The organism is Actinoplanes sp. NPDC026619 (assembly GCF_040638295.1).
In the GTDB taxonomy this organism is placed as follows: domain Bacteria; phylum Actinomycetota; class Actinomycetes; order Mycobacteriales; family Micromonosporaceae; genus Actinoplanes.
On the sequence record NZ_JBEZYA010000006.1, the window covers coordinates 141,986 to 199,345 of the forward strand.

Genomic DNA, 57,360 nt, shown 5'->3' on the forward strand with positions numbered 1-57,360 from the left:
CGGAGGAGTGAGCCGGTTTTGCGAGCCCCGCAGCGCGAACAAAAGGTGGCGCTGTGAGCGCGAGGAGTGAGCCGGTTTTGCGAGCCCCGCAGCGCGAACAAAAGGTGGCGCTGTGAGCGCGAGGAGTGAGCCGGTTTTGCGAGCCCCGCAGCGCGAACGAAAGGCAGCCCGGAGGTGGCGCGGATGACGGTCATGTTGCTGGAGACAGATCGCGTGCGCGCGCTCGGGATGGATACGGCCACCGGCCGATATCGCCATAACGAGGCGGAGACGGCAGTGCGGATCGAAGCGGCGCTCGGGGTGCGACTGACCCGGGCGCCGCGTTGGTCCCGGGCCGATTGGTTCGACGAATTCGGCATCTCCTACGACGCGGTCGGCCCGTTCTCGGCCGGCCGCTTCGAGCAACAGTGGCGACGGTTCTCCCAGCAGATCCTGCTGCACCTCAACAAGGCACAATTCGTGCCGGTGGACGTCTCCCTGTTCACCCAAACCCAGATCGAGGTAGTCGAACTGTTCATCGCAACTCGCCGCCTGGCCCCGCGCGTCTTCACCCTGGTGTACTGATGGCCGCCCTGATCATGGTCCGTCCCGGCCGCGACTGGCAGTCCTCCGGTGGCCTCTTCGACTGGACCCTCGAATACCTGATTCCCCGTCTCTCCGACGAGGCGACGGCCGAGTGGATGCGCACGGTGGTTGAGGAAAATCTCGGCAGCCTGTGGATTCCCGACCTGCCGTCGAAGACCCAGACGGAGATCTATGCGCTTCTGCGCGAGGACTTCCTGCGTACGGCGGAGAAAGAGCTCTCGCCCGCGGCCGTGGTCGAGCTGGAACAGCTGATCGCGCTCACCTACTGATGCGCGCAGTCGCCTACGACCGGTACGGACCGCCGGACGTGCTCCGGATCGCCGACATTCCGCGCCCCGTTCCCGCCGCCGGCCAGGTGCTGGTCCGGGTCGCGGCCACGTCGCTCAACCTGAGCGACTGGGAATGCCTGCGCGGCTCGCCGGCGGCGGCTCGGGCGCCTTCGCCATCCAGCCTCAATTCCCGAGACGGCAGGACCGAAGTCCTGGTTCAGGCGCTCCGGGGCACCGCACCACCAGGGTCGCCGACGCCGGGGATTTACGTTCGTCCTCCTGGGCGTCAGCGGAGATCGGCACTGTCCCACTGCTTTTTGGTGATCTCGTAGCGCACACCCCCGTGCTCGGCGCCCTCGACCATCTGCATATCGGAAGGAGTGTCGAGGGTGCCCGTCATCGTCATCCCGACCTTGGCCATCACCCTCCGGGAACCGTCGTTCACCGCCATCGTGTCGGCCCAGATCAGGCGCACGCCCAGCTCGGTGAACCCCTTGGCCAGCAAGGCTCTCGAGCCCTCGGTGGCGTATCCCTTGTCCCACTCCGCCCGGCGCAGCCGGTAGCCGAGTTCGACCTCGTCCAGCGGCCCTTCTTCCTCGGGACGAAGGTGGAACCAGCCGACGAAGGCGCCGCGGTCCTTCTCGTGCGCCGCGAACAGCCCGAAGTCGCCGCCCCACCTCTCGTAGCCGGCCATGATGTTTCGCAGGCCGCGCTCGCGGTAGTGCTCCGGTGGGGTCGGCTCGCCGCCGGTCAGGTAGCGCATGACCGCCGGATCGCTGTCCAGCTCGATCAACAGGTCCGCGTCGGCGGCGGTGAAGTGGCGCAAGGTCAGGCGCTCGGTGTCCAGGTAGGCATTCACGAGCGCATCCTGTTCTACGCAGGGGGGAGAAGACCAACGCTTTTCGGCCGCACGACGAAGCCGCCCCGGACTAATAGCCCAGGGCGGCGGTTGCTCCAGATCAGATGAGCCAGCGGTTCTTCTGCACGATCTGGAGCTTGGCCCAGATCTTGCCGAGGCCCCAGGTCTGGCCGGCGTAGGTGAGGGCGAAGACGATGGCGGCCAGGCCGTAGATGACGTGGTAGTCAACAACCGGGTTCGACGAACCGGAAGCGATCGGCCACTCGGCGAACCACATGAAGGCCATCATCAGTGGTGCGGCGACGGCGGAGACCCGCAGGCCGATGCCGAGGATCAGGGCGAGGCCGAGGCCGAGCATGCCGATCATGAAGGCCCAGTTGGCGAACGGGGTGCCGGCGATGCTGTGGAAGAAGCCCTTGAGCGGTCCGGCTTCGACGGTGGACAGGAAGCCCTTGGTCGGGGAGCCGCCGTGGATCCAGGCCTTGGCCGACGGGGTGGCGTAGCCGAAGCCGAAGGTCTTGTCGAGGAAGGCCCAGAGGAAGATGAAGCCGGTGGCGACCCGCAGGACGGCGAGCACCTTCGCGGCGGTCTTGGTGAGCATGTGCCCGGGCGCTTCAACCTTCTCGAGCTGGTGGGCGGCGTGGGCGGCGGCGGTGGTCATCGGTGCCTCCTGGTCTCATTTATCTCTCACCACTGAATCTCCTCTCTCCGGGCCGCGAGGACCCGTGCTGAAGTCCCCGAACCGGCGGGACCAAAGTCCCGCCGGCCGGGCGTTGGTGTGCCGGTCCGGGGCGGGGGGGTAAAGATCCAGGTCATGGCGGATTCGGAGAAGAGCCCGGCAAACAGCGGGGCCCTGCGCAAGACGGTGGACGTGCCGCCGGAGGACGTCGAGCAGTCGTCCGGGAAGCAGCCACGCGACGCGGCCGACCCGGAGCTGACCGAGGAGGAGCGGAAGGCGCGCATCGGGTCGGCCGGCGGCGGGGCGTACGGACCGGGTGCTCCCGGCCATCACTCGCCGCAGGAATAACGAACCGGCTCAGACCACCGCCGTCAGCGCCTCGGGGCTTCGTCGAGCAGGTAGGAACGCACCGCCAGCTCGCTCACCATCAGCAGGATGGCGAGCTGCGCGGCGAAGGCGACCGCCGCCATGAGGGCGAGGGTCTGCGTCTCCCAGACCTGGGGTGGCCGGAGCGCCCGCGATCCGATCTGATCCACGGCCGCAGAGTTTGGCAGCCGGCGTGCTCCGGCGCTGGCCCATAAATCAGGCGGCCGGGGCCAACGGCGTACCGGACAAAAGCTCGGTGAATTTTTCTGGCGACAGCGGGTGGGCGAAATAGAAGCCCTGGGCCGACTCGTAGCCCATGTCTTCGATGAAGCTGGCCTGGTCGCGGGTCTCGACGCCTTCGGCCACGGCGGTCAGGCCCAGGCTGTTGGCGACGTTCAGGACGGTGGCGGCGACCGGGGCGCGGCCCGGGCCGGCCTGGGTGAAGGAGCTGTCCAGCTTCAGCTCGTCGACCGGGCAGTCGGCCAGCATGGTCAGGGACGCGTCGCCGGTTCCGAAGTCGTCGATGGCCACCCGGACGCCCATCGAGCGCAGCGCGGAGATGCTCAGCCAGGACTCGGCGGGGTCGACGGCGGGCGCTTCCAGGGTGAGGCGGTGCGGCTCGATGCCGTACTCGTCGAGGATCGCGGCAACCGTCTCGGCGAAGGAGGGCTCGCGCAGGTCGCGCGGGGAGATGTTGATGTTGAGGACCAGGGTGGGGTCGGTCCAGCCGGCCAGTTGGCTCACCGCCTGGCGGAGCACCCACTGGCTCAGCGGGACGATCAGCCCGGTGCGCTCGGCGATCGGGATGAAGGCCTGCGGCGGCAGGATGCCGTGGGTCGGGTGCTGCCAGCGGACCAGGGCCTCGGCGCCCAGCACCCGCCGGTCGGAGAGCGCGACGATCGGCTGGTAGAGCAGGTAGAGCTGGCCGTCGTCGATCGCCTCGCGCAGTTCGACGCCGAGGTGCGCGTTGTCCGTGCTGGGCTGGGCCATGGCCGGCGTGAAGTGCAGGAACGCGGAGCCGTTGATCATCTTGGCGGCATACATGGCGATGTCGGCCTGGCGCAGCAGCAGGCTGGCGTCGTCACCGGAGCGGCCGTCGGCGATGCCGATGCTGGCCCGGATCGGCAGTTCGTGGCCGTCGGCGAGGACCGGCTGGCGCAGCGCCTCGATCATGCGCTGGGCGGCCAGGTCGGCGGCCTCGGGGGTGGCGCCGTCGAGCACCACGACGAACTCGTCGCCGCCGAGGCGGGCGACCGTGTCCTCGACCCGGATGCAGCCGGCCAGGCGCTGGGCCACCGCGATCAGCAGCAGGTCGCCGACCTCGTGGCCGAGGGTGTCGTTGACCTCCTTGAAGTCATCGAGGTCGATCAGCGCGACCGCGACCGGCCGCTCACCCGGCGTGCCCAGGGCCTTCAGCAGGCGTTCGTGGAACAGGGCCCGGTTGGGCAGCTGGGTGAGCGCGTCGTGGGTGGCGCCGTGGTCGAGCCGGTGCAGCAGGCGGCCGTTGTCGAGGAACGCGGTGATCTGACGGACCACCACCAGGACGGTCAGCGCCACGGCGCTGACCACGATCACCCGGCGGTCCGGTGCGGCGTCCGGCAGGGCCACGCTGAGCAGCAGGCCGTCGATCGCGGCGACCGCGACGTAGGGCAACACGCTGAAACTACGGCGGCGCGGCTCCCGTACGCCTCGGCGCGGGCTGTAGTCGGCCGCGCGCTGCCGTTCCGCCGCCCAGGACGCGAAGAAGAAGATGGCCGGCAGCGTGACCATGTCCGGGAAGAGGTGCGGGTCGATCGCCTGGAGCAGCGGGCGCGGGATGGTGCCGACCGCGCCGATCGCCACCGCGATGCCGATCAGCCGCATGGCCCCGCGGTCCAGGTGCGATGAGTTGGTGGTCAGCATGACCTTGGCGACGGCGAAGACGGCGAGCAGAGCGAGGACGGTGACGACCAGCGTGCCGTAGACGACGCGCGGGTCACCGCCGTCGAAGGTGCGCCGGGTGCCGAAGTGCCAGACGAAGACGGCGCAGGCCAGCATGACCGTGCCGGCGTCGAGGAAGAGGCGGAACAGCTCGCCGCGACTCTGCGCGCCGAACGGCAGGCGCAGGAGCGCATAAATGATCAGCAGTACGGCGAGGCCGTCGAGGATCAGCTGGCCGTCGCTGAGATGCGAGCCGGACGGATCGGCCGCGCTCAGGATGTCGGCGGTCTGCGAGATGGTGGCGAGACCGACGAGCACGGCCATCACGAACACATGTCGCCAGAACCGGAGGATCGGCCGTGGCAGGTGGTCGGCCCGGGCGGTCCGCCAGACGTTCGCGACCATCAGCGCGCCGCCGGCGAGCATCGGCAGCCACAGCACCAGCCAGGGCAGCACCGGGCTGATCGTGTTGACGATCACCAGGACCAACGCGAGCACGGTGACCGCGACGGAGGCCCGCAGCAGGCGTCCGCCCGGCAACCGGTTCCACAGCGCGCGGACCATAGGCCGCCTCCTCAACTAGTTCTGCCCGGCTTGCATCGGCGGAGCAGGGTCCGAGGTGAGGAAAGGCGCTGTGACGCTGGTCCTATCGATCGGCGGTTCGCCGAGATGGCCGGAGCTGTACTTTGTTGTCGTGCTACGACCTGCGGCGTACGCCGAACGTGATTTGATCTTGACCTGGCGCAATCATCCGGCGGTTCGTGCGATGAGTTTGACCACGCACGAGATCCGGCCGGAGGAGCATGCGGCCTGGTGGGAGCGGAATTGGGAGACCGTCCTCATATATGAGGATGAAGGCTCGCCGGCCGGCGTCGTAATCTTCAGCGGGGAGACCTGGTCCTTCTACCTCGACACCGAGGGACTCGGCCGGCGCATGCTGCCGGCCTGGATGCGGCTGGAGAAAGAAGCCATCGCGTACGCCTTCGGCACGCTCGGCCTCGAACGGCTCGACGGCGAGACCCTCGAGGAGAACAAGCAGGTCCTGGCACTGCACCGGCGCTTCGGCTTCCGGGAAGTCCGTCGATACGAGCGCTCCGTCGACGGCATCATGAAGACCGTCGTGGTGACGGAGAGAGGCAAAGATGACTAAGTTCGGGCCGGAGAAGCGGCCATACATCGTCGCGGAGATGTCCGGCAACCACAACGGTTCGCTCGACCGGGCGCTGGCGCTGGTCGACGTCGCGGCGGAGTCCGGCGCGGACGCGATCAAGATCCAGACCTACACGGCCGAGACGATGACCGTGGACGTCAAGCACCCCCGGTTCCAGATCTCCAAGGGCCACGAGCTCTGGGGCGGCGAATACCTCTACCAGCTGTACGAGCGGGCGCACACGCCGTGGGAGTGGCACCAGCCGATCTTCGAGCGGGCCCGCGAGCACGGCATCGAGGCGTTCTCCAGCCCGTTCGACCGCACCGCGGTGGAGCTGCTGGAGAAGCTGGACGCGCCGATGTACAAGATTGCGTCCTCGGAGATCACCGACCTGCCGCTGATCCGGCTCTGCGCGAGCACCGGCAAGCCGATCATCATCTCGACCGGCATGGCCTCGGTGCGCGAGATCGCGGCCGCGGTCGAGGCCGCCCAGGGCGCCGGCGCCACCGACGTGACCGTGCTGAGCTGCACCGCGTCCTATCCGGCCCCGCCGGAGGAGACCAACCTGCGCCGCATCCCGGTGCTGGCCCAGATGCTCGAGGTGCCGATCGGCCTGTCCGACCACACGATGGGCATCGGCGTGCCGATCGCGGCGGTCGCGTTCGGCGCCTGCCTGATCGAGAAGCACCTGACGCTGGACCGCGCGGACGGCGGCGTCGACTCGGCGTTCTCGCTCAACCCCGTCGAGCTGAAGCTGCTTCGCGAGGAGTCGGAGCGGGCCTGGCAGGCCCTCGGCACCACGCACATCGGCCCGACCGAGCACGAGAAGGAGGGCCTGCGGTTCCGCCGGTCGCTCTACGTGGTCACCGACGTCAAGGCCGGCGACCAGGTCACCCCGGAGAACGTGCGCTCGATCCGCCCCACCGGCGGCCTGGAGCCGGACGCGATCGGCCTGGCGCTCGGCCGCACCTTCACCGCCGACGCGGCCAAGGGCACGCCGCTCACCTGGGATCTGATCTAGGTCTTTTTGGCGCGACGGCTGCGAAGAAATTTGCGGCCGTCGCGACCGACCACCCGGTACGCCTCCCGGGCCAGCACCATCGCCTTGCCCGGCAGCTTGCTCCGGTAGAACTGCAGCTCCCGCTCCATCCGGCTGAGCTGGTTGTCCCGGGACTGGATGATCGTCTCGGTCCACTCCATCAGCGCGAGCAGATGACTGGCCTGGTAACGCTGCCGCCAGAGCGCCTCGGACAACTCCCGGAAGCCCTCGATGTCGACCGGCGCGGTGCCCGGCGTGACCGCGAGCAGCCTCAGTCGCAGCTCCTGCTGCTCGGGCAGGCTCAGCTCGAACTCGGCCGCCTCTCGCAGCACGTGCAGGTCGACCGCGGCGCGGACCTCCGGGTCGGAGATGCCCCGGCCGACCATGCCGAGCATGGTGGCGGTGAGGTCGACGGCGCTCGAGCTGATCGGCCACGGGTGCGGCTGCCCCGACGTGATCAACTGGACCGCGAACGCCCAGAGTGCCCGGACCAGCACGGCGTCCAGCGGCGTGGGCTCGATCGGCTCCCAGCGGGTCGGCAGCAGTGTCGGGCCATCCGGAGTCACGAGCACATCGGCGAAGCCGGCCAGCGCGACCGGGCCGGCCAGCGCGCCGTCCACGGCCTGCCCGGCCAGCCAGGACTCGAATCGGCCGAGCTCGGTGCGCAGCTCGGTCAGGTCGGTGGTCGCGCAGAGGTGCAGCAGGCGTTCCTCGAGCACGTAGCCGTCGGCGCCGGGCGCGGGCGGCTCGGCAACGCGGCGCAGGCCGTCCCGCTCGATCGGTTCGGCCAGGGCCTCGAGCACCTCGGTGCGGACCTCGCCGCCGGCGGCGCCCACCGCGTACGCGAACGAACCGTGCCGGTCGCCGACCAGGAGTTCCCGGCCCGGGACGGCGGCGGTCGCGCTGTCGTCCGGCGCTCGCGCGATGACCAGCCAGGCCGGCGCCACCGTCTGCTCGGCGCCGGCGCGCAGAGCCCGGTGAACCAGCCGGCGCGGGTCGCTGAGGACCGCGCGGCCACGGAACCCGGCGGCGAACGCCTGCCCGAGGGCCGTGCCCAGACGGGACCGCAGCGGGGAGTCGACGTTGCCGAGCAGCCCCGGGCCGACCAGGATCGTCGGCGCCGACGGCTCGGGGAACGCGGCATAGGTGACGTCGACCGTCAGACCGGCGGCGGTCAGGCGGTCGGTGAGCTGCTCAGCGGAGGCCGGCCGGTGCGGGTCGTGCTCATCCAGCGGGTACCACGCCGAGTCGTCGGTCTCCCGGGCGCCGGGGTCGAGCCGCACGGTGTGGTGCACGCCGAGGTGGTTGTCGTGGGTGAGCAGCAGCACACCGCCGGGGCGGACCGCCTGGGCTAGTCGGTCGAGCACCTCGCCGGCGGGCATCTGGCTGCCCTCGGTGGAGTTCAGCCGCTCGATGCCGTCGGCCGCCACGACCAGGTCGAACTTCTCCTCCGGGTCGAGCCGGACGAGGGCGCCGGCCAGCACCGTCACGGTCTGGTGCTCGCGGGACGCAAGCTCGGCGTCGCCGAGCGAGCGGAGCAGCCAGAAGACCTTCGAGCCCCCGTCGGCCAGCGCCGCGACCAGGTCGTCGGCGTGCGGCCCGGCGACCAGCACGGTGCGGCCGGGACCGGCGGACTGGCCGGCCAGGAGGCGCAGCAGGGCGCCGCGCGGCCGTTCGGGACCACGACCGGGATCGCTGTCCGTCCAGGCGAACATCTCGCCGCCGATGCGCCGCAGGTTGGCGACCGGCGGGACGGCGAGGGCGGCGGCGTAGTCCGTGCCCTGGGCGGGGACCAGAGCAGCGGTGTCCGACATGCTCCTACCTCTCTCTGGTAGCTGCCGATTCGACATTACTCAACGTTTCCGCCCGAGGCGTCGCCCGTCAGGTCGACCGGGAAAGGTACCACCGAAGAGTAAACACTCGCTGTGTCTGGTTTGCCCCACGAACAACCACCCTGGTCATGATCATCCTATCTCGGCCCCGGTCGATCAGCCCTGGCGGACGCCGCCTACATTGGACAACTCGCAACGTGAACTATTTTCAGAAATGTCCGCGGATCGTCACGGTCCGTGGTCGGGCCGGGGTCAGGCGCCGCCACGACTACCCCGGTCGCACGACGCCGACCCGGTGCGAGGTATGCCCCCACTTCGCACCGGGTCGGCTTCGTTGGGCTTGCTCAGGAAACTCCGGCAAGCTCCCGCTCCGGGCTCGCCGGGCCGTCGGCCGGCGCCTGCTCGTGGGCGATCTGCGGCAGCCAGCCCAGCCAGCGCGGCAGCCACCAGTTCTTCTCGCCGAGCAGGGCCATCACGGCCGGCAGCAGCACCGCCCGGATGATCGTCGCGTCCAGCAGGACCGCCGCGGCCAGGCCGATGCCGAGCTGCTTGGTCGAGGCCAGCGGCAACGTCGCGAACAGCGCGAACACCGCCACCATCACGACCGCCGCGCTGGTGATGACGCCGGCCGTGCGGCCGATGCCCTCGCGCACCGCTTCCCGGGTGGACAGGCCCCGGTCGTAACCCTCGCGGATCCGGCTCAGCACGAAGACGTGGTAGTCCATCGAGAGGCCGAACAGGATGATGAACAGGAACAGCGGCATCCAGTTCGTGATGCCGGGCGACGCCTGGAACTGCAGCTGCTTCTCGAAGTGGCCGTACTGGAAGACCCAGACCAGCATGCCGTAGGCGGCGGCCACCGAGAACAGGTTGAGCACCACGCCGGTGATCGCCACGACCACCGAGCGGAACGACACCAGCAGGAGCAGGAAGGCCAGCCCGAGCACGAAGCCGAACACCCACGGCATGCTCGTGTGGAGCCGGGCGTTGAAGTCGGCGTCACCCGCCCTCTCCCCGGTGACCAGCGCATCTTTCCCGAACGTCGCCGGCGCCTGGGTGCGCAGCACATCGAGCGCGTCATCGCCGACCAGGCCGAGCGAGACGACCGTGACGTTGCCGGCCGGGTTGACCCGGGTCTCGACCGGGCCGGTCAGCTTGCCGTTGCTGGCGGCGACAGCCTTCTCGAAGGCGGCCAGCCGATCCTTCGGCACCGCGGCCGGGATCACCACCTCAGCCGGCGAGGTCTTGCTCGGGAAGGCCGCGTCCACCGCCTTGAACGCCTGCACGATCGACGCCTGCGGCGGGAGGTCCTCGAAGCCCTCGGCCTTGGTGCGCAGGTCGAGCGCCGGAGCGGCGATCGCGGCCAGCGCGCCGATCGCCACGATCGTCGAGATCAGCGGCTTGGCCAGCACCATGCCGAGGAAAGCGTTCCAGACCCGGCCGTCGCTGCGGCGGCGGTAGAGCCCCGGGATCTTGATGGCGTCGACCTTGTCGCCGAGCGCCGAGAGCATGGCCGGCAGCACCGTCAGCGAGCCGAGCACCGCCGTCGCGACCACCAGGATCGTGCCGACCGCGAAGCTGACGAAGGTCGTGTCGAAGGTCAGGAACATGCCCGCCATCGCCACGATCACGGTCAGGCCGGAGATCCAGATCGACCGGCCCGAGGTCTGCGCGGCGATCACCAGGGCTCGGTGCGGATCGGCGCCGTTACGCCGCTCGTCGCGTTCCCGCCGGATGTAGAACAGGCAGTAGTCGACGCCGACCGCGAGCCCGACCAGCAGCATCACGTGCATGGTGGTGTCGACCGTCGGCGCGAACCGGCTGGCCACGGCGAGCAGGCCGATCGCCGCCACCACCGCGGTGATCGCCAGGGCAACCGGCAGCAGCGCCGCCACCACCGCGCCGAAGGCGATCAGCAGAATGCCCAGGGTCACCGGGAGGGACAGCATCCCCAACCGGCTCAGGCCCTCGTCGAGATCGTCGCCGATCAGCTTGTCGCCACTCGCGTCGCCGCCCTCGGCGATGTAGAGATCGGGGTGCGCGGCCTGCACCTTGGCCACCGTGTCCAGCGCGGGGCCGACCCGGTCCTTCGCGGTGTCCGGATCGCCGGCGATGCTGAAGGTGATCAGCGACGACTTCTTGTCCGGCGACTCGATCGCCGGCTGCACGCCGGTGACGTTGCTCGTGGCCTTGAGCTGCCTGGTCAGATCGGCGATCGCGGCGGTCCGATTCGCGCCGGACCGGTTCTGCACGATCGCCATCTCGCCGGCTGGCTGCACCGGGAAACCGGCGTCGGCGACGATCCGGTCGGCCCGCCCCGAATCGCCGTGCCCCTGGTCGGCGTTGGTCGCCTCATGGGTGCCGATCTGTCCGCTGAGGACGGTCACCCCGATCACGAAAGCGATCCAGCCAAGGATCGCGAGCGTCCGGTGCCGGGCGCTCCACATCGCGGCCCGTGCCGCGATTCCCTTTACGTTTTCCCCGCTTCTCATGGGAAAGACGCTATGGATTCCGGAGACCGGTCTCGATGAAGCAGGCTGCCCACTTCGGGGTAGTGCTAGCACTACCCCGGGAGGCCAACTAGCCCTGCAGGAAGGCCAACACGGCCAGCACGCGCCGGTGCTGCTCCTCGTCCTGGTGCAGGTCGAGCTTGGTGAAGATGTTGCGCACGTGCTTCTCCACCGCGCCGTCGGTGACCACCATCTTGCGGGCGATCGCGGTGTTGGACATGCCCTCGGCCATCAGGCCCAGCACCTCACGCTCGCGCGGGGTGAGGTTGCTCAGCGGGTCGTCGCGCCGGCGGCGGACCAGCAGCTGGCCGACCACCTCGGGGTCGAGGACGGTGCCGCCGTTCGCGACCCGGCGCAGCCCGTCGAGGAACTCGGCGACCTGGGACACCCGGTCCTTGAGCAGATAGCCGACCGCGCCCGCGCGGTCGGCCAGCAGGTCCTCGGCGTACGAGACCTCGACGTATTGGGAAAGAACCAGGATGGGGCTGCCCGGCACCTTGGAGCGAGCCTCCACGGCGGCGCGCAGCCCTTCGTCGGTGTGGCTGGGCGGCATCCGGACATCCACGATGGACACATCCGGTTTGTGCTCGACGATCGCCGCCACGAGGGAAGGCCCGTCGCCGACGGCCGCCACCACCGTGTGGCCGTTCTCCTCGACGAGCCTTATCAAGCCCTCGCGCAACAGCACCGCGTCGTCCGCAATCACCACCCGCATGCCGCCATGCTGTCAGATCGGCGGCCTCTTATAGGGGCAGGGCGGCAGTAAGCCTGGTTCCGCCACCCACCGGGCTCTCCACGTGCAGCACGCCACCGGCCGCCCGGACCCGATCGTCGAGGCCGGCCAGGCCGTGTCCCTTGGCCAGGCTGGCGCCCCCGACACCGTCGTCGGCGACCTCCACCAGCAGGCCGGAAACCGCGCGCTGCACGCTGACCAGCACCTCGCCGGCGTTGCTGTGCTTCGCCACGTTGGTCAGCGACTCGGCGACCACGAAGTAGGCGGTCGACTCGACGGCCGGGTCGAGCCGCTCGAACTGCGGCGCTTCCAGGATGACCGGCACGGTGCAGCGGCCGGCGAGCGCGGTCAGCGCGGCCTGCAGCCCCCGGTCGACCAGGATCGGCGGGGCGATGCCGCGGGACAGGGCGCGCAGCTCGTCGAGGGTCTCCCGGGTCTGGGTGAGCGCTTCGGCGACGGTGGCGCGGGCCGCGTCGGGGTCGGTGGCGAACTGCTGCTCGGCGCGGCCCAGGTCCATGGCCAGGCGGACCAGGCGCTGCTGCGGGCCGTCATGGATGTCGCGTTCGAGCCGGCGCAGGGCGGTGGCCTCGGCCGAGACCGCGGCGGCCTTCTGCTCCTGGGCGACCTGGCGGGCGGCATTCGCCGCGGCGACCTGCTCACGCAGGTCGTTCACACCGCTGAGCAGACCCTTGGCGAAGTACGCCTCGAGCAGCGCGGCCGCCCGGACCACCCAGTAGAGCGTGCCGAGGAAGAAGACGCCCGCGGCCAGGTAGAACGCGACCTTGGTGCCGTAGCTGCTGTCGAAGCCGAGCAGCTCGGGCAGGTCCTGGTCGTCCGGGCCGCTCGGCAGCGACCAGCCCCACAGGCCCCAGCTCAGGCCGCCCAGCGCACCCGACCACCAGGTCACCACGAAGACGAACGCGATCGTGCTGGGGATGAACCGGAAGATGGCGTGCAGCAGGTCGAGCCAGCTCTGGCCGTCGATGAGCGGGGTGAGCATCCGGCCGATCGGGCCGGCGTCGGGCCGGGTCTTGTAATAGGGATGCTGGAACCGGCGGCCGAACACCGGGCCGATCCGGGCGCGTTCGACGGTGGCCAGGCCCCGCACCATGTACATGGTGCCCATCAGGATCGGCAGGCCGATCCAGATGATGGTGGTGCCCACGCCGAGCCAGAACAGGGGCATGGCCAGCGAGATCGCGATGATCCCGAGCGGGAACCCGAGCAGGACGAATTGCGTGTCGATGCCGATCTGGCGAATGACACTGCGGCGGACGGGCGCGGCAGCTTCGGCGTAGGTCGTGGTCATGTCATGAACGCTAGGCATCGGCGGCCTCCCATCCGATCCCGCTGCCTGCCGGATCCGCGGTAGGGCTAACCCTACTAAGGCTTATCTGGTGGATCACGTGGGAACGAGGCGAGGTCCAGCCCCGCGTGATCCACCAGATAAGCCTTCAGTCAGCGCAGCTGGTAGATCGTCACCGGACCCGCCGTGAAGACCGGGGGCAGCCGCAGCCCCACCGGGCCGGAGCGGGTGTCGGCCAGGAGCCAGCGCACGTGGTAACGATCGCGCAGCTCGGCCAGATCGGCGGGGGCGCCGGTGGCGAAGACCCGCTGGTTGAGCGCGTAGCGATCGGGAAAGGGCGGCGGCTGACGGACGTAGCGCAGGCCGTTACGGCCGTCGGCCGCGACCGCCTGGTCGGTGTAACCCCAGCTCTCGATCAAGGTGCGCCGCCCGGTCAGGGCGGCCACCCAGAAGGCCCGCGAGTCACAGCCGGCCGACGGCCCACCGGGCGGCCAGCAATGCACGTTGGTGGCGACCACGTCGTCCGGGCCGGCCTGCCGGTCGACCCACTGCGCGGCGGCCATCTCGTCGTGCGTGATCGCCAGGGCGCTGGTGTGCTGGCCAGGGTCGCGCAGGGTCTTCCAGTCCGCCTCGGCCGCGCGCTCGGCGAACACCCCGACGCTGCCGCCGAGCACCGCGGCCAGCAACACGATCGACAGCCCGCGGCGGCGGATCACCAGCACCGAGGCGAGGATGATCGCGGCGACGATCAGGGCCAGTGCCCAATAGAGGGACCACACGCCCGACATCGGCAGCCGGGCAGCGGCGCCGGCCGCCAGGAAGCCGGCGGCCAGGCCACCGAGCAGGAGCCGCTGGCCGGGCTGCCGGTCGGCGAGCAACCGCACGCTCAGGACCGTCGCGAACGGGATCACGCCGAGGTAGAAGTAGGTCTGGCTGAGCGACGGGTGCCACAGCAGCCACATGCCGCCGACGCCGGCCACGGTCAGCCCGGCCAGCAGCCAGACGGCCGGATCTCGCCGGTTCCGTGCTCCGCTCAGCGTGATCAGACCGGCGAGCCGGGGCAGCTGCACGAGAAGCCACCACAGGACCAGCGCCGCCACGAAGAGAATGCCCCCGGTGGACGCATGTGCCAGGCTGGCGTCTTCGGCGCCGAACATCTGCCGATAGGGCGCGAATCCGGACAGGACTGCGAGCGGCTGCAGCCGGAGGATTCCCGCTCCCCCACCGGCGAACAGCAGCCCGCCGACGATCATCGCGGCCAGGGTGAGGCCAAGCATCGCCAGCGCGGGGCGCAGCCGGTCCCGGCGCCGAAGCGTCGACACGGCCGCCACCGCCAGGCCGAACACCACCGGCGGCAGGGCGCTCGACTTGGCGGCGGCACAGGCCAGCGCGAGCGGGAAGGCGAACAGCCAGGCCCAGCCGAGGCCGCGGCCGCGCACCGCCGCCACGGCGAAGGTCAGCAACAACCCGGTCAGCGGCAGCATGTAGACCTGGGACGGGCTGTAGTAGCTGATCGGATTGCTGCCCTGGGCCCAGGGCAGCAACGGCAGCCCGGCCACGCCGGCCGCCGCCGCCAGCACGCCGGCCCACCACTTGCCCCCGGTCAGGTCGCGGGCCAGCGCGGCGACCACGAGCACGGTGATCGCGGCGATCGGCACCAGCCACAGCCGCAGCAGCACGACGGCCGGGTCGATGCCGGTGATCATGGACGCGGTGGCCATGTCGGCGTTCGCGAGGTAGTGGTAGCGCAGCGTCTCGCCGGCCAGCTGCGGCACCTGGAACGGCATCGAGCGGGTCATCTCGTGGACCAGCGACAGGTGGTAACCGAGGTCCTGGAACCAGACGTCCTGCGCCGGCGGCAGCAGCTGGTTGTGCCAGAACGGCACGAGCGACGCCACCACCAGGGTGATCGTGCAGGCCAGAACCCAGGTCCAGCGCAGCGGCACCGGCCGGGGCTGGCTGATCAGCCAGTGCCGGCGCAGCCGGGGCACGGCCAGGAAGAGGACGACGATCGCGGCGGGCCAGACCGGCAGGAAGGCCTGCAGGCCGGTCGCGGCGGCGGCCGCCCAGCCGATCAGCAGCAGGAGCAGGCCGGTGGCGCCGCCGAGACCCAGGTCCTCGGGGAGATTGCCGCGGCTGCCGCGCAGCGCCCGGTGCACCAGCGTGCCGGGCAGCACGACCGCCAGCCCAAAATAGGCCGCATATCGCACTACGTCGACAAAAGAGACGCCGGTGAGCACCAGCGCGACGACGAGCGCGACCGCCGGGAGGAGCCAGGGCGCGAAGCGGGACCTCAGGACGCGATCGTGGTGAGGCGAGTGAACTCGCTCGGCAAGTCGTAGCCGTCCCATATGGCGCTGAAGGTTAGCGCCTGGCCGAACGGCACGATGCGATCGACCCCCCGGCCACCCAGCGCGAGGGCGAACTCGCGCAGCTCGTCGTGGGCGAAGCCGAAGTGGCTGAACGTCTGGTCCTGCCGGTTCATCGCCGGCACCAGGTCGATCAGCGAGCGCACCTCGGCGAACGGGAACGCTCCGGCGCCGATCCAGCGGCGCGGCGCATCGGGCACGGCGGTCAGCGACATCGCGGTCACCGAGTTGGCCGGGAACTCCATCGCCGAGATCGCGCCGGTCGCGGCCATGCCGTATGCGTTGACCCGCTTCTCCACCGCCATCGCCGCGTCGACCGCCCAGCCGCGCTGGTCGACGACCTCGAGCAGCAGCTCGACGAACTCGGCCCGGACGTCGTCGGTGTCCGTGCCGACCAGGAACACCGTGCGCGGCGAGGAGCAGGCCGCCTGGTCGAACCAGTAGGCATCGTTGGAGAAGCCGACCACGGCGTCGCGCTTGGCCGCCGGAGTGGCCGCACGCCAACCGGCCGCCGAGAGCGCCGCCCACGACGTACGGTCCGGGAAGGTCAGGTCTCGGGCCGACGGCCGCAGTGGGTTTTTCCGGATCGCCTCGACCGCCGCGTCGCCGCCCCAGATGACGCGCAGGTCGCACCACTGGCTCAGGGCCGCGGTGACGGCGTTGTCGCGACCGTAGGTGATCATGCGCTGGGTGCGGCCGATGACCGGGTCGGCGTCGGCGAGCACCGCGTTGAGAGCTTCGAGGATGGTGTCGGCCGCAGCGGCCGAGCGCTCCGAGATGCGGACCACATTGTGGTTGCCGGCCAGCGCGGACAGCGCCCACGAATAGACGAAGATCGTGTCGACGTTCGCCGGCGGCACGTGGAAGACGTTGCCGCGGGGGAAGACGATCGCGTCGTCGCGCTGCATCCGCGCGACCGCCCGGTTGAGCTCGGCCGGCCGCAGGAAGAAGCCGAGCGAGCCCAGCTCCGGGTGCCGGCGAGCGACGGCCGGGGCGAGCAGCTTGCGGGCGACCTTGGCCAGGAAGTCGAGAACACGCGGGTCGCCGACGGTCAGGCGGTCGTCCACGGGGGCGGTCAAATCCAAAGCGGAAGACCCGAATCGGTACTTGATCACGCCGCCTCCCGGTACGTGTCGGAGCAGCCCCGCGCCTCGGCCCGCGGCAGCCGGCCGATCACCGAGAAGCGCTTGCCGGGCCAGTCCCCGTCGTCGATGCCGTGCACCACGCCCATGTCCTCGGTGAGAAGCACATGCCCGGGGTACGACGTGGGCAGCGTGCTGATCACCTCGAGCAACCCGGTCTCGCCCGGCGGCAGCTCCCGCCAGGTCTGCGGGTCCCGCACGATCACGTCGGCGAAGTCCGGGCAGTAGAGCGAGCCACCGGACGGCCCTTCGAGGAAGACCGTGCCGATCTGCTCGACCATGCCGTAGTAGTTGTGCACGTTGGTGAGGCCGACCCCGGCCAGCCGCGCCCGGAACTCGTCAGGCGACACCGCCTGGTCGATCAGCTTCTTCCAGCCGCCGGAGTGGATCAGGATGCCGTTCGAGAGGTCGAGCCCGTTGTCCCGGGCGACCTCGTAGAGGTGCAGCCAGACCAGGTACGTGAAGCCGAAGATCAGGAACGGCGCGTCGCCGTGCTTCTCCAGGAAGCCGCGGATCGCGGCGAGGTCGACCTGGCCGTCGTTGTCGAGCGCCCAGACGTGGTCGCGGCCGAACGTCGACATCCCGAGCACGCCGGCGCCGCGCGCGGAGAAGGAGCGCCGGTCCTTGAGCATCGCTTTGGTGTCGACCAGGATCATCGGGAGCCGACGGGGGCCGAGCACGGTCTGCACGGTGGCGCCCAGCCGGCGGGTCTGCTCGGCGGCCGCCTGCTTGTCCAGGTAGATCTTGCTGACCTCGCCGGTGGTGCCGCTGGAGGTCAGGACCTTGAAGACCTCGTCGTCCGGGATGCTCTTGAGGTCGAGGTTCTTGAACAGCCGAACCGGCAGCCAGGGCAGGTCAGCCACCGTCTCCGCTCCGGAATACCCATTTGCCGCCAAAATCCGGGCATAGGGCTCGCAGCGGTCACGGTGGTGCTCGGTCAGGGCGGAGAGCTCCTTGAGGAGCACCTCTTCCTTCTGAGCCTGCGGAAGGGTGAAGACACTCACAGTGCCACCTCTCGTTCGCGCTGCGGGGCTCGCAAAACCGGCTCACTCCTCGCGCTCACAGTGACGACTCCAGGGCGCGGTAATCGACCTTGCCGTTGGGCAGCAGCGGCAGGTTTTCGATGCTACGCACCACGACGCCGGAGAAATGTGTCCCGAGCCACTCGGAGATCTTGGTGCGCAGATCGCGGACCTCGTCGTCGGTCGCGCCGAGGGCGAAGACGTTCAGCTTGTCCTCGCCGGCCACGGCCGTGACCGGGAAGTGTTTCTCCACGTCGTCCAGGTTGATCCGGACGCCGAAGACCTTGCCCATCCGCTTGATCCGGCCGGTGATGAACAGGAAACCGTCGTCGTCGATGCGACCGAGGTCACCGGTGTGCAGCACGCCACCCAGCTCGTCACCCTTGGCCAGGTCGGCGGCGGTGTCGGCGTACCCCATCATGACGTTGGGTCCGTGATAGAGCACTTCGTCGTCGGCGGAGAGTGAGAAATGGGCGCCGGGCAGCGCGAGGCCGACCGAGCCGAGCTTCTCCTCGAGCCGGGCGGGCGGCAGGGTGGCCATCCGCGGGGCCGCCTCGGTCTGGCCGTACATCACGTAGAGCGCACCCTCGACCGTGGCCATCCGCTGGGCGAAGTCGCTGACCAGATCGCTGCGGAGCCGGCCGCCGGCCTGGGTGAGCTTGCGCAGCGACGGGTATTTCGCCGGGTCGAAGCGCAGCCGGCGCAGCATTTCGTACTGGTAGGGCACGAACGCCATCGACGTGACGTGGCGCTCGGTCACCGCGGTCCAGAAGTCGCGCTGCATGATGCCGGTGCGCTCGAGGATCACGGTGGCGCCGCGCAGCAGGTGCGAGTTGAGCACGGACATGCCGTACGAGTAGAAGAGCGGCAGCGTGGTGATCGCGACGTCGTCGGCGGTGATGTCGAGGACGTCGGCGATCTGCCCGGCGTTGGCCAGCACGGCGTCGGCGGAGAGCCGGACGAGCTTGGGGTTGCCGGTCGAGCCGCTGGTGGTGAGCAGCAGCGCCAGATCGGGATGCACGTCATCGGTGGCGAAGCGCTCGGCCCAGTGCGCGTTGTCGCCGTCCGGATCGAGCAGAACGATCGGCCGGCCGAGCCGCAGCGCGGCCAAATATCGGGCTATATCCGAAATCGTGGTCGAAACCGGATGAAAGACTACCGCGCCGTCTTCTGTCGCCAGAGCTTCGGCAGCGGCATCGACATCGGCCGCGGACAGCGATGCGCCGGTCGCGGCGTCGATCACGCGCGCGCCGGGATGCAGCAGGTTCACAGCGTCAATCCTCCATCAACTCCGAGCACCTGGCCGGTCACGAACCGGGCCTGCTCGGAGAGGAGGAAAACGATCACGTCGGCGACCTCGTCGGCCTCACCGAGGCGGCCCAGCGCGGTGTCGCCGATCCGCTCCGCGCGGCCCTTCTCGTCGAGCGAGTCCAGCATGTCGGTCGCGATGAAGCCAGGCTCGATCGCGTTGACCCGGATGCCCTGCGGACCGAGCTCCTTGGCGGCCGATTTGGCCAGGGCCGCCACCGCGGCCTTGGACGCGGCGTAGACGGCCTGGCCGGCGATGCCGCGACTCGCGGTGATCGACGACACGAGAACCACAGCTGGGGTACGCCCGCGAGCGAGCAACCGCGACGCACCGCGCAGGGTGTACGCCGCACCGGCCGCGTTCACCGCGAACAGGCGCTGGATCGTGGCGTCGTCGGTCATGCCGAGCATGCCGGCCGCGTGCGTGCCGGCGTTGACCACCAGGGCGTCGAGCCGCTTGAAGTTGGCGAACGCGACCTGCATGAGGGCCTTGCTAGTGGCCGGGTCGCCGATGTCGCCGCTGCCCGTGAAAGTGCTCACACCAAATTTTTCGGCGAGCTCGGCGGCCACCTGGGCCACCGCCTCCGCACCGTGACCGTGCAGAACCAGGTCGTAACCACGCTCGGCGAGTTTGGTCGCGGTGGCGCGGCCGATGCCGCGGGAAGCCCCGGTAATCAGGGCAACCCGATCACTCACTGATCTCGACCCCGTACTTACCGAGAATCTTGATCGCTTCCTGGAAGCTCGACATGTTGATCACGTCGTCGGTGTCGATCATGACGCCGAACTCGTCCTCGAGTGTCGCAATCAGGGACATATGGGCCAGAGAGTCCCATTTTTCATTGTCCTGATACTGCAGGTCGTCCACGGGTGCATCCGCCGGAAGGTCCAGGGCGGTGCGGAAAGCTTCCCGCAGTTTCTGCAGCGTGCTCACAGGGGGGCTCCAAGGTGGGATAGACAGAGGCCTCCCACTTTCTTACAGGTTCACGGTCGTCATGACCAATCCCGCCTGAACCCAACGTGAACGAGTGTTGTCCTTTTCCGTCTACCCTGTTAAAGCCTACGAAGCTGACTATGCTTCCGGCTCGTACTGCCCTCGTGCTGCCCCTGGTTACCCCCTCTGGAGCTCAATCGTGTCTGTACTCAGCGGATCCTCGATCCTCGTCACCGGTGCCACCGGGTCGTTCGGCAAGGCGTTCCTCCGATACGCCCTCGACAACCTGGACCCGCAGCGCATCGTCATCTTTTCCCGGGACGAGCTGAAGCAGTACGAGCTCCGCCAGATGTTCGGCGACGACAAGCGCCTCCGGTTCTTCCTCGGCGACATCCGTGACCGCAACCGGCTCGCCCGCGCCATGCACGGCGTCGACTACCTGGTGCACGCGGCCGCGCTCAAGCAGGTCGACACCGCGGAGTACAACCCGTCGGAATTCGTGAACACGAACATCAACGGCTCGCAGAACGTGCTCGACGCCGCGATCGACGCCGGCGTCAAGCGGGTCGTCGCCCTCTCCACCGACAAGGCGTCCAGCCCGATCAACCTGTACGGCGCGACCAAGCTGGTCGCCGACAAGCTGATCATCGCCGGCAACCACTACGCCGCGACCCACCCGACCCGACTGTCGGTCGTCCGCTACGGCAACGTGATGGGCAGCCGCGGCTCGGTCGTGCCGCTGTTCCGCCGCCTGGCCGCCGAGGGCAAGAGCCTGCCGATCACCGACAAGCGGATGACCCGCTTCTGGATCACGCTGCCCGCCGCGGTGAAGTTCGTGGTCGACTCGTTCGACGTGATGGAGGGCGGCGAGCTCTTCGTGCCCCGGATCCCGAGCATGCGGATCATGGACCTGGTCGAGGCGGTCGCGCCCGGCTCGCCCACCCACGAGACCGGCATCCGCCCCGGCGAGAAGCTGCACGAGGAAATGATCGCCTCCGACGACAGCCGCCGCACCCTGCGCTTCCCGGACCGCTACGTGGTGCAGCCGGTCGCCGCGAGCTGGGGCTACGAGACCCCGGCCGGCGGCGAAGAGGTCGCCGACGGCTTCAACTACCGGTCCGACAACAACGACCTGTGGCTGACCATCGATGACATGCGGGCGCTGATCGCGGCCGACGAGAAGAACTGATGCTGCCGTACGGGCGGCAGTCGATCGACCAGTCGGATGTCGAGGCGGTGCTCGCCGCCCTCGGCAGTGACTGGCTGACGACCGGCCCGCGGGTCGCCCAGTTCGAGGCGGACATCGAGGCCGTCGCCGGCGCCCCGGCCGTGACCGTGACCAACGGCACGACCGCGCTGCACACGGCGTACGCGGCGGCCGGCGTCGGCCCCGGCGACGAGGTCGTCACCACCCCGATGACGTTCGTGGCGACCGCGTCGTGCGCCAACCTGTTCGGCGCGAAGGTGATCTTCGCGGACGTCGAGGACGAGACCGCGAACCTCGACCCGGCCGCGGTCGAGGCCGTGGTCACGTCGCGCACCAAGGCGATCGCGGCGGTCGACTACGCCGGCCACCCGGCCGAGTACGACGCGCTCCGCAAGATCGCCGAGCGGGTCGGGGCCGTGACGATCGGCGACGCGGCGCACGCGATCGGGTCGACCTACCACGGCCGCCCGGTCGGCACCCTCGCCGACCTGACCACCTTCTCGTTCTTCCCGACGAAGAACCTCACCACCGCCGAGGGCGGCGCGGTCGCTTCCACCCGGCCCGACCTGCTGGCCGCGGCGCGCACGTTCCGCAACATCGGGATGGTCCGTGACCAGGACAAACTGCGGCACCCGGACGAGGGCGGCTGGTACTACGAGGTGCAGTCGTTCGGGCTGAACTTCCGGCTGCCCGACCTGCTCTGCGCGCTGGGCAGCTCGCAGCTGAGCCGGATCGCCGAGTTCAAGGCGGCCCGGCAGCGCCTGGTCGCCCGCTACGACGAGCTGCTCGCCGACGTGCCGGGCCTGCGCCTGCCGGTGCAGCGCGAGGGCGTCGACCCGATGCGCCACCTCTACCCGGTGCGCATCCTCGACGGCCGGCGGCGCGAGGTCTACGACCGGATGCGCGAGGCCGGAATCGGCGTGCAGGTCAACTACATCCCGGTCTATTGGCACCCGGTCTACGCGGACCTGGGTTACCGCCGTGGGATGTGCCCGGTGGCCGAGGCCTTCTACGCTGAAGAGCTGTCATTGCCGCTCTTCGTGGATCTCACCGACGCCGACCAGGATCGTGTCGTGGAGGCTCTGCGGACCATTCTCGGGAGCTGACCGGTTGCACCACGCCAACCACTTCTACGGGCACGCGCACGTGCTCGCCGAATACTGCGGCCTCGATCCGGCCAAGCCACCCCGGATCGACGGCTACGTGCAGCATGGCTGGAATGTGGTGGACGGGCTCGGTCCGGGCACGCCGTACGCGCCGGGAAAGCCCATCTTCCTGTGGTCCGAGCAGACCCGGCGCCGGGCCTGGTCGATGGGTCGCCGGCAGGCGACCGTCATCGGCGCACCCTTCCTCTACCTGCTCGAGTTCGCCGCGCCACCGGTCGACCCGGTCCGCCGGGGCACCATCTGGTACCCGTTCCACGGCTGGGAGCGCCAGGACGTCGAGGGCGACCACCGCCGGCTGATCGACGAGATCATGGCGACGGAGCAGGGCCCGGTCACGTTCTGCCTGTACTGGCACGAGTACCGCAACGACCAGGTCCGCGCCACCTACGAGAAGGCCGGCCGGGTGATCTGCCACGGCTACCGCGGCAACCAGTGGCTGGACACCGACATCCGGTTCCTGCACAACCAGCTGGCCGAGCTGCGCGCGCACGAACGGGTGGCATCGAACAGGTTGAGCAGCGCGATCTTCTACGGGGTGGCGGCGGGCTGTCGCCCGGCGGTCTACGGTGACCCGATGCAATTGGAGTCCGAGGATCTTTCGACCGCCGAGCGGATCCGCCGCCAGTGGCCGGAACTGCACGGCAAGCACCCCGATCCGGCCGCGGCGGGGCCGGCCGCGCTGGCCGAGCTGGGCGCCGGCTATCTGGCCTCACCAGCGGAACTTCGCACCATGTTCGGGTGGGCACACGACCGGGCGGCGGCCGCGGCATGATCCGGCTGATCGGCGGAGAGATGCCGAGCTGGACCGAGGATCAACCAGCCGCCGGCGGAGCGTTGTTACGCTACGTGGTCGAACAGCTGCCGACCGATGCCGAGGTGCTGGTCGCCGGGCCGCATGACGCGGCGTTGATCGAGGCGCTCGCCGCCCGAGGGCCGGTGACCTGCCTGGTCCGCTCGCAGACGGAAGCAAACGCCCTGGCCGCCACCGGCGTCGACGTGCTCTGCGGCTCGCTGCCCAAGCTGGACAGCGAGCGCTGGGACGCCGTGGTCGCGCTCGACGGCGTCGGCCGGCTCTGCTCGGTGGAGGGCCCGCAGCTCGACTGGGCGGAAAGCCTGGCCGTGCTCAAGCGGGCGCTGCGCCCCGGCGGCACACTGCTGCTGACGGTGGAGAACGCGCTGGGCGTGCACCGGCTGGTCGACCCGGCCACCGCCACCGCCGTGCAGGACGACAGCGCGTGGCGGCCGCTCGGCGAGTTCGACGACAGCCGCCCCGGCACCCCGGCCCGGCTGACCGCCCGGCTCGCCGACGAGGGCCTGACCGCCGACTGGTTCGGCGCGGTCTGGCCCACCCCGGCCGCACCCACCCTGATCACCACGCCGGCGGCGCTGGATGACGGCCCGGCCGGCGCCCTCGCCGCGCTGACCGCGAGCGCGCTCGCGGTGGCCTACGCCGAGAAGAGCGTGCTCAGCGATCCTCGCCGGCTCTCCTCGGCGGCCGTGCGCGCCGGCCTCGGAGCGGAACTCGCGGCCGGCTGGCTGGTCGTGGCCCACCTCGCGCCGCGCACCGCGCCGGTGTTGCAGCTGCCGGCCGTGCTGCTCGGCGACGGTCCGCTGGGCGAGCGCGCCCTCCCGGAGGGGCGGCTGCTCGAGGAACTGCTGCTCGAGGCCTGCTTGTCCGGCGACCTGCCGGCCCTGCGCCGGCTGCTCACCGGCTGGATGGCCGCGCTGCCCGAGGCCACGGCGGAGAACATCGTCGTGGATCACGACACTTTCGTGGCGCTGGACCCGAACGTGGCGGCTGCGCCGGACGCGCTCCGCCGTTTCGCCCGCACGCTGCTGACCGGCGGTTACGCACACCCGTGGCCAGCCTTCACCGAGCTTTCGGCCCTTACCGCGATCCTGCATGGCGCCGCAGGGTTGCCTGGCGACTACCCCGCGGTTATGGACGGCGAAGATCCGCTTGTGCCAGACTCCCGCCGCGAGCATGAGGAACAGCTCCGGGCCCTGCGCCGCGAGTTGGCCGATGCCGCCTCCCGCGCCGAGTTCTACGAGAAGCTGCTCACCAAGCGGGAGAAAGAACTCCAGAAAGCTCGCCGGCAGATCGCCGCTTTCAGCGACAAAGCCGGCTACCGCTTCGTGAAGCTTGGGTATGGCGTAGCGCGTAAGGCCCGTAACCGCCTTCGAAAAGGTAAGAAATGACCACCCTTGGGATTATTCAGGCGCGGATGGATTCCTCGCGCCTTCCGGGCAAGGTTCTTCTCCAACTCGGCGGCCGCTCCGTGCTCGAACGCTGCGTGCGCGGCGCGCAGCTGAGCGGGGTCCTCGACCAGGTGATCGTGGCGACCACCGTCGAGGCGACCGACGACGTGATCGTCGAGGAGTGCGCCCGGATCGGGGTGCCCTGCCACCGCGGGCCGGTCGACGACGTTCTCGCCCGGTTCCTCGGCGTGCTCGACGAGTACGCCAGCGACATCGTGCTGCGGTTCACCGCGGACAACCCGCTCATCGACCCGGCCATCATCAGCCGGGCGCACCGGGTGTTCGTGGCGGCCGGCGCCGATTACCTGACCACCTCGATCGCGCACACCCTGCCCCGCGGCATGGACGTCGAGATGGTCCGCACCCCGGTGCTGCGCGCGGTCGACGGGCTCGCCACCGATCACCACCGCGTGCACGTGACCTCGTACATCTACACGCACGCGAACGACTTCGACGTGATCGGCCTGACCCTGCAGCCCGACCTCTCCCACCTGCGGCTGACGGTGGACACCGAGGACGACTGGCGGGTGGTCTCGGCGATCGTCGACCACTTCGGCGACGAGCCGGTCCCGCTCCACAAGTTGGCCGCCTGGATCGAGAGCCGGCCCGAGCTGGTCGAGTTGAACGCGCACGTCCTGCAGAAGGCCCTCGTTCAGGCGTGACGGTCGTCGGAATTCGCTGCGACGCCGGTGCTCGCACCGGCGTCGGGCATCTGGTCCGGTGCGTCGCGCTCGCCGAGGAGTTGATGGCCCGCGGCGCCCAGGTCCGGTTCCTCGCCGACCTCGGCGGCGTCCGGTGGGCCGAGTCCCAGCTCACCCAGCGCGGCCTGCCCTGCGACCCGCCACCGGCCGACCCGGCCGGGCTGGTCGCGGCGGTCGAGCGGCTGGGGATCGACGCGCTCGTGATCGACTCGTACACCCTGCCGCCGGCGCACAGCGTGGCGGTCCGCGCGGCCGGGTGGCCGGTGCTGGCCATCGTGGACGGCGATTTCCGCGGCCAGTCCGCCGACATCTACGTCGACCAGAACCTCGACTCGGTGATCACGATCGCCGACGCGGTCGGGCTGGCCGGGCTCGACTACGCGCTGCTGCGTGGCTCGGTGCGGCAACTGCGGCCGCCCGCTCCCCCGGTGCACGACTCCACCCGTACACCTAGGGTGGTTGCTTTTTTCGGCGGAACCGACGCCTACCGTGCCGCGCCGCAGGCAGCCGCACTGCTGGCGGCGACCGGCGTTGCCTTCGACGCGACGATCATCGGCGCCAACGAGGAGCTGCGGGCGGAACTGCGCGCCGTCGGAGTTCGGCCGGGCCAGCAGTTCGAGATCATCCCGCCCACCGACGACCTGCCGAAGCTGCTCGCCGGCGCCGACCTGGCGGTCAGCGCCAGCGGCACCTCGACGTGGGAACTGCTCTGCCTCGGCCTGGCCTCGGCGCTGGTCTGGGTGGTCGACAATCAGATTCTTGGGTACGACCGGACCATGGCTCGCGGCTTCGCGGCCGGGCTCGGGCAGCTCGGCCACTTCGACGACCGCTCGGTCGAGACGCTGCGCACCCTGCTGACCGACGCCGGCCTGCGCACCGCCCTGGCCGCCCGGGGGTGGGCGGCCGTGGACGGGCGCGGCGTGGAACGGGTGGCCGACGCGCTGCTTACGGCTGCGTCACCTCGATGACGACCTTGCCGACGGCGTTCTGCTCGACCGCCTCGTGGGCGTCGCTCACCCGCTCGAACGGGAACCGCAGGATCGGCAGGCCGGCCTCGTCACCGACCCGGAAGACGCCGCCGTTGACCGCCTCGGCGACCGACGCGACCGCGTTGTCCTTCTCCTCGGTCGAAGTCGTGTAGGTCAGCACGAAGTCGAGGCTGACGTTCTTGAGCATCGCCTTGAAGCTCGGGATCGTGAGCTCGCCGCCCACGTAGATGGCGATGTTGCCACCGGCGGCGATCACGCTGAGGTCGGTGCGCAGGTTCTCGGTGTTGACCTCGACCACGACCTGCACACCCGCCGGCGCCAGCTCCTTGACCCGGGCGACCACGTCCTCCTCGCGGTAGTTGATCACCGCATCGGCCCCGGCCGCGGTGGCCAGGTCGGACTTCTCCTTGGAGCTGACCGTGGTCAGCACGGTCGCGCCGGCCCACTTGCCGAGCTGGATCGCCGCGTTGCCGACCGCGCCCGCACCGCCCGCCACCAGCACCGTCCGCCCGGCCAGGGCACCCGGCGCGAGTCGCGCGGGCCCGTCGCCGGCCAGCGTGAGGCACCGATGCGCGGTGAGCGCCGGAATGCCCAGCGCCGCGCCGACCTCGAACGGCACGTCGTCGTTCATCCGCACCACCTGCCGGCGCGGCAGCACCACCATCTCCTGGGCGGTCCCGTTGGCCCGCCCGTAACCGGCGTCCCACACCCAGACCCGGTCACCCACCTCGAGCCCGTGCACCCCGTCGCCCACCGCATCGACGACGCCGGCGCCGTCCTGGTTGGGCACGCGCGGCGGGTCGACCCCGTCCGGCACGCCACGACCGGCACGCGTGCCGGTATCGGTCGGATTGACGGCGGACAGCACGATCCGGACCCGGACCTCACCCGCCCCTACCGGCGGGGTCTCCCGCTCGACGATCTGCAGGACGGCGGCCGGACCTGGCTCTTCAAAGACGGCAGCAAGCATGCATCACACATTAGGCCAGCACTTGCCGGGCACCACCCGGCATGTTTTCCGGCCGCTCCGGCAGCGTGGAATGCATGGGGCCAAGGTCATAGGCATCGCCGACACGCATGACACACCCACCTCACTGTGCACGTACGTCACAACCTAACCGTTGTGCACGTACGTGCACATTGACCGAAATGGCTCAGCGGCCTCCGGCATAGTGCCGAAGAGCAAGGTGTTCCACTTGGCCCGGCCCTGGAGGCAACCGTGTCAACCGTGCTCATCGCCGACGACGATGCCGATCACCGCGAGCTGCTCGGCCTCGCGCTGCGCCGCGCCGGGCACGACGTCGTCGTCACCGTGGACGCCGCCTCCGCCCTGGCCGCCCTGCGCGGTGGCGGCATCGACGCCGCGCTGCTCGACGTGCGCATGCCCGGCGAGTCCGGCATCGAGCTGTGCCGCCGGCTGCGCAACGAGCCGGCCACCGCCCTCCTGCCGGTGATACTGATCAGCGCCGACGTCAACGACCGGCGGATCCTCGACGCCCTCGACGCCGGCGCCGACGACTACCTGACCAAGCCGTTCCGCCGGGCCGAGCTCTGCGCGCGGCTGGAGAAACAACTGCTGAACCGGTCGGCCATGGCCGCTCCGGGGGTCGGGGCCACGTGGACCCCGACCCGGTCGGTCCGCGCCACCGTCATCCGCGAGTCGGAGACCCTCAGCAGCAACATCGCCTGAAGTCATCCGACTGATGCCGGGCCGATCGGGGCCCGCGTAGCCTCGGCGGCATGGCCGACGAAGCTTTGATCAAGTACCGCAGCTCCACCGGCCGCTGGGTGCTGCTGGCCACCGTGCTCGGGTCCAGCCTGGCCTTCGTCGACGCCACCGTCGTCAACATCGCGCTCCCCGCGATCGGGCACAGCCTCGACGCGGAATCAGCCGGCCTGCAGTGGACGGTCAACGGGTACGCGTTGAGCCTGGCCTCCCTGGTCCTGCTGGGCGGGTCGCTGGGCGACCGGTTCGGCCGCAAACGGGTGTTCCTGATCGGCGTCGCCTGGTTCGCGACCGCGTCCCTGCTGTGCGGGCTAGCGCCCACGATCGACCTGCTGATCTCCGCCCGGGTGCTGCAGGGCATCGGCGGCGCGCTGCTCACCCCGGGGGCCCTCGCCATCCTGGAAGCGTCCTTCGCCCGCGAGGACCGGGCCCGGGCGATCGGCGCCTGGTCGGGGCTCGGCGGGATCGGCGGCGCGCTCGGACCGTTCCTCGGCGGGTGGCTGGTCGAGGCCGGCAGCTGGCGGTACATCTTCCTGATCAACGTGCCGCTCGCCCTGATCGTGCTGCTGGTGGCGGCCAAGCACGTGCCCGAGTCACGCAACCCGGCCGCCGCCCGCCGGTTCGACGCCGCCGGCGTCCTGACCGGGGCGATCGGGCTGGGCGGCCTGACCTACGGGTTCACCGCCTGGTCGGCGCGCGGGCCTGGTGACCCGATCGTGCTGATCTCGCTGGCGGTCGGGGTCGCCGGTCTGGTGTCGTTCGTGCTGTCCGAGCGCCGCTCGCCGGAGCCGATGGTGCCGCTCGGGATCTTCCGGACCACCGCGTTTGCCGGCGCCAACCTGGTGACTTTCCTGGTCTACGCGGCGAACGGCGGGGTCTTCTTCCTGGTCGTGATCAACCTGCAGGTGGTGGCCGGGTTCACGCCGCTGGTCAGTGGCATCGCGATGCTGCCGGTGACCGTGCTGATGCTGCTGCTGTCATCCCGCGCGGGCGCGCTCGGGCAGCGGATCGGGCCGCGCATCCCGATGACGGCCGGCCCGCTGGTCTGCGCGGCGGCCCTGGTCTACCTGTCGATGATCGGTCCGGGCGCGTCCTATCTGACCGACGTGCTGCCCGCGGTGATCATCTTCGGGCTGGGGTTGTCGCTGCTGGTGGCGCCGCTGACCTCGACCGCGCTCGGGTCGCTCGACGACGCGTACGCCGGGATCGCCTCCGGGGTCAACAACGCGGTGGCCCGGGCGGCCAGCCTGCTGTCGGTGGCGATCCTGCCGCTGGCGGCCGGCCTGGGCGCCGGCAGTCTCACCGTGGCCGATCAGCTCCATCCGGTCTACCGGCACGCGATGCTGATCTGCGCGGCGCTGATGGTGGGCGGCGGTGTGCTCGCGTTCTTCCTGATCCCGAACCGTCTGGCCGCCCACGCGCCGGCCGACACCTTCTGCGATCCATGCGCACCGCCGCTCCGCAAGCCGCTCAAAAGTGCGCGATGATCCGCCGAGCCGGGCCGTCGATGGTCATCGCACCGCCGTAGGGAAGGATCCACTGCGGCGCGGTGTGTCCGAAATCGACACCGAAGACGGCCATCGCGCCCGGGTTGTAGGTCGCCAGGGCGCGAAGGACGGCCTCGCGCTGATCATCCCGGAACTTCGCCCGCTCCGGCTGCGGCGGCCGGTTCTCGATGTTGCTGGCCTTGGCGGTGGCAACGACCACGGCGGGGAACTGTTCGAGCAGGCCGCGCTCGCCGGCGTTGCGCAGCACCCGGAACACGTCCTCGGCCGAGGGCATCTCCTCCGAGGTCTCCAGCAGCAGGACAGCGCCGGCGTAGTCGGAAGCCGGCCTGATCCACCGGTTCGCGGCCAGGTTCCAGCTCACGATCTCCATGCTCCCGCCCCAGGTCGGCCCGGCGACGACCCGGTCGGCCTGGTGCCAGACGAAGCCGGGGCTCTCGACCCTCGGCGACGACGTGGTCAGCGACGCCGGGTCGGCCCAGCTCAGCTCCTCGTCGGTGAAGGTCGCGACCGGGGTGATCTCGAGGTCGATGGTCTCGAAGAGGGCGGCGCGCAGCGAGACCAGGTGCTCGGGGTCGACCGCGCCACCCCGGCCGAGGTGCACCATCGTCGAGCCGCCGTGGTAGCCGGCCACGCCGTGCATCCACAGCCAGTTGAGCAGGTTGGTGTTGTCGGAGTAACCGAAGTAGGGCTTCGGATCGGCCCGGAACGGCGCCGGGTCGAGGTGCGGCAGCACGGTGATCTGGTCGCTGCCGCCGATCGTCGCGAAGACCGCCCGGATAGTCGGATCGGCATAGGCCGCCATCAGGTCGGCGGCCCGGTCGGCGGGTGACGCTCCCGCCTGCCGGGTCGTCGGGAACTCGACCGGCTCGAGGTCGAGCAGTTCCCGGATCCGCTGCATGGCGAGCTCATGGGTGGCCGGATAGACCGCCGGCCCGGCCCACGACGGAGAGACGATGGCGACGCGATCGCCGACCTTCAGTTTTGGGGGGTTTTCCACCCGGACATCAGATCATCCCGGCGCGCAGCGCGTAGGCCACCGCGTGGGAGCGATTGCGCAGTTTGAGGCGATGTGTCACGCCATAGATGACGTTTTTTACGGTCCGCTCCGAGTAACAGAGCTTCCCGGCGATCTCGTTGGTGTCGAAGCCGTCCGCCATCAGCCGCAGCACGTCGATCTCGCGCGGCGTCAGCCCCGACGCGTTCAGCCCGTTCGGCGCCAGCACGTCCCGCTGCATCCGCTCGACCTGCTTGAGCAGCTCGCCGACCAGGTTCGGCGGCATCACCCCGCCACCGGTGGCGGCCGCCCGCACGCTGTGCGCCAGCCGGTCGGCGGTGACCGCCGAGCGCGGCAGGATGCCGACCACCCGGCACTCCACCGCGGTCATCAGCTCGGCCTCGACGATCTCCTGGCAGACCAGCACGATCGGCGAGCCCACGTCGGCGCCGGCCCGGCGCAGCCCGGCCACCACGTCGGGAGTGAGCCGCTCGGCCGCCGCGACCAGCACGTCGGCGTCGTGCCGCTGGTTGGTGCGCAGCACCACCATGTCGTTTCGGAACTGGAGCAGCGCGGCCAGCCCGGCATGACTGACCGGATCCATCGCCTGCAACGCGACCTTGACCTGTTCCATTGGCTGCTCCCCTCTCAGAGGTGTGGGAGCAAGTGTCGGAAAAGGTTCTTCAGAGAACCTTCAGAGATCCTTCAGGACGGAATACAGGCCGATAGGCCAGTTCAGCAGGGGGGTCGGCGAGCGCGGAAGGGCTACACCGGAGGACTGCCCGTAAGGACGGTTTCTGTTATCCATTGACACCCGGCCCGTCTCCCTCGAAGTTGAGGACACCGACCCGGGAGGACACGTGCCGGAAATCTTGCGCGTCAACGTGCTGGGGCCGGTCCGCGCCTGGCTCGGCGAGCGGGAGATCGAGCTGGGCGCGGCCCGGCAGCGCGCGGTGTTCGCCGTGCTCGCCGCGCACGCCGGCCGGCTCGTCGGGCGGGACGAGCTGATCACCTCGATCTGGGGCGACTCGCCGCCGGCGACCGCGGCGGGCAGCGTCTACACGTACGTCTCCGGGTTGCGCCGCGCACTCCCGCCCGGGCTGCTGACCACGGCGTCGGGCGGCTACCTGCTCCGGGTCGAGCCCGCTGACCTGGACGCGTCCCGTTTCCAGCAACTGCGGTCGGCCGCAGCCGAGCTGCACGCGGTCGGCGACGACCGGGCCGCCGCCGACCGGCTCGACGAGGCCCTGGCCCTGTGGAAGGGCGACGCGTACGCGACGCTGGCCGGCCCGTTCCTGGAGCTGGACCGCCAGCGCCTGGCCGAGCTGCGGCTGACCACCGCCGAGCAGCGGGCCCGGATCCTGCTCGATCGCGGCGGCGACGACGACCTGATCGCCGAGCTGACCGGCCTGGTCAAGGACAACCCGTTGCACGAGCCGCTGCACGAGTTGCTGATGCGGGCGCTGCACCGGGCCGGCCGGCACGCCGAGGCCCTCGAGGTGTTCCGGGCGGCCCGCCGCACCCTGGTCGCCGATCTCGGCATCGAGCCCGGGCCCGCGCTGCAGGAGCTGCAGCGGCAGGTGCTGGCCGGGTCGGCCGAGCAACCGGCCGCGCTGCCGGTGCCCGAGCCGCTGCGCACGGTGGTGCCGACCGCGGTCGCGAAGGCGTTGCGGGACGGACTCAAGACCAGGGACTGGTTCGGGCGCGAGGCCGAAATCGATCATCTGCGCGGCATGGTGCGGCAGGTCGCGAACGGCACCGGCGGGTCGGTCTGGATCGAGGGCGAACCGGGCATCGGCAAGACCGAGCTGCTGACGCACGCGTTCGCCGACGCGGCCCGTTGCGGGTGCCGGGTCGCCTGGGCGGCGGCCGACCAGCTCGGGTCACGCGTACCCCTGCAGGTGTTGTCCCGGGCTCTGGGTCTGGAGTCCGCGTCGCGGCGGCCGCGCAGTCCGCTCGCCGAGCCGGACGTCGCCGAGGACCAGATCGTCGCCTCGGTCCGCGCCGCCTGCGCCGCCACGCCCCTGATCCTGATCGTCGACGACATGCAGTGGGCGGACAGCTCGACGGTGCGGGTGTGGGAGCGGCTGCAGAGCCTCGTCGGCCGGCTGCCGTTGCTGCTGGTCGCGGCCGCGCGCGCGACCGACCGGCCGCGGCATCCGACCGGCGTGCGACTCGGCCCGCTGCCCGCCACCGACCTCGACCGCCTGGTCGCCGCGCAGGTCGGCGCGCCGCCCGGGCCCAACCTGCGGGCGCTGGTGGCCCGCTCCGGCGGCAATCCGCTCTTTGCCCGGGAACTGGTCGGCGCCCTGCACCAGCGGGATGTCATCGAGGTCGCCGGCGGCCGCGCCGACATCGGCCCGGACGTGACCGTCGCCCCGCCCCGCACCCTGCTCGCCGCGGTGCACTCCACTCTGGACCTGCTCTCCGCGCAGACCCGCGAGGTGCTGCGGCTGGCCGCGCTGCTCGGCGCCGAGTTCTCGGTGAGCGAGGTGGTGGCGGTGACCGGCCGGTCGGCGCTCGACCTGGTCGGCGCGCTGGAGGAGGCACTGAAGGCGAACGTGCTGGTGGACAGCGGCACCGACCTGGCGTTCCGGCACGCCTACCTGCGCCAGGCGCTGGTCGAGAGCGTGCCGCAGGCGTTGCGGGCCGGCCTGCACCGGCACGCGGCCGAGGTGCTCGCGGCCGGCGGCAGCTCGGTCACCCGGGTCGCCGAGCAGCTCAACGCGGAGACCCCGGCGGTCGACACCTGGGTGCTCAATTGGCTGCTCGCGCACCACGCCGAGGTGATCCGGCGGACCCCGCAGATCGCCGCCGACCTGATCCGCCGGGCGCTACGCACCGACCTGCCGTCCGCCGCGCAGCGCGGGATGCTGCTGGTCGCCCTGGTGCGCCTCGAGTTCCGCCGCGAGCGTTTCCCGATGACCGAGGCCGAGGAGGCGATGAGTCTCGCCACCGATCCGGCCGACCGGGCCGAGATGCGCCAGTTGCTGGCCACCATGCGCTACCGCCGGGGCGAGCCGGCCGAGGCGGTGGCGATGCTGCGGGACGCGGTGGACGACCCGCGGGTGCCGACGATCTGGCAGGCCCGGCACCGGGTGCTGCTGGCCAACTTCCGCCGCGGCGACCTGGACGACCTCGACCAGGCGGAGCGGCGGGCCGAGGTGGTGCACGCCGAGGCGGTGCAGGCCGGCCAGCCGTACGAGACCGCGTTCGCGCTGCAGACAATCTGGCTGACCAGCTCGATCCGCCGCGACCACGAACGCGCCCTCGAACACGTCGACCGCGCCCTGTCCGCGGTGAAGGGCCGCGACGAACTGACCGGGACGTACTTCGACCTGCTTGACAATCGCCTGTTCTCGCTGCAGAACCTGGACCGCCTGGACGAGGCGCAGCGCACGCTGCGGACCGCGGCCGAGTTCGCGGCCGAGCACCGGCTGACGGCGAACATGCAGGTGGCAACGGCCGTGCAGGATTATTGGCTGGGCCGGTGGGACGAGGCGCTGGCCGAAGTGTCGGCGGTGACCGAGGACGGTCCCGGGATCATGTTCCACGGCCTGCGCGAGCCGGGCGCGGTGACGATGCTCCTGCACGGGGTGGCCGCGTTGATCGCGCTGCACCGTGACGCCCGCGATCTGGCCGCCGCCCACCTGGACGCGGCCGACGCCGTGCCGGCCAGCGAGGCCGAGCGGGAAAATTGCGACTTCCTGCTGGTGGCCCGCGCGCTCGCGGCCGAGCAGCAGGGCCGGCCGGCGCTCGACCTGCTCGCGCCGTTGCTCCAGCCGTCCTACGCGCCGATGATGCTGCGCCATCAGTGGCTGCCGGACGTGCTCCGGCTCGCCCTGCGCGAATCCAGAATGGACATTGCCGAACAGGCCGCCCGGATCTGCGCGACCGAGGCCGCCAAGGAGGTGCGGCCGGCCCGTGCGCACGCCGCCCATCTGCGCTGCGAGGCGCTGCGCACCGGCGACCCGGCGCCTGCCCGCGAGGCCGCCGAGCACTACCGCCGGGTCGGCCGCCGCTTCGAGCTGGCCGCAGCGCTCGAAGACGCGGCGGTGCTGGCCGGCGAGCGCCCGGACGAGGCATTGCGCCTTTACACCTCGATGTCGGCGCGCTGGGACATGGCGCGCACATCGAACGCTGTCGTTTAATTTTTCGAACGGGACGCGAACGCGTGCGTCCTTGACAGGAAAAGTTCGATAGTGCGTGAATGTGTTTCCAGGCGGTTACTCCCCGATGTCTCATCACCGCTAAGGAGCACAAATCATGGGCTTTTTGCGCCCAACGGCCGCTACCCTCGGTGCGGCCCTGCTTATTCTCAGTGCCGGAGCATGCGCGAAATCCGAGGACGACGGTTCCTCGACCGGCTCGGCCGCACCGGCCTCAGCCGGCGCGCAGGTCGTCGCCTCCGCCTCGACAGGTGCCGCCACCTGCACGATCGACCAGTACGGCGGGACCAAACTGGACCTCAAGACGGCCAAGGTCGGCTTCTCCCAGTCGGAGAAGGAGGCCAACCCGTTCCGGATCGCCGAGACCCAGTCCATCAAGGACGAAGCGAACAAGCTCGGCATCACCAATCTCACGGCAACGAACGCAAACTCCCAGTTCAACAAGCAGATCAGCGACGTCGAGCAGATGATCGACTCGGGCGTCCAGCTGCTGGTGATCGCGCCGCTCAACTCCGACGGCTGGGATTCGGTGTTCGCCAAGGCGTCGGCCAAGAAGATCCCGATCATCACGATCGACCGGAAGATCAACGCCACGCCCTGCAAGGACTACCTGACCTTCATCGGTTCGGACTTCGCTGAGCAGGGCAAACGCGCTGCCGACGAGATGGCCAAGGCGATGGGCAACAAGGGCAAGGTGGCCATCCTGCTCGGCGCGCCCGGCAACAACGTCACCACGCTGCGGACCAGCGGCTTCAAGGACGAGATCGCCAAGGTCGCGCCGGAGATCAAGATCGTCTTTGAACAGACGGGCAACTTCGCCCGTGAGGACGGGCAAAAAGTCACCGAGCAGCTGCTGCAGTCCAACCCGGACATCAATGGCATCTACGGCGAGAACGACGAGATGGCGCTCGGCGCGGTCACCGCGCTGAAGGGCGCCGGCAAGAAGGCCGGTGACGTCAAGGTGGTGTCGATCGACGGCACCAAGGGCGCTGTGCAGGCCATTGTGGACGGCTGGGCCTCGGCCGTCATCGAATCGAACCCGCGCTTCGGGCCACTCTCCTTCGCCACGGCGCAGAAGTTCTTCACCGGCGACCCGGTCGACGAGGACATCATCATCTCCGACCGGCAGTACGGCACGGACAACGCCAAGGCGGACCTCGCAAGCGCGTACTGAGATCGCGGCGGCGGTGCGCTGGTGCGCACCGCCGCCCGAAAATGTTCGTTCGCGTCACTCTGTGTTGCCCTCCCCCGGATCCATCCCCGAAGGAGCGGAACGTGACCGCACATCCCCGCCGGTTCCTCACTTTGATCATGGCGGCGACGGTGGCCGCGGCCGGCACTCTGGTCGCCACCACCACCCAGGCCGAGGCGTTCGCCCCCAAGACACCGCCGCTGACCACGCCCTGGACCAGCCAGGTCTCCACCAGCAACCCGCTCCCGGAATACCCGCGGCCGCAACTCACCCGCACCGACTGGCAGAGTCTCAACGGCACCTGGCAGTTCGCCGGCGCCACGAACATCAACACCCCGCCGACCGGGCAGACCCTCGGCGAGGAGATCCTCGTGCCGTACCCGATCGAGAGCGCGCTCTCCGGGATCATGCGGCGCCAGGACTACGCGTACTACCGCCGCACCTTCACCGTTCCGGCCGGCTGGACCGGCAAGAACGTGCAGCTCAACTTCGGCGCCGTGATGTGGCAGTCGAAGGTCTGGGTCAACGGCACCCTGCTCGGTACGCACGAGGGCGGCTACGACAAGTTCTCGTACGACATCACGAGTGCCCTCAAAACCGGCGCCAACGAGATCATCGTCGGGACGTGGAACCCGGTCGAAACGCAGGACATCCCCGTTGGCAAGCAGCGGATCAGTCGCGGCGGAATCTTCTACACGCCGTCGAGCGGCATCTGGCAGACCGTCTGGCTGGAGCCGACCAACGCGGCCCGCATCACTCGCCTCGACACCACACCCAATGTGGCAGCGGGCGGCCTCGACCTGATCGTGCAGGCGGCCAACGCGAGCGGCCAGTCGGTCACCGCCCAGGTCCTGAGCGGCGGCACGGTCGTGGGCACCGCGACCGGAACGGTTGGCACATCATTCCGGGTAAATATCCCGAATGCCCACCTGTGGTCGCCGGATGATCCGTTCCTCTACGACATCCGCACGACGCTGAGCAGCGGTGACACCGTCGGCGGCTACTTCGGCATGCGCTCGCTCGGCAAGGCGATGCTCGGCGGAGTGCTGCGGCCCACCCTGAACGGCAAGTTCGTCTACCAGCTCGGCACCCTCGACCAGGGCTACTGGCCGGACGGCATCTACACCGCGCCGACCGACACCGCCCTGCGCTTCGACCTCGAGCAGCAGAAGGCCATGGGCTTCAACATGGTCCGCAAGCACATCAAGGTGGAGAGCGACCGCTGGTTCTACTGGGCCGACAAGCTGGGCCTGATGGTCTGGCAGGACATGCCCGCCCTGGCCAGCGGCAAGGAACCCTCGACGGCCGGGCGCACCCGGTTCGAGAAGGAACTCAAGGAGATGGTCGACGAGCACAGGGGCATCACGTCGATCGTCCAGTGGGTGCCGTTCAACGAGGGCTGGGGCGAGTACGACGCCGGCCGGATCGCCGACCTGGTCAAGAGCTGGGACCCGATCCGGATGGTCAACCACGACTCCGGCTCCAACTGCTGCGACTCCGACCCCGACCCGGGCAACGGCGACGTGATCGACGACCACATGTACGTCGGTCCGGGCATCGGCCGCGCGCCGACCGCGACCCGGTTCGTCGTCAACGGCGAATACGGCGGCCTCGGCCTGCGGAGCAGCCACGAGTGGCCGACGGCCGGCAAGTTCGCCTACGAGTGGCTGCCCGACTCCAACGCGCTGACCAGCCGGTATGTGCAGATCACCGCTCGGCTGATCGATCTGATCAACGGCAACGGACTGTCCGGAAGCGTCTACACCGAGCCCACGGACGTCGAGGAAGAGCTCAACGGCTTCTTCACGTACGACCGGCAGGTCGCGAAGATGGACCTGGCCCGAGTGCGGGAGGTCAACCTCCGCGTGCTCGGCGCGGCGACCGGCGCCACCCTGTCCACCGGCAAGCTGGTCTCGCTGAGGGTGACCACGCCCGGCTACACCAACCGCTACCTGCGGCATTCCGGCGGCGCGGCTCGCACCGATGTGATCGGAACAGCACCGACCGAGCGCCAGGATGCGACGTTCTGGGTGCGGCCCGGCTTGGCCAACTCCAGCTGCTACTCGTTCGAATCCCGCAACGTCCCGGGCCAATACCTGCGCCACCGTGCCTACCGCGTCTACCGGGAGGCGAACGACGGCGGCACGACCTATAACGCCGACGCCACCTTCTGCGCCCGGCCCGGACTCTCCGGCGGCGGCACGTCGCTGGAAGCGTCCAACATGGCCGGTTACTACATGCGGCACCGCAGCGACGAGGTCTGGATGGACGCCAACACCGGCGGTTCCTTCACCGACGACGCGACCTGGCAGGTGGCCGCGCCGCTGTGGCGCAGCGGCGCCGACCTGACCGTCGGGGCGAACCGGTCATTCCGGGTCACCACCGCCGGTTACGACACCCGCTACCTGCGGCATCGCGACAGCCTGGCCCGCACCGACGTGATCACGACGAGCAGCGCGGTCACCGACCGGCAGGACGCCACCTTCACGGTTCGCGCCGGGCTGGCCGACAACAGTTGCTACACGTTCGAGTCGGTCAACTACCCCGGGCAATACCTGCGGCACGCCGCTTACCGGGTGCAGAAGGCGGCCAACGACGGAACGACGACGTTCCAACAGGACGCCACGTTCTGTGCGCAGCCCGGTCTGAGCGGCGCCAACCTTTCCCTCGAGTCCTACAACTACCCGGGTTACTACTGGCGGCACTACGCCGAAGCGGTCTATATCGCCACCAATGGCGGCGGCAACACCTGGGATGCGACCGGCGGTTACAACGCCGACGCGACCTGGAACAACGCGAATCCACTGGGGTAAAGATGCTGGAAGTCCTCGACGTCTCGAAGAGCTTTCCCGGCGTGCGCGCGCTCGACCACGTGTCGTTCACGCTCAACCAGGGGGAGGTGCACGCTCTCGTCGGCGAGAACGGCGCCGGTAAGTCCACTTTGATCAAGGTGCTTACCGGCGTCTATCAGCCGGACGACGGCGAACTCCGATATAACCAACAAAAGGCCCAATTTGGTACGCCGATGGACGCCCAGCACGCCGGAATCTCCACGATTTACCAGGAAGTCAACCTGGTCCCGCTGATGAGCGTGGCCCACAACCTGTTCCTCGGCCGCGAGCCGAGGAACAGGTTCGGCCTGCTCGACGAGGGCCGGATGCACCGGGAGGCCCGCGAGATCCTGGCCGGCTACGGCGTCACCGCCGACGTGCGGCGGCAACTCGGCACCCTCGCCCTCGGTGAGCAGCAGATGGTCGCCCTGGCCCGGGCCGTGATGATCGACGCCAAGGTCGTGATCATGGATGAGCCCACCTCGTCGCTCGAGCCGCGCGAGGTGGAGACCCTCTTCGGCGTCATCCGCGACCTGCACAGCCGGGGCATCGGCATCATCTACGTCAGCCACCGGCTCGACGAGCTCTACCAGATCTGCGACGCCGTCACGATTTTGCGCGACGGCAAGGTGGTGCACACCGGAAAGCTCGCCGACCTGGAAAGGATCAAGCTCGTCTCGCTGATGCTCGGCCGCGAGATGTCCGAAGTCCGGCGAGAAGGCGCCACCGCATTTTCCGGCGCGGCGACCGGCGACACCGGCGCTGCGCCCGTCCTCCGCGCGAGCGGCCTGACCAGCCGGCGAAAACTGCACGACATCAGCTTCGAGGTGCGGCCCGGCGAAGTGGTCGGGCTTGGTGGCCTGCTAGGCGCCGGCCGCAGCGAGACGATCAAGGCGATCGGCGGCGCCTATCCGCTGGACAGCGGCGACGTGTCGGTCAACGGCGTCGACCTCAAGAAACCCACGACGGTTCGGGCGGTCAAGGCCGGCATCGCGGTGCAACCGGAGGACCGCAAGGCCGAGGGCATCATTGCCGGGCTTTCGGTACGGGAGAACATCGCGCTCGCCGTACTCCCCCGCCTGTCCCGCCTCGGCCTGGTCTCGGACGCCAAGATCGACGCAATCGTCGAGAAGTACATGAGCCGGCTGCGGATCAAGGCATCCAGCCCCGACCAGCTCGTCGGCGACCTCTCCGGCGGCAACCAGCAGAAGGTGCTCCTGGCCCGGCTGCTCGCCACCGGGCCCAAGGTGCTGCTGCTCGACGAGCCGACCCGGGGCATCGACGTCGGCGCGAAGGCCGAGGTGCAGTCGCTGATCGACGAGCTCGCGGCCGAAGGACTCGGCGTCGTGCTGGTCTCCTCGGACGCCGAGGAGCTGATCGAGGGCGCCGACCGGGTGGTGGTGCTGCGCGACGGGGTCGTCGTCGGCACCCTGACCGGCGCCGAGGTGACCACGGAGGACCTGATGGCCACGATCGCCGCGGGAGGCGACCAGTGACAACCAACGTTGCCGCCCGGCCGGCGACCAATCTCGGCAATTGGCAGGCCTGGCTGCCGAAATACGGCGTCTACCTGGCCATCGTCCTGCTGGTTCTGTACAACATCTTCTTCACGCCGTACTTCCTGACCTGGAGCAACTTACGCATCCAGCTGATCCAGGTGGCGCCGATCGTGATCGTCGCGCTCGGCATGGCGCTGGTGATCGGCACCGAGGGCATCGACCTGTCGGTCGGCTCGGTGATGGCCCTGGCCGCGGCGCTCATCCCGCTCTATCTGGGGTACGGCGTGGCCGCCGCGATCATCGCGTCGGTGCTGGCCGGCGTGGCCGTCGGGTTCATCAACGGCGTACTCGTGGCAAGGGTTGGCCTGCAACCGATCGTCGCCACGCTCGCGTTGTTCGTCGGCGGCCGCGGGCTGGCCGTGGTGATCAGCCATGGTCAGCTCAAGGACATCCGCAATCCCGACTTCGTCAACCTCGGCTCGGGCGACCTGCTCGGCATCCCGGTGCTGGTCTGGATCGCCGCGGCGCTGGTGCTGGTGGTCGGGTTCCTGGTGCGGCGCACCGTGTTCGGCCGCCGGCTGCTCGCCATCGGCGGCAACCGCCCGGCCAGCGAACTCGCCGGCCTGCCGGTCAAGCGGGTGCTGATCACCGTGTACATCGTCTGCGCGGTGCTCGCCTCGATCGCCGGCCTGCTCAGCGTGGCCCGCATCCAGTCCAGCGACGCCTCCGCGGTCGGCCTGCTCATCGAGCTGTCCGCGATCACCGCGGTGGTCGTCGGCGGCACCCCGCTCACCGGTGGCCGGGTGCGCGTCCTCGGCACCGTGGCCGGCGCCCTACTCATGCAGCTGGTGATCGCCACCATGATCAAGCACAACCTGCAGCCGTCCACGACCGAGATGGTGCAGGCCGTCATCATCCTGATCGCGGTTTACGTGGCGCGAGAGAGGAAGACCCGGTGACCATGGGAACCGCCGAAAAGACGCCCGCCCCGGTGGCCGTGGCCGAGGATGTCCGCAAGGCCGAGCGCACCGACCGGATCGTCGCGACCGTGCAGCGCCAGGGCGCGCTCGCCGTCCTGGTCGTCGTGGTGCTCATCGCGCTCGCCGCCTTCCCGAACTTCCGCAGCTTCGACAACACCGCCACGATCCTGGTCGCGGCCACGCCGCCGATGCTGATCGCGCTCGGCATGACCTTCGTGATCCTGACCGGCGGCATCGACCTGTCGGTCGGGTCGCTCTACGTTCTCGGCGGCGTCCTCGCGGCCTGGGCCTCGCAGTGGGGTTTCGCCGCCGCGTTCGCTGCCCCGCTCGTCGTCTGTGGAGCGATCGGCCTGGCAAATGGGCTGCTCATCGCGTACACCCGGGTGGCGCCTTTTATTGTGACCTTGGCGGCGCTGCTCGGCGCCCGCGGCTTGATGCGGGCGATCAGCTCGGAGGGTTCCGAGACCTACCTGGTCAAGAGCGACCCCTTCCGCGACCTGGGCAACGGCTCGTTCCTGGGCATCGGCTACCAGGTCTGGCTGGTCGTCGTGCTGGTCGGGCTCGGCATGGTGCTGTTGGGCCGCACCCGATTCGGGCACGCGGTCTACGCGGTCGGCGGGAGCGAGGACGCGGCCGCGCTGATGGGCATCGCGGTACGCCGTACCAAAGTCTGGGTCTATGTGATGTCGGGGTTGCTGGCCGGTGTGGCCGGCGCGATCAACGCGGCCAAGCTCGGTTCCGGGGTGACCGTGCTCGGCACCGGCATGGAGCTGGACGCGATCGCCGCCGTGGTGATCGGCGGAACGCTGCTCACCGGCGGCGCCGGCACGATCGCCGGAACCATCGCGGGTGTGCTGCTGCTCGGCGTCATCCAGAACCTGATCAACCAGGTCGGCAACGTGAACAGCAACTGGCAGCAGGTGATCAGCGGAACGTTCCTGGCCCTGGTCGTGGTCGCCCAGACCTACCTGGTCAAGCTGCGCCGAGTCAGCTAATCGACGTTCGCGGTGCCGAGCACGTGGCCGTCGGTGTCAGCGACGCTCACCGAGCTGACGTTGTGCAGCTGGAACGAGCTGGCACCGATCACCTTCGCACTGCCGCTCGTCGTCGGCCCCCACACCGCGGCCTGCTCGACCTTGCCCTCAGCGTTGTGCACCTCGCAGAGGAACGGCCCCTCGCCGCGCAGCTTCGTCACGTCCAGCGACACCGACACGCCCCACATCTTCGGGGTCAGCACGGCCTGGCCGGACAGCCCGCTGCCCTCGGCCGCCTCGAACTGCGCGGTCACCAGACCCGCGCTGGGCAGCACCGTCGTCGGCCCGGTGGGCTGGTTGTTGCGGATCACCGAGGCGCCGACCACCACCGCGATCACCACCGCGGCCGCCGCGGCGAGCCAGCGCACCCGCGACGCCCGCTTCTCCCGGTTGCGTTCCGACCGCATCCGGCGCAGCAGGCCCTCAATGTTCGCCGGGGTCGGCCGGGCGGACAGGCTGATCGGTGGTTGCTCCACGACCCCGGCCGACCGCTGGGCGTCCGGCAGACGCTGCAGAAGCTCCGGTACGGGCGCCAGCCGGTCCAGTTCGTCGCGGCACTCGTCGCAATCCCGCAGGTGTGCGTCGAGCCGATCGGTGTCGTTGTCGTCCAGGCCGCCAAGAAGATAGCCACCGAGCAGTCGCCGCAGCTCATCGTGCTCCGCGCTCACAGCGCCGCCCTTCGTTCGCGACTGCGGGGCTCGCTTCGCTCACTCCTCGCGCTCACCGGAGCACCCCCATCTCCTCGAACGCCGTGCGTAACGCCCGAACTGCGTAGTACGCCCGGGATTTGACCGTGCCCTCCGGCACCGACAGTTGCCGCGCCGCCTCGGCCACGCTCTGTCCCTCGTAGTACATGGCTTTGACCACGGCCTGGTGATCGACCGACAGCCGCTCCAGCGCCTCGGCCACCAGCCAGCCCTCGACCATCTGGTCGACGTTGTCCTCGGTCGGCATCGAGTTGACCGCGGTCTCGTCGGCCACCAGATGCGGCCGGCGCTGCTCGGCCCGCCAGGCGTTGGTGACCACGTTGCGCGCGATGGTCAGCAGGTAGGAGCGGGTGCGGCCCTGGTCGGTGTCGAGATGGTCGATGTGTTTCCAGGCCCGGAGCAGGGTCTCCTGCACCATGTCCTCGGCGCGATGCCGGTCGCGCACATAACGCAGGACGAAGCTGAGCAGGACCGCGTAGTGCTCGGTGTAGAGCGCGGTCATCAGCTCCTCGTCGGGGCTCACCCGTCGCTTCATCCTCAGCCCTTCGCCGTCGCCAACAACTTGTACACCGAATAGCTGAAGGCGGTTCGAAGACTAAAGCCTCTGGGGCAGAAAAGGACGATGCCCGGTCCCCCTCGCCGGGACCGGGCATCGCGTCACGAGAACCTTACTTGGCGACGTCCGCACAGGTGGTGGACGTGCTGCCGCCTCCGCCGTACCGGAATGTCCGGCTGCTCAGCGCATTGGTCGGGTAGACCGGGTACGAGTTGGGGTCTTCCTTCGTGTTCTCTTCCTTGCCCGGGAACGGCCGGATGTACGGAGCCGCGGTGGGGGCCGGCGTCGACGAGGTGTTGACCAGCGTGAAGGTGCCGATGTAGGCCGAGGTGCTCAGCGACGCGTCCTTGCCCGTACCCATGTCGGTGCAGGGGACCTTGTTCTTCGAGGCAACCTCACCGAAGGCCTGGAAGAAGCCACCCTGGGTGAACTTCACGTTCTGGTCGCTCCACAGCGTGGCCGGGAAGTAGCCGACCCACTCCGTGTCGTACGCAATCCACCAGAGGCCGTCCGCGTACTGAATGCCGAACTTCTTGGCCGCGCCGGTCGGCAGGGTGCTGCCCGGCCAGACGGTCTTGCTGTACTGCACGAAGCCGCAGTCGTTGTAGCAGATGCCCTCGTTGTTGATCCAGTAATAGATGAACAGGTGCGGATCCTCGGAACCCTTGTTCACGTTCCGGTCGACGGTCCAGCCGACCTCGATCTTCTGCGCGTTCTCGTCTTCCGAACCGGACTGGACGACCACCTCGGCGAGGCTGTGGTAGTCCTCCGGGGCGAGGTACGGCTTGGCGATGTACAGGTTGGCGTACATCCCGTCCGCCGTCGCGCCCTGCGAGGCGACGTCGTAGTTGAAGTAGGCGTCGTCGCTGTTGCCGCTGCCGGGGGGCTCCGGCGGAAGGAAGCCGTCAAGCGGCTCCGACTTGAGGAACTTCTTCGCGTTACCGCCGCCCTTCGGGGCGTAACGACCGTGCGGCGTGGTCGAGCCGCTCTTGTCGGCGGGCGCGGCGGCCGCGCCGGAGTCCCGCAGCGACTTGCTGCTCGCTCCGGCGGCGCCCCGCTTGAGCGTGGTCGGCCGCGAGCCCCACGGGAGAACCGAGGGCGGGGTGGCGAGCTTGTCCGCGTCGTCGGTCGGGGTGCCGGCGACCGGCTGCTGCCGGGCAGCGCCTGAGATCTGCTCCGCACCCGCGTTCAGCGTCGAGGCGACGCCGATAGCGCCGACTACGGCTACGGCAAGGCCGGCGGCGAGTAGACCGCGGCGTGACTTCAACACGTGTCCGTCCTCGTTGATTTGGGGGGTCGGAGGAGGTGGGCGAGGCAGCCTCCGGCACCGGTTCTCGGCGGCGTCGCCACCATATAGCCTTCTCGATTCGCGGTGCGATCGCCGACGGGATTTCCGTCTTAACGGCTGAGGCACCTAGCCGATCCGGTGAATGAAAGTGTGGTTTCTGGCACACAGCGTGTTCACGCGGTTGCTCAGAGACGGATTTTACGCGTTGTTCGGAAAGAGGCAAACAGCTAAGAGCTTCTTTCAGGTCTAGCGTAAAAGCCATGGCCGGGATTCAGGTCCTGTCGCTGACCGGCGGCAAGATCGAAACACACGCGGTTGCCGAGGTCGGAGCGCTGTTGACGCAGCCCGGCGCACTGGTGTGGGTGGACATTCCGGAGTGTACGGAAGAGCGATCTCCCTGCTCACGGACGTTTTGGAGTGCCATCCGCTGGCCCTCCGGGACTGCATGCAGCGCAACCGCGTGCCACGTGTCCGGATTTATCCGCATCAGCAACTCTTGATCCTGCACGGGCCGGAGCGCGGCCCGTCCGGCCACGTCCACTATCTCGAACTCGATCAGATAATCGGCGATAAGTACGTCGTCACCGTGCACGGGCCGATCAATCCGGCCCTTTCTGGGGAAGTCGCTCTTCGGGAGACCGAAGTGGTGCGCCGCCGGCTGACGAATGGCCGGTTACGCCCGGATTCGCCGTATGAGTTGGCCTACGCGATCACGTCGGCATTGATCCACCGGCTCGAGGTCTTCATCGAGGAAGTGACCGCCGATGTGTGGCATCTGGAGCAACGGGTCACCGGCGGCCAGCTGGGCAATCCCGAGGAGTTCCTGGAGGAGCTGTTCCAGGCCCGGCACGGCCTGCTCGCGGCACGCACGATGGGCGCGCTCGGCGCCGAGGTGTACGGCCGGATCGCCGTCCTCGGGGCCCGCGTCTCCGCCGACGACCTGCCCCTGGTGAACGACCTGGTCGACCAGCTCACCCGGATCAAAGGGCTGGCCGACGGCGAACGGGAGTACCTGCAGGGCGTGATCGAGTTCTACCGGGCCCGGGCCGAGACCAAGATGACGGTGGCCGCCGAGCGACTTGCCGTGATCGCCGTGGTGACGCTGCCGATCACGGCGCTCTCCTCGATCTACGGCATGAACATCATCGTCAACGACACGACCCGGCTTCCTCAGCTCCTGGCCGTGCTGGCAGTCATGGCGATCATGTCCGCGCTGCTGCTTACCTGGGCCAAGCGCCGCGGTTGGTGGTAATCCTAAATTTCGGAACCGGGTTGACTGGTGATCACCGCCCGGGCCAACATGGCTTCATGCAGCGGACGGGCATCCCTCTCGTCGCCGACCTGGCGACCGATCTGGCGCATTGCGCCAGCGCTTGCTGTCACAGCTGAGCTGCGACTTCTCAGTTTCTAGCAGACTTCTTCGCACGAACCTCGGCGCGTACGGCTATCCTTGGCCGCAGTCGGGCGTTAACCCTATAGGATTGATGGGCAATGTATGCAAAACGAGGAGCTCCCGTGACTGCCGTCGACACACGCCTCGACCACCTCGCTGTCGCCACCAGCTACGCCGCCACGCCCGAGCAGTGGCCGGTCGCACCCCGCTTCAACCCGGTCAGCCGGTGGTACGAGCGTCTCGCCGTCGCCGACGACCATGAGGTCTGGCTGCTGACCTGGCTTCCGGGCCAGTCCACCGAGCTGCACGACCACGGCGGTTCGGCCGGCGCGTTCCACGTCTTCGCCGGCACCCTGACCGAGGACACGGTGTCGCTGCCGGCCGGCGGCCCGGCCCGGATCACCGGCCGTGAGCTGGGCGAAGGCGCCGGTCGCCGGTTCGGCACCCGGCACATCCACCGGATCGCCAACCGGTCCTCCCGCCCGGCCGTCAGCATCCACGTCTACGGCCCGGCGCTGACCACCATGACGAAGTACCGCTTCGGCGCCGAGGGCCTCGAGGTCCTCACGGTCGAGAACGCCGGGGTGGAGTGGTGACCGCGGTCCTCTCGCGCCCCGCCCCGCCGCCCGGCTCCGTCGGCATCGACGAGATCCTGGGCCGGGCCCGGGCCCGGCTCACGCGGCTCGGCCCGCTCGAGGTCGCCGAGGCCGTCGAGCGGGGTGCCGTGCTCGTCGACATCCGGCCGGCCGCGCAGCGGGCCGAGTTCGGCGAGATCCCGGGCGCCGTGATCATCGAGCGCAACGTCCTCGAGTGGCGGCTCGACCCGCGCAGCGACGCCCGGCTCCCGTGGGCCGGCAGTTACGACCTGGAGGTCATCGTGACCTGCCAGGAGGGTTACACCAGCAGCCTGGCCGCGGCCGCGCTGCAGGACCTGGGCCTGACCCGGGCGACCGACCTGGCCGGCGGCTACGCCGCATGGCGCGCCGCCGGCCTGCCGGTCACCGCTTAGTCTTCCGGCCTGGCCTTCTTCGGCAGTAGGAAGGCCAGGCCGAAGGCGAGCATCAGCAGGAGCACGGTGACCCCGACCGTACGGATCGTGGTGTCCTGAAAGCCGGCGCGCACCTGCTCCGCGGCGTACGCCCCGATCTGCGGGTTCCCGCCCGAAGACACCGCGCTGTCTCCTTCACAACTGACCGGCACCGTGTCGGGGTCGTCCGCGGCCGAGCGGTCGCGCAGGCAGTCCCGGAGGCCGGCGATGACCGCGGGTTGCGCGTCGGCCGGCACCCCGGCCGTGGTGAGCACCGTGCGCAGCTCGCCGGCCGAGCCGTCCACCTGCGACACCACCTGGCCCGGCAGCAGCGCGAAGAAGATCGTGCCGAGCACCGCGATGCCGAACGCGCCGCCGAGCTGCTGCACCGAGGTGAGCGCGCCGGAGGCCGAGCCGGTCTCCTCGTCGTCGACACCGGCCAGCACGATGTTGAAGAACGGCGCCATGGCCAGACCCATACCCGCGCCGACCAGGACCATCGAGGCAATCATGTGGTACGGCGTGATGTCCGCCCCGGCCAGTTGGACGGTCAGCCCGAACGCGGCCACGCCGATCGTCATCACGACCGTGCCGAACAGCAGCAGCTTGCGACCGAGCTTCTCGGTGAGCCCGGCCCCGGCCGCGATGAAGCCGGCGACCGTGCCGAGCGCCTGCGGCAGCGTGGTGAGGCCGGCCTTGAGCGGTGAATAGCCGAGACCGATCTGCAGGTAGAACGTCATCACCAGGCCGGTGCCGATCAGCGCGCCGAAGAAGACCAGGCCGAGCGCGAGACCGCCGGAGAACGCCCGCTTGCGGAACAGGCTCGGCGTGACCAGCGGATCGAGGTGGTTGCGCTCGCGCCGGGCCTCGAACATCGCGAACAGGCCGAAGACCACGACGCCGGCGGCCAGCATCACGAAGCACCAGACCGGCCAGTCCAGCTCGCGGCCCTGCACCAACGGGTAGAGCAGCAGGAACGCGCCGACCGCGGCCAGCAACACCCCGATCCCGTCGAGGCGCGGCGCCTTGGCGCTCTTGAACTCGGGCAGGAACTTGATCGCGCCGAGCACCGCGAAGAGTCCGAGCGGCAGGTTGATGAAGAAGATCATGCGCCAGCCGGACCCGAAGTAGTCGGCGTCGACGAGCCAGCCGGCCAGGATCGGGCCGCCGACCGAGGAGAGGCCCATCACCGGGCCGAACGCGCCGAACGCCTTGGCCTGCTCGGCCGGGGTGAACAGCTGCTTGATCATGCCGAGGCCCTGCGGCAGCATCACGGCGCCGAACAGGCCCTGCACCGCCCGGCCGACGATCAGCTGGGTCGGTGTCAGGGCGAGGCCGCAGGCCAGCGAGGCGAGCGTGAAGCCGACCGCGCCGATCAGGAACATCCGCCGGCGACCGAAGATGTCACCGAGCCGGCCGCCGGTGAGCAGGCCGATCGCCATGGCCAGCGTGTAGGCCGCGCCGAGCCATTGGATCAGGCTGTAGGACCCGCCGAGCTCGGTGCGGATGGATGGTCCGGCGATGTTGGTGACCAGGGAGTCGAGGAGGTCCATCACCTCGACGGCGAGGATCACGAAGAGCGCGACCCACCGATGTCGATAGGTGCCGGGGGCGCTCGTTTCGATTTTTTGAACAGTGTTCGTCGTCACGAACACTGTTCTACTGGCGAACGGCGTTCGCGTCAAGTAAATTAGGCGACGATGAAAGAGCCACCGTGGCGCCCCGGCGTCGTCCGCCGGCCGGCCAAGCCCGAACGCCCCGCCAAGACCCCCCTCAGTCAGGCGCAGATCGTCGAGGCCGCCCTGCGCATAGTGAAGGTCGACGGCGTCGACGGCGTCAGCATGCGGCGCATCGCCGCCGAGTTCGACACCGGCCCGTCCAGCCTCTATGCCCACGTGGCCAGCAAGGACGAGCTGCTCCAGTTGATGTTCGAAGAGGTGTGCGGCCTGGTCGAGCTGCCACCGCTGGACCCGGCGCGATGGCAGGAGCAGGTGCGCGAGGTGGCCCGCTCCGGCCACCAGGTGCTCCTCGACCACTACGACCTGGCCCGGGCCGCGCTGGGCATGATCCCCAGTGGACCGAACGCGATGCGGATCTCCGAGGCCCTGCTCACCCTGATGCTGGCCGGCGGCGTTCCGTCGCGGGTCGCGGCTTGGGCGATGGACCGGATCTTCCTCTACATCACCGCCGACGCCTACGAGATGTCGCTGTGGCGCGGTGAGGCCTACGCCGCCGCCGGCGAGATCGTGGAGCTCGGCGAGGACCTGGTGGCGTACTTCGAGGAGTTGCCCGAAGACGTCTATCCGAACCTGCGCAAGTACGCACGCGACATGATCGGCGGCGGCACCGAGGCGCGATTCGAGCTCGGACTCGACCTACTCGTTGGCGGTCTCGACAAATTTGTCACGAAATGAGCGATCAACGACGTCTTCAACATCGACAACGCGACCTGTTGATCTGAGCGGTTTTGTTGATACTGATCGGATGGACGGTGGTTCTCGATTGCCGGTGCCGGTAACGGCGTTCGGTCCGCTTCATCTGCTGGCGATCCGGGTGCATCGGCTGGCGAACACCGGCCGGTGCCACGAAGCGATCGACGCCGCCGACGCCTACCTCGAGATCGCCCGCCGCTGCGGCGACGACCGCACCGCGCATTTCCTGCTGCAGGGCAAGATGTATGCCAACCTGCACATGGGCCGGCACCGCGAGGGCGCCGAGTTCGCCGACCGGTTGCTGCATGCGCACCGCGTCGCCGGTTCCCCGCTCGGCGAGGCCAAGACCCTCTGCGACCTCGCCCACTTCGACGTCCTGCGCGCCCGCTACGTCGACGCCATGCGCAACCTGGCCCGCGCCGCCGTCCTGCTGGACCTCCCGCACCCCGGCCGCGACCGCCGGATCTCCGCCCTGTGCTCGTTCGCCGAGGCCGCCACCGCCGCCGAGATGTACGAGACCGCATCCGCCACCTACGAGCAGCTCAGCGAGGCCACCAGCGCATTCGACCTGGTGCACGCGACGACGCTGCTCTATTGGGGACTGCGGCTGGCCCACATCGGACGGCACGACGAGGGCGCCGCCCGCCTGCGGCGCACCGCCGCGATCACCCGCCCGGTCGTCGAGGACCGCCCGGACGACGTGGTCACCGCCGCGATGCTGGCCCTCGCCCTGGCCAAGTTGGGCGACCTGATCCCGGCCGAGAAACTCGCCCGCGAGGCGATCATGCCGCTGCGCACGGCCGAAAATTATCAACCGGCCCGGATGGCCCACCTGGCCCTGGGCATCGTGCTGCGCGCGCAGGGCGCGCTGGCCGAGGCTCGCCGCGAATTCGTCGCGGCCCGCGAGCTGTGCGCCTTCGGCGGCCGCCCGGACGAGAAACCCATCATCCGGTACGAGTTGGCCCGCACCGCCCTGGAGATCGGCGACAGCGAATCGGCGCGCGACATGTTCGACGCCGTCGAGGGCCAGACCCGCGAGCTGTGGCGGGTCCGCCTGCAGCGCGTCGCGATGCTGCGCCAGGCGCGCCAGCAGGAGGAGGCCGAGGCGGCCAGGGCCAGGGCGGAACGCGAGGTGCTCCGCGACCCGCTCACCGGCCTGGGCAACCGCCGCCGCTTCGACCTGCTGCTCGACCGCATCGACCGGGGCCGCCTGGTGGCGCCGCTGGTCCTGCTGCTGGTGGACGTCGACCATTTCAAGGCGGTCAACGACGCCTTCTCGCACTCGGTCGGCGACCGGGCCCTGCGCGAGGTCGCGCACATCCTGCGAGCGCACTGCCGAGCCGAGGACGTGCCGGTCCGCTACGCCGGCGACGAGTTCACGCTCTTCCTCCGCGGCGACCTGACGGTGGGCCGCGAGGTGGCCGAACGCATCCGCATCGCGGTTGCCACCTCGAAAATCATCCCCGGCGTAGACCTGACGGTAAGCGTCGGCCTGGCCACCCTGACCAACGGCATGTCCGGCGACACCCTCTTCCGCCAGGCCGACGACCGCCTCTACGCCGCCAAACACAGCGGCCGCAACACCATCGCGTCCTAGAGGGGTTTTACGACGCCGGATTTGCCGCTGTAGAGGCTTCGGGCGCCGGTTACGTCGCGCGGGGTGTCGGGAGCGTCCAGCCAGATGATGTAGGGGGCGCCTGAGGTCAGGCCGCTGATGGTGGCGGAGACCGTGCAGTTGTCGCCGGCCTGGACGGTCTGCCAGGTTCGTTCGGGCTGGGGGCCGGCGACCACGCCCTGCAGGACCGCCGAGATGCGGTAGTAGGAGCCGTACTTCGACGGCCACTGGACCGTGAAACCGCCGGCGATCGGGGTGACGACCATCGGGATCAGGACCAGGCCGATGTTGTCCGGCCAGCTGACCCCGCACGCCCCCGACGTGGGCAGGAACGACACCGGCGGCAGCGCGGACTTCGGGGAGAAGGTGCTGTTCGTGCCCGGAGCGGCGGTCGGGCTTCCGGAGGTGACCCGCACCCAGGGGGTCTGCGTCGGAGTGGGTGACGCCGAGGCGGTGGGCGTCGCGTTGCTGGTGCAGCCGCCCAGGGCCGACGACGCTGCCGCCAGCGCGAGGGCGAATTTGCCGATCCGCCGCATACGTGCCCCTTACTCCCCGCCTCTCCCCTTCCGATCGGCGCGTCCGGGGTCACGCTTAGCCCTAACCCCTACGGCGGGGACCCGGTCGTTCCGCGGATCACCAGCCTCGGCGGGATGACCACCTCGCGGTTGGTGACGTTGGCGCCGGCTATCCGCTCGACCGCCCGGGCCACGGCCAGCGTGGTCAGCGTGTCGGTGTCCTGGGCGACGGTGGTGAGGTCGATGTGGCCGAGGCGGCTGAAGGTGCTGTCGTCGTAACCGACCACGCTGAGGTCGCCGGGGATGGCGAGACCCTCCCGGCGGAGCACGTCGAGCAGGCCGGTCGCGGCCAGGTCGTTGAAGACGGTGACCGCGGTCGGCGGGTCGGCGAGCAGCGCCTTGGCCGCCCGCGCGCCGTCCTCCTCGCCCGGGCCGCCGGTGACCACCCGCGCATGCTCCTCCAGGCCGTTCCGCCGCATCGCCTCGCGGTAGCCCTGCCGCCGCTCGGCCGAGGCGATCATGCGGCCGCCGTCGACGTGCGCGATCCGGGTGTGCCCGAGCGTGACCAGATGGTCGACGGCCAGGCCGAGACCGCGCAGGTCATCGGTGCGCACCACGTCGATCGCCCGGTGCCGGACGCCGCGCAGCAGGGTGACGACCGGCAGGCGGGCCGCGATCGCGGCCAGCTCGGCGACCGGGATCTGCGGGCCGAGCAGGATCAGCGCGGCGCAGCGGTCCTGCAGGAGGCCGCCGATCGCGGTGCGCTCGTCGCGGCGCGGGGTGACGGCGCTCAGGGTGAGCTCGTAGCCCTGCTTGTCGGCTGCGTCGTAGAGGCCGGTGAGCAGATCGTGCTGGAACGGGTGCTGCACGCCGAAGACGACGCCGAGCAGCCGGCTCTCCCCGCTGCGCAGCAGGCGGGCCCGGCTATCGGGCTGATAGTCGAGGCGGCGGGCGACCTCGAGGACCCGCTGCCGGGTGGCGGCGCTGGCGCCGGGGGCGTCGCGCATGACGATGGAGACCAGCGCGACCGAGACGCCCGCCTCGGCGGCGACGTCGGCCAGCGTGGGTCGGCGTTGCTCTCCTGCTCGCATGACCGAAGAATTTACTTGTGATCACTAGAACGTTCTACGACGCCACGGACTAGAACGTTCTAGAGTTCGTGACGTGGAGAAACTCACCGCCGGTCGCCGCTGGGCGGCCCTGCTTGCGCTCGCCCTCGGCGGCTTCGGCCTCGGCCTCACCGAGTTCGCGGCGATGGGCCTGCTGCCCGAGGTGGCTCAGGACCTGCTGCCGGAGGCGTACGCACGCTCGTCCTCGGACGCGGTCGCCACGGCCGGCTGGATCATCACGATCTACGCGCTGGGCGTGGTGGCGGGGGCGCCGACGATCGCGGCGCTGACCGCCCGGGTCGCCCGCCGCAAGCTGGTGCTCGGGCTGCTCGCGATGTTCCTGATCGGCACGGTGGCGTCGGCGCTCGCACCCACGTTCGGGTTGATCCTGGCCGGGCGGTTCGTGGCCGGGCTCGCGCACGGGGCCTACTTCGGCGCGGCCGGCCTGCTCGCCGCGGCCATGCTCGGCAAGGGCAACGCCGGCAAGGGGTTCGCGATCGTGCTGAGCGGGCTGACCGCGGCGAACGTATTCGGCGTCCCACTGATCACCGCGCTCGGGCAGGCGGCCGGCTGGCGGATCGCGTACCTCGCGGTCGGCAGTGTCTTCGCACTGACCCTGCTCGCCGTGCTCGCCGTCGTGCCGGAGGTGCCCGCCGCTCCTGGCGGCTCGCCCCGGGCCGAGCTCAGCGCCTTCCGCTCGCCGCAGGTCTGGCTGGTGGCACTGGTGGCCGCGGTCGGCTTCGGCGGCTTCTTCGCGGTGAACACCTACATCGCGCCGATCACCACGCACGTGACCGGATTGTCAGAGTCGGCGGTGCCGTGGGTACTGGCCGTGATGGGCCTCGGCATGGTCGTCGGCAACGCGATCGGCGGTATCGCCGCCGACCGGAACCTGCGGCGAAGCGTCCCGCTCGGGTTCGTCGGGATGGTCGCCGCCGCCGCGCTGTTCGGCCTGATTGCGAGTAACCCGATCGGTTTGTTCGCGGGCGTGTTCCTGATCGGCGCGGCCAGCCTCTTCATGGGCCCGGCGCTCCAGTCGCTGCTGATCTCGGTGGCCCCGGGTGCCCAGTTGATGGGCGCCGCGGTCAACCAGTCGGCCACCAACCTGGCGAACAGCCTCGGGGCGGCGCTCGGCGGCCTGGTCATCGCGGCCGGCTGGGGTTACCTCTCGTCGGCCTGGCTGGGCGTCGTGATGGCCGCGGGCGGCCTGTTCCTGGCCCTGGCCAGCAATCGGCTGGCGGCCCGCCGGCCGGAGGTCCGGGAGCCGGTGCTAGTGGGCTAGGCCCAGGCGGTGGCCGGCCATCTCCAGCTCGCCGTCATAGAGAGCGACCGGAGTGTGCAGGCCCGAGTCGTGATCGCTCAGGGTCATCAGCGCGCCGTCGATGTGGTAGGTGCCGTGGGCGCGACGCCTGCGGCCGGCCACCTGACCGTCGTACGTGCCATCGGTCTTGATGTCGAGCCGGACCGTGCCGTCCTCGCTCAGCCAGAGACCCACCGGCGCCGACAGCATGACCCGCGCGGGCTTCGGCCCGGGCTCCGCGGCGCTGCCGCCCATCACCAGGGCGAGCAGGGCGTTGGCGTCCAGGACGGTGGTGGACTGCGGGCGCATCGGGGCTCCTGGGGGCTCGGGGTTGGCCCCTAACTTCGGCCACCCGGGCCGCGACCTGGAGTGCTTGCCGGTTGCAGCTCGGTAGTTCAGTTCGCGGCCTTGAGCGCCGCGGTCACCGCCACGATCATCTTGTCCAGGTAATCGTCCGGCAGCTGGGTGCGGGCGACCGCGAGCCGCCAATAGAGCGGGCCGAGGAACAGGTCGACGGCCAGGTCGGGGTCGGTGCCGACGGGCAGCTCGCCGCGGGCCACCGCCTGGCCGATCAGCTTCTCGCCGACCGCTTGCTGGTGGGTCCGCAGCGCCTTCTGAAGGGTCCCGGCGATCTGCGGGTTGCGGGACGCCTCGGCCATCAGGTCCGGGATGATCTGCGACGCGATCCGGTGCTGGAGCGCACGACTTACGATCATCAGGAGCAGTTGGAGGTCACTGGCGAACGCGCCGGTGTCGGGCAGTGGCACACTCCGGCCGGCCACATCCGAAACAATCTCGAGAACCATCTCGAGTTTGTTGCTCCAGCGCCGGTAGATTGCGGTCTTGCCGACCCCGGCCCGGCGGGCCACGGCCTCGATCGAGAGCCGGCCGTAACCGACCTCGGCCAGCTCGGTCATGACCGCGTCGCGGATCGCCTTGGTGATGTCGCCACGGAGCACCGCGGCTCCGGCCGGTGCACGCTTCGCTGTCGCCACGCGAACATCATACGCCAGGACGTAACGGTTGCGTTCCGCCGTTCGGTCGGTTAATCTCACGGCACGTCGATACGAACCCGTTCCGTCGACAGCAGCTTGGCATGCTTCATAGTTGTGTTCTCGCGGAAAGCAACAGGCCCCGACGACCCCATCGGTCCGACGAGATCGGAGCACCACCCCATGGCTCAGACGACCGTCGTCGAGTCCTACACCGAGCCCTCGGCGAAAGAGCAGGCTCGGAAGTATGGACTGGGCACGGCTGGGCGCCTGCCCAGCCTGCCGGAATACACCAAATTGCTGTGGTCCTACCGGCACTTCATCTGGGAGTTCGCCGGCGCCAAGGTCTCCGCCTCGCTCGGCAACACCCGGCTGGGGATGATCTGGCAGGTCCTGACCCCGCTGTTCAACGCGGGTGTCTACTACATGATCTTCGGCGTCCTGCTGAACACGAAGCACGGGACCACCAACTTCATCGCGTACCTCTGTGCCGGTGTCTTCATCTTCGGTTACACGCAGACCGTGGTGCAGACCGGCGTGCAGGCGGTCAGTGGCAACCTGGGGCTGATCCGGGCCTTGCACTTCCCACGGGCCAGCCTGCCGATCTCGGTCACCCTGGTCGAGGCGCGCAACATGATCGCCTCGATGACCGTGCTGGTCGCGATCATGCTGTTCACCGGCGAGCCGATCACCTGGCAGTGGCTGCTGGTCCTGCCGGCCCTGCTGCTTCAGACGATCTTCAACGCCGGCGCCGCCATGTTCGTCTCCCGGCTCGGCTCCAAGCTGCACGACCTGCGCCAGCTGATCCCGTTCGTCATGCGCGTCTGGCTGTACGGGTCGGCCGTGCTCTACCCGGTCACGCAGTACACCCAGCACCTGCACGGCTGGAAGCTGGCGGTGATCGAGGCGAACCCGATCCTCGTCTTCATCGAGCTGATCCGGCACGCGCTGATGGAGAACGTCACGCTGGCCGGCAGCCCGATGCTGCTCTGGATCGAGGCGACCGTCTGGGCGCTGGTCGCCGGCGTCGGCGGTTATGTGTACTTCTGGCGTGGAGAGAAGGGCTACGGCCGTGGCTGAGACCGAACGGGTCCCCACCGTCATCGCGGACAACGCGGACATCATCTACCGCATCCACGGCTCGATCGGGCCCCACCAGTCGTCGCCGCTGAGCAGCTTCAAGCGGCTCGTCACCCGGCAGAAGAGCACCGCGGTGCGCGAGGTGCACGCGGTCAAGAAGGCCAGCTTCGTGGCCTACAAGGGCGAGGCGATCGGGCTGATCGGCACGAACGGCTCGGGCAAGTCGACCCTGCTGCGGGCGATCGCCGGGCTGCTGCCGGTGGAGCGGGGCGGCGCGATCTACGCGGCCGGCCAGCCGTCGCTGCTCGGCGTCAACGCGGCCCTGATGAACGACCTGTCCGGCGAGCGCAACGTGACGCTCGGCTGCCTGGCCATGGGCATGACCCCGGCCCAGGTCAAGGAGCAGGTCGACGACATCATCGAGTTCTCCGGCATCAACGAGCGGGGCGATTTCAGCTCGCTGCCGATGCGCACCTATTCGTCCGGCATGTCGGCCCGGCTGCGCTTCGCCATCGCCGCGGCCAAGAAGCACGACGTGCTGCTGATCGACGAGGCGCTGGCCACCGGTGACGCGAAGTTCCGCAAGCGCAGCGAGCAGCGGGTCCGCGACCTGCGCGCCGAGGCCGGCACGGTCTTCCTGGTCAGCCACAGCGAGCAGTCGATCCGCGACACCTGCGAGCGCAGCATCTGGCTCGAGGGCGGCGTGATCAAGGCCGACGGCCCGACCGAGGACGTGATGAAGGAGTACGAGACCTTCGTCAAGAAGTAGGTCCCGTACTCCCCCGGGTTACTTCACCGATAGATGTACGTGGTTGGTGTGATCGCTGGATGGATCGCCGTTGCCACCGCTGTACGACTTCCAGCCGCTGCTGGGCAGCCAGATGCGTCTGAACCAGATGACGTAGAGGACGCCCAGCCGGCTGGAGTTGTTGATGAAATAGTTCGCCAGGTTGACGCCGTACGTCTTGCTGCTTCCGGTGGCGACCCCGCCGAAACCGTCCTTGTCGGCCGCGAAGTCGCAGGCCCGGCCCTTGGGATGCTCGCCGCTGTTCTGCTCGCGGAAGCAGT

Annotated in this window: 54 protein-coding genes (1 of these 54 running past the window's edge); 28 read left to right on the top strand and 26 right to left on the bottom strand. The window is 69.7% G+C overall.

Features of this window, described 5'->3' with window-relative positions; translation table 11 throughout:
• Positions 1-183: 183 nt before the first annotated feature.
• Both AB0E90_RS15630 and AB0E90_RS15635 read left to right on the top strand, forming a co-directional pair.
• Positions 184-564, top strand: coding sequence for a hypothetical protein (locus AB0E90_RS15630; RefSeq protein ID WP_360404796.1), 381 nt, complete (start codon positions 184-186; stop codon positions 562-564).
• Positions 564-854, top strand: a complete 291-nt coding sequence (locus tag AB0E90_RS15635; RefSeq protein WP_360404799.1) for a hypothetical protein — start codon at positions 564-566, stop codon at positions 852-854. The genes AB0E90_RS15630 and AB0E90_RS15635 overlap by 1 nt, the downstream gene beginning before the upstream one ends.
• A gap of 286 nt (positions 855-1,140) precedes the next feature.
• On the opposite strand, the gene AB0E90_RS15640 is transcribed toward AB0E90_RS15635, so the two are convergent.
• Both AB0E90_RS15640 and AB0E90_RS15645 read right to left on the bottom strand, forming a co-directional pair.
• A complete protein-coding gene (locus AB0E90_RS15640) occupies positions 1,141-1,713 on the bottom strand; it encodes a GNAT family N-acetyltransferase (RefSeq protein WP_360404802.1) in 573 nt (190 codons plus the stop codon).
• 100 nt (positions 1,714-1,813) lie between these two features.
• Complete coding sequence (locus tag AB0E90_RS15645) at positions 1,814-2,374, bottom strand: hypothetical protein (protein ID WP_360404805.1); 561 nt, start codon at positions 2,372-2,374, stop codon at positions 1,814-1,816.
• A gap of 153 nt (positions 2,375-2,527) precedes the next feature.
• Between AB0E90_RS15645 and AB0E90_RS15650 the strand changes: the two genes are divergently transcribed.
• On the top strand, positions 2,528-2,740 hold the full coding sequence (locus AB0E90_RS15650) for a hypothetical protein (RefSeq protein ID WP_360404808.1): 213 nt from the start codon (positions 2,528-2,530) through the stop codon (positions 2,738-2,740).
• A 23-nt stretch (positions 2,741-2,763) separates the two neighbouring features.
• Here AB0E90_RS15650 and AB0E90_RS15655 read toward each other — a convergent pair whose 3' ends face one another.
• Positions 2,764-2,928: a hypothetical protein gene (locus AB0E90_RS15655; RefSeq protein WP_360404811.1), complete on the bottom strand. Its 165-nt coding sequence runs from the start codon at positions 2,926-2,928 to the stop codon at positions 2,764-2,766.
• Between the two features lie 46 nt (positions 2,929-2,974).
• Positions 2,975-5,242 (bottom strand): EAL domain-containing protein, encoded by a 2,268-nt coding sequence (locus AB0E90_RS15660; RefSeq protein ID WP_360404814.1) that lies wholly within the window; start codon positions 5,240-5,242, stop codon positions 2,975-2,977.
• Positions 5,243-5,372: 130 nt separating this feature from the next.
• Here AB0E90_RS15660 and AB0E90_RS15665 point away from each other — a divergent pair, with 130 nt between their 5' ends.
• Entirely contained in the window at positions 5,373-5,828 is a 456-nt protein-coding gene (locus AB0E90_RS15665) for a GNAT family N-acetyltransferase (RefSeq protein ID WP_360404817.1), read from the top strand.
• Positions 5,821-6,849: a pseudaminic acid synthase gene (gene pseI, locus AB0E90_RS15670; RefSeq protein ID WP_360404820.1), complete on the top strand. Its 1,029-nt coding sequence runs from the start codon at positions 5,821-5,823 to the stop codon at positions 6,847-6,849. Before AB0E90_RS15665 ends, pseI begins: the two co-directional genes overlap by 8 nt.
• Here the strand turns inward: pseI and AB0E90_RS15675 are convergent.
• The 10 genes from AB0E90_RS15675 to AB0E90_RS15720 all read right to left on the bottom strand — a co-directional run bounded on the left by AB0E90_RS15675 (position 6,846) and on the right by AB0E90_RS15720 (position 20,023).
• Entirely contained in the window at positions 6,846-8,681 is a 1,836-nt protein-coding gene (locus AB0E90_RS15675) for a hypothetical protein (protein ID WP_360404823.1), read from the bottom strand. The two genes, pseI and AB0E90_RS15675, sit on opposite strands and share 4 nt — an antisense overlap.
• 362 nt (positions 8,682-9,043) lie before the next feature.
• Positions 9,044-11,191 carry an MMPL family transporter gene (locus AB0E90_RS15680; RefSeq protein ID WP_360404826.1) on the bottom strand — a complete coding sequence of 716 codons (2,148 nt, stop codon included), beginning with the start codon at positions 11,189-11,191 and terminating at the stop codon, positions 9,044-9,046.
• Positions 11,192-11,279: 88 nt separating this feature from the next.
• The gene (locus tag AB0E90_RS15685) at positions 11,280-11,924 is read right to left on the bottom strand and encodes a response regulator transcription factor (protein ID WP_360404829.1); all 645 of its coding nucleotides are present in this window, start codon (positions 11,922-11,924) and stop codon (positions 11,280-11,282) included.
• Positions 11,925-11,952: 28 nt separating this feature from the next.
• Positions 11,953-13,251 (bottom strand): sensor domain-containing protein, encoded by a 1,299-nt coding sequence (locus tag AB0E90_RS15690; RefSeq protein WP_360404832.1) that lies wholly within the window; start codon positions 13,249-13,251, stop codon positions 11,953-11,955.
• Between the two features lie 149 nt (positions 13,252-13,400).
• Positions 13,401-15,599, bottom strand: a complete 2,199-nt coding sequence (locus AB0E90_RS15695; RefSeq protein WP_360404835.1) for a hypothetical protein — start codon at positions 15,597-15,599, stop codon at positions 13,401-13,403.
• Positions 15,542-16,702: an acyl-CoA reductase gene (locus AB0E90_RS15700; protein WP_360405448.1), complete on the bottom strand. Its 1,161-nt coding sequence runs from the start codon at positions 16,700-16,702 to the stop codon at positions 15,542-15,544. The genes AB0E90_RS15695 and AB0E90_RS15700 overlap by 58 nt, the downstream gene beginning before the upstream one ends.
• 26 nt (positions 16,703-16,728) lie before the next feature.
• Complete coding sequence (locus tag AB0E90_RS15705; protein ID WP_360404838.1) at positions 16,729-17,763, bottom strand: acyl-protein synthetase; 1,035 nt, start codon at positions 17,761-17,763, stop codon at positions 16,729-16,731.
• A 55-nt stretch (positions 17,764-17,818) separates the two neighbouring features.
• Complete coding sequence (locus AB0E90_RS15710) at positions 17,819-19,051, bottom strand: AMP-binding protein (RefSeq protein ID WP_360404841.1); 1,233 nt, start codon at positions 19,049-19,051, stop codon at positions 17,819-17,821.
• Positions 19,048-19,785 (bottom strand): SDR family oxidoreductase, encoded by a 738-nt coding sequence (locus tag AB0E90_RS15715; RefSeq protein ID WP_360404844.1) that lies wholly within the window; start codon positions 19,783-19,785, stop codon positions 19,048-19,050. The genes AB0E90_RS15710 and AB0E90_RS15715 overlap by 4 nt, the downstream gene beginning before the upstream one ends.
• Positions 19,778-20,023, bottom strand: coding sequence for an acyl carrier protein (locus tag AB0E90_RS15720; RefSeq protein WP_360404847.1), 246 nt, complete (start codon positions 20,021-20,023; stop codon positions 19,778-19,780). The genes AB0E90_RS15715 and AB0E90_RS15720 overlap by 8 nt, the downstream gene beginning before the upstream one ends.
• Positions 20,024-20,222: 199 nt before the next feature.
• On the opposite strand from AB0E90_RS15720, the gene pseB reads away from it, so the two are divergent.
• From pseB to AB0E90_RS15750, 6 genes are read left to right on the top strand one after another with little or no spacing between them, the layout of a single operon-like run.
• On the top strand, positions 20,223-21,212 hold the full coding sequence (pseB, locus tag AB0E90_RS15725; protein ID WP_360404850.1) for a UDP-N-acetylglucosamine 4,6-dehydratase (inverting): 990 nt from the start codon (positions 20,223-20,225) through the stop codon (positions 21,210-21,212).
• A complete protein-coding gene (locus AB0E90_RS15730) occupies positions 21,212-22,336 on the top strand; it encodes an aminotransferase class I/II-fold pyridoxal phosphate-dependent enzyme (RefSeq protein WP_360404853.1) in 1,125 nt (374 codons plus the stop codon). Before pseB ends, AB0E90_RS15730 begins: the two co-directional genes overlap by 1 nt.
• 4 nt (positions 22,337-22,340) lie before the next feature.
• A complete protein-coding gene (locus AB0E90_RS15735) occupies positions 22,341-23,168 on the top strand; it encodes a hypothetical protein (protein WP_360404856.1) in 828 nt (275 codons plus the stop codon).
• On the top strand, positions 23,135-24,595 hold the full coding sequence (locus tag AB0E90_RS15740; RefSeq protein WP_360404859.1) for a hypothetical protein: 1,461 nt from the start codon (positions 23,135-23,137) through the stop codon (positions 24,593-24,595). The genes AB0E90_RS15735 and AB0E90_RS15740 overlap by 34 nt, the downstream gene beginning before the upstream one ends.
• Positions 24,592-25,317, top strand: coding sequence for a glycosyltransferase family protein (locus AB0E90_RS15745; protein ID WP_360404862.1), 726 nt, complete (start codon positions 24,592-24,594; stop codon positions 25,315-25,317). Before AB0E90_RS15740 ends, AB0E90_RS15745 begins: the two co-directional genes overlap by 4 nt.
• The gene (locus AB0E90_RS15750) at positions 25,314-26,324 is read left to right on the top strand and encodes a spore coat protein (RefSeq protein ID WP_360404865.1); all 1,011 of its coding nucleotides are present in this window, start codon (positions 25,314-25,316) and stop codon (positions 26,322-26,324) included. Before AB0E90_RS15745 ends, AB0E90_RS15750 begins: the two co-directional genes overlap by 4 nt.
• On the opposite strand, the gene AB0E90_RS15755 is transcribed toward AB0E90_RS15750, so the two are convergent.
• The gene (locus AB0E90_RS15755; RefSeq protein ID WP_360404868.1) at positions 26,302-27,315 is read right to left on the bottom strand and encodes an NADPH:quinone reductase; all 1,014 of its coding nucleotides are present in this window, start codon (positions 27,313-27,315) and stop codon (positions 26,302-26,304) included. The two genes, AB0E90_RS15750 and AB0E90_RS15755, sit on opposite strands and share 23 nt — an antisense overlap.
• A gap of 249 nt (positions 27,316-27,564) precedes the next feature.
• Here AB0E90_RS15755 and AB0E90_RS15760 point away from each other — a divergent pair, with 249 nt between their 5' ends.
• The gene (locus AB0E90_RS15760) at positions 27,565-28,035 is read left to right on the top strand and encodes a response regulator (protein WP_360404871.1); all 471 of its coding nucleotides are present in this window, start codon (positions 27,565-27,567) and stop codon (positions 28,033-28,035) included.
• Between the two features lie 50 nt (positions 28,036-28,085).
• On the top strand, positions 28,086-29,558 hold the full coding sequence (locus tag AB0E90_RS15765; protein ID WP_360404874.1) for a DHA2 family efflux MFS transporter permease subunit: 1,473 nt from the start codon (positions 28,086-28,088) through the stop codon (positions 29,556-29,558).
• Here AB0E90_RS15765 and AB0E90_RS15770 read toward each other — a convergent pair.
• The gene (locus AB0E90_RS15770) at positions 29,542-30,576 is read right to left on the bottom strand and encodes a S66 peptidase family protein (RefSeq protein ID WP_360404877.1); all 1,035 of its coding nucleotides are present in this window, start codon (positions 30,574-30,576) and stop codon (positions 29,542-29,544) included. The genes AB0E90_RS15765 and AB0E90_RS15770 overlap by 17 nt on opposite strands.
• Before the next feature lie 7 nt (positions 30,577-30,583).
• On the bottom strand, positions 30,584-31,207 hold the full coding sequence (locus tag AB0E90_RS15775; protein WP_360404880.1) for a response regulator transcription factor: 624 nt from the start codon (positions 31,205-31,207) through the stop codon (positions 30,584-30,586).
• Between the two features lie 226 nt (positions 31,208-31,433).
• Between AB0E90_RS15775 and AB0E90_RS15780 the strand changes: the two genes are divergently transcribed.
• The 6 genes from AB0E90_RS15780 to AB0E90_RS15805 all read left to right on the top strand — a co-directional run bounded on the left by AB0E90_RS15780 (position 31,434) and on the right by AB0E90_RS15805 (position 42,239).
• A complete protein-coding gene (locus AB0E90_RS15780) occupies positions 31,434-34,724 on the top strand; it encodes a BTAD domain-containing putative transcriptional regulator (protein WP_360404883.1) in 3,291 nt (1,096 codons plus the stop codon).
• Between the two features lie 115 nt (positions 34,725-34,839).
• A complete protein-coding gene (locus AB0E90_RS15785; protein WP_360404886.1) occupies positions 34,840-35,916 on the top strand; it encodes an ABC transporter substrate-binding protein in 1,077 nt (358 codons plus the stop codon).
• A gap of 101 nt (positions 35,917-36,017) precedes the next feature.
• Positions 36,018-38,747: an AbfB domain-containing protein gene (locus AB0E90_RS15790; RefSeq protein WP_360404889.1), complete on the top strand. Its 2,730-nt coding sequence runs from the start codon at positions 36,018-36,020 to the stop codon at positions 38,745-38,747.
• Between the two features lie 2 nt (positions 38,748-38,749).
• Entirely contained in the window at positions 38,750-40,261 is a 1,512-nt protein-coding gene (locus AB0E90_RS15795) for a sugar ABC transporter ATP-binding protein (protein WP_360404892.1), read from the top strand.
• The gene (locus AB0E90_RS15800; RefSeq protein ID WP_360404895.1) at positions 40,258-41,223 is read left to right on the top strand and encodes an ABC transporter permease; all 966 of its coding nucleotides are present in this window, start codon (positions 40,258-40,260) and stop codon (positions 41,221-41,223) included. The genes AB0E90_RS15795 and AB0E90_RS15800 overlap by 4 nt, the downstream gene beginning before the upstream one ends.
• Positions 41,224-41,225: 2 nt before the next feature.
• Positions 41,226-42,239: an ABC transporter permease gene (locus tag AB0E90_RS15805; protein ID WP_360405451.1), complete on the top strand. Its 1,014-nt coding sequence runs from the start codon at positions 41,226-41,228 to the stop codon at positions 42,237-42,239.
• Here the strand turns inward: AB0E90_RS15805 and AB0E90_RS15810 are convergent.
• The 3 genes from AB0E90_RS15810 to AB0E90_RS15820 form a co-directional block, all read right to left on the bottom strand.
• A complete protein-coding gene (locus tag AB0E90_RS15810; protein ID WP_360404898.1) occupies positions 42,236-42,946 on the bottom strand; it encodes a zf-HC2 domain-containing protein in 711 nt (236 codons plus the stop codon). The two genes, AB0E90_RS15805 and AB0E90_RS15810, sit on opposite strands and share 4 nt — an antisense overlap.
• Before the next feature lie 52 nt (positions 42,947-42,998).
• Entirely contained in the window at positions 42,999-43,520 is a 522-nt protein-coding gene (locus tag AB0E90_RS15815; protein ID WP_360404901.1) for a sigma-70 family RNA polymerase sigma factor, read from the bottom strand.
• A gap of 133 nt (positions 43,521-43,653) precedes the next feature.
• Positions 43,654-44,811 (bottom strand): neprosin family prolyl endopeptidase, encoded by a 1,158-nt coding sequence (locus AB0E90_RS15820; protein ID WP_360404904.1) that lies wholly within the window; start codon positions 44,809-44,811, stop codon positions 43,654-43,656.
• A 278-nt stretch (positions 44,812-45,089) separates the two neighbouring features.
• Here AB0E90_RS15820 and AB0E90_RS15825 point away from each other — a divergent pair, with 278 nt between their 5' ends.
• The 4 genes from AB0E90_RS15825 to AB0E90_RS15840 all read left to right on the top strand — a co-directional run bounded on the left by AB0E90_RS15825 (position 45,090) and on the right by AB0E90_RS15840 (position 47,231).
• Complete coding sequence (locus AB0E90_RS15825) at positions 45,090-45,329, top strand: hypothetical protein (protein ID WP_360405515.1); 240 nt, start codon at positions 45,090-45,092, stop codon at positions 45,327-45,329.
• Positions 45,275-46,081 (top strand): CorA family divalent cation transporter, encoded by an 807-nt coding sequence (locus AB0E90_RS15830; RefSeq protein WP_360404907.1) that lies wholly within the window; start codon positions 45,275-45,277, stop codon positions 46,079-46,081. The genes AB0E90_RS15825 and AB0E90_RS15830 overlap by 55 nt, the downstream gene beginning before the upstream one ends.
• Positions 46,082-46,344: 263 nt before the next feature.
• On the top strand, positions 46,345-46,818 hold the full coding sequence (locus AB0E90_RS15835; RefSeq protein ID WP_360404910.1) for a cysteine dioxygenase family protein: 474 nt from the start codon (positions 46,345-46,347) through the stop codon (positions 46,816-46,818).
• Entirely contained in the window at positions 46,812-47,231 is a 420-nt protein-coding gene (locus AB0E90_RS15840) for a rhodanese-like domain-containing protein (RefSeq protein ID WP_360404913.1), read from the top strand. Before AB0E90_RS15835 ends, AB0E90_RS15840 begins: the two co-directional genes overlap by 7 nt.
• Here the strand turns inward: AB0E90_RS15840 and AB0E90_RS15845 are convergent.
• A complete protein-coding gene (locus AB0E90_RS15845; protein WP_360404916.1) occupies positions 47,228-48,898 on the bottom strand; it encodes an MFS transporter in 1,671 nt (556 codons plus the stop codon). The two genes, AB0E90_RS15840 and AB0E90_RS15845, sit on opposite strands and share 4 nt — an antisense overlap.
• 51 nt (positions 48,899-48,949) lie before the next feature.
• On the opposite strand from AB0E90_RS15845, the gene AB0E90_RS15850 reads away from it, so the two are divergent.
• Both AB0E90_RS15850 and AB0E90_RS15855 read left to right on the top strand, forming a co-directional pair.
• Complete coding sequence (locus tag AB0E90_RS15850) at positions 48,950-49,663, top strand: TetR/AcrR family transcriptional regulator (RefSeq protein WP_360404919.1); 714 nt, start codon at positions 48,950-48,952, stop codon at positions 49,661-49,663.
• Positions 49,664-49,733: 70 nt separating this feature from the next.
• Positions 49,734-51,278, top strand: coding sequence for a GGDEF domain-containing protein (locus AB0E90_RS15855; protein WP_360404922.1), 1,545 nt, complete (start codon positions 49,734-49,736; stop codon positions 51,276-51,278).
• Here AB0E90_RS15855 and AB0E90_RS15860 read toward each other — a convergent pair.
• Complete coding sequence (locus tag AB0E90_RS15860) at positions 51,275-51,832, bottom strand: hypothetical protein (RefSeq protein WP_360404925.1); 558 nt, start codon at positions 51,830-51,832, stop codon at positions 51,275-51,277. The two genes, AB0E90_RS15855 and AB0E90_RS15860, sit on opposite strands and share 4 nt — an antisense overlap.
• Positions 51,833-51,900: 68 nt before the next feature.
• Complete coding sequence (locus tag AB0E90_RS15865; protein WP_360404928.1) at positions 51,901-52,902, bottom strand: LacI family DNA-binding transcriptional regulator; 1,002 nt, start codon at positions 52,900-52,902, stop codon at positions 51,901-51,903.
• A gap of 73 nt (positions 52,903-52,975) precedes the next feature.
• On the opposite strand from AB0E90_RS15865, the gene AB0E90_RS15870 reads away from it, so the two are divergent.
• Positions 52,976-54,202, top strand: a complete 1,227-nt coding sequence (locus AB0E90_RS15870) for an MFS transporter (RefSeq protein ID WP_360404931.1) — start codon at positions 52,976-52,978, stop codon at positions 54,200-54,202.
• On the opposite strand, the gene AB0E90_RS15875 is transcribed toward AB0E90_RS15870, so the two are convergent.
• On the bottom strand, positions 54,191-54,529 hold the full coding sequence (locus AB0E90_RS15875; RefSeq protein ID WP_360404934.1) for an Atu4866 domain-containing protein: 339 nt from the start codon (positions 54,527-54,529) through the stop codon (positions 54,191-54,193). The genes AB0E90_RS15870 and AB0E90_RS15875 overlap by 12 nt on opposite strands.
• Positions 54,530-54,615: 86 nt before the next feature.
• Positions 54,616-55,215 carry a TetR/AcrR family transcriptional regulator gene (locus AB0E90_RS15880; RefSeq protein ID WP_360404937.1) on the bottom strand — a complete coding sequence of 200 codons (600 nt, stop codon included), beginning with the start codon at positions 55,213-55,215 and terminating at the stop codon, positions 54,616-54,618.
• 180 nt (positions 55,216-55,395) lie between these two features.
• Between AB0E90_RS15880 and AB0E90_RS15885 the strand changes: the two genes are divergently transcribed.
• On the top strand, positions 55,396-56,292 hold the full coding sequence (locus tag AB0E90_RS15885) for an ABC transporter permease (protein WP_360404940.1): 897 nt from the start codon (positions 55,396-55,398) through the stop codon (positions 56,290-56,292).
• Entirely contained in the window at positions 56,249-57,061 is an 813-nt protein-coding gene (locus AB0E90_RS15890) for an ABC transporter ATP-binding protein (RefSeq protein ID WP_360404943.1), read from the top strand. The genes AB0E90_RS15885 and AB0E90_RS15890 overlap by 44 nt, the downstream gene beginning before the upstream one ends.
• An 18-nt stretch (positions 57,062-57,079) precedes the next feature.
• On the opposite strand, the gene AB0E90_RS15895 is transcribed toward AB0E90_RS15890, so the two are convergent.
• Positions 57,080-57,360: the end of a hypothetical protein gene (locus AB0E90_RS15895; RefSeq protein ID WP_360404946.1), read on the bottom strand. Its footprint extends 730 nt past the window's final position; the window shows 281 of its 1,011 coding nt (coding positions 731-1,011); its start codon lies beyond the right edge, outside the window — the gene reads right to left on this strand; its stop codon occupies positions 57,080-57,082.

Bases quoted from the DNA above. Each gene is read 5' to 3' on its own strand.
- AB0E90_RS15630 (WP_360404796.1), top strand. From the start codon at position 184: ATGACGGTCATGTTGCTGGAGACAGATCGCGTGCGCGCGCTCGGGATG.
- AB0E90_RS15635 (WP_360404799.1), top strand. From the start codon at position 564: ATGGCCGCCCTGATCATGGTCCGTCCCGGCCGCGACTGGCAGTCCTCC.
- AB0E90_RS15645 (WP_360404805.1), bottom strand. From the start codon at position 2,374: ATGACCACCGCCGCCGCCCACGCCGCCCACCAGCTCGAGAAGGTTGAA.
- AB0E90_RS15650 (WP_360404808.1), top strand. From the start codon at position 2,528: ATGGCGGATTCGGAGAAGAGCCCGGCAAACAGCGGGGCCCTGCGCAAG.
- AB0E90_RS15660 (WP_360404814.1), bottom strand. From the start codon at position 5,242: ATGGTCCGCGCGCTGTGGAACCGGTTGCCGGGCGGACGCCTGCTGCGG.
- pseI (WP_360404820.1), top strand. From the start codon at position 5,821: ATGACTAAGTTCGGGCCGGAGAAGCGGCCATACATCGTCGCGGAGATG.
- AB0E90_RS15675 (WP_360404823.1), bottom strand. From the start codon at position 8,681: ATGTCGGACACCGCTGCTCTGGTCCCCGCCCAGGGCACGGACTACGCC.
- AB0E90_RS15680 (WP_360404826.1), bottom strand. From the start codon at position 11,191: ATGAGAAGCGGGGAAAACGTAAAGGGAATCGCGGCACGGGCCGCGATG.
- AB0E90_RS15685 (WP_360404829.1), bottom strand. From the start codon at position 11,924: ATGCGGGTGGTGATTGCGGACGACGCGGTGCTGTTGCGCGAGGGCTTG.
- AB0E90_RS15690 (WP_360404832.1), bottom strand. From the start codon at position 13,251: ATGACCACGACCTACGCCGAAGCTGCCGCGCCCGTCCGCCGCAGTGTC.
- AB0E90_RS15695 (WP_360404835.1), bottom strand. From the start codon at position 15,599: ATGGGACGGCTACGACTTGCCGAGCGAGTTCACTCGCCTCACCACGAT.
- AB0E90_RS15730 (WP_360404853.1), top strand. From the start codon at position 21,212: ATGCTGCCGTACGGGCGGCAGTCGATCGACCAGTCGGATGTCGAGGCG.
- AB0E90_RS15745 (WP_360404862.1), top strand. From the start codon at position 24,592: ATGACCACCCTTGGGATTATTCAGGCGCGGATGGATTCCTCGCGCCTT.
- AB0E90_RS15755 (WP_360404868.1), bottom strand. From the start codon at position 27,315: ATGCTTGCTGCCGTCTTTGAAGAGCCAGGTCCGGCCGCCGTCCTGCAG.
- AB0E90_RS15765 (WP_360404874.1), top strand. From the start codon at position 28,086: ATGGCCGACGAAGCTTTGATCAAGTACCGCAGCTCCACCGGCCGCTGG.
- AB0E90_RS15775 (WP_360404880.1), bottom strand. From the start codon at position 31,207: ATGGAACAGGTCAAGGTCGCGTTGCAGGCGATGGATCCGGTCAGTCAT.
- AB0E90_RS15785 (WP_360404886.1), top strand. From the start codon at position 34,840: ATGGGCTTTTTGCGCCCAACGGCCGCTACCCTCGGTGCGGCCCTGCTT.
- AB0E90_RS15795 (WP_360404892.1), top strand. From the start codon at position 38,750: ATGCTGGAAGTCCTCGACGTCTCGAAGAGCTTTCCCGGCGTGCGCGCG.
- AB0E90_RS15805 (WP_360405451.1), top strand. From the start codon at position 41,226: ATGGGAACCGCCGAAAAGACGCCCGCCCCGGTGGCCGTGGCCGAGGAT.
- AB0E90_RS15815 (WP_360404901.1), bottom strand. From the start codon at position 43,520: ATGAAGCGACGGGTGAGCCCCGACGAGGAGCTGATGACCGCGCTCTAC.
- AB0E90_RS15825 (WP_360405515.1), top strand. From the start codon at position 45,090: ATGGCCGGGATTCAGGTCCTGTCGCTGACCGGCGGCAAGATCGAAACA.
- AB0E90_RS15830 (WP_360404907.1), top strand. From the start codon at position 45,275: ATGCAGCGCAACCGCGTGCCACGTGTCCGGATTTATCCGCATCAGCAA.
- AB0E90_RS15850 (WP_360404919.1), top strand. From the start codon at position 48,950: ATGAAAGAGCCACCGTGGCGCCCCGGCGTCGTCCGCCGGCCGGCCAAG.
- AB0E90_RS15855 (WP_360404922.1), top strand. From the start codon at position 49,734: ATGGACGGTGGTTCTCGATTGCCGGTGCCGGTAACGGCGTTCGGTCCG.
- AB0E90_RS15860 (WP_360404925.1), bottom strand. From the start codon at position 51,832: ATGCGGCGGATCGGCAAATTCGCCCTCGCGCTGGCGGCAGCGTCGTCG.
- AB0E90_RS15865 (WP_360404928.1), bottom strand. From the start codon at position 52,902: ATGCGAGCAGGAGAGCAACGCCGACCCACGCTGGCCGACGTCGCCGCC.
- AB0E90_RS15875 (WP_360404934.1), bottom strand. From the start codon at position 54,529: ATGCGCCCGCAGTCCACCACCGTCCTGGACGCCAACGCCCTGCTCGCC.
- AB0E90_RS15885 (WP_360404940.1), top strand. From the start codon at position 55,396: ATGGCTCAGACGACCGTCGTCGAGTCCTACACCGAGCCCTCGGCGAAA.
- AB0E90_RS15890 (WP_360404943.1), top strand. From the start codon at position 56,249: ATGTGTACTTCTGGCGTGGAGAGAAGGGCTACGGCCGTGGCTGAGACC.